Origin of the sequence: Aeromicrobium endophyticum, from assembly GCF_003586285.1 — a bacterium.
GTDB lineage: Bacteria > Actinomycetota > Actinomycetes > Propionibacteriales > Nocardioidaceae > Aeromicrobium > Aeromicrobium endophyticum.
This window is the reverse complement of the sequence record NZ_QUBR01000002.1, coordinates 1518534-1576204: the sequence shown is the minus strand read 5'-3', so window position 1 is coordinate 1576204 and position 57671 is coordinate 1518534. Positions and strand designations below refer to the sequence as shown.

Below are 57671 nucleotides of genomic sequence, written 5' to 3'. Positions count from 1 at the left end.
GCATGACGAGGTGCGAGCCACGGGGCGTGACGACGACCAGATCACGGTGTCGGTGCATTCCGAGATGGATGTGCGCAGCGAGATCTCCGTCGTGCCCGATGGCGACGACAACATCGCGGTCAAGGCTGCGCGCCTGCTGCGGGAGCGCACCGGCATCTCGTCGGGCGTCGATCTCTCGATCCGCAAGGTGATCCCCGTCGCGGGTGGGATGGCAGGCGGCTCGGCCGACGCGGCCGCGGCTCTGGTTGCGTGCAACGAGGTGTGGGGGACGGGGCTGTCGCGCCCAGCACTCGAGGTGCTGGCGGCCCAGCTGGGCAGCGACGTGCCGTTCCTGCTGCACGGCGGCAACGCGGTGGGCGGCGGGCGCGGCGAGACGGTGAGCCCCGTGCTGGCGCGTGGCTCGTACCACTGGGTGTTCGCGATGGCGCACGAAGGTCTGTCGACGCGTGCGGTGTTCGCCGAGTTCGACCGCCTCAACACCGGCGCGGAGGTGCCTGAGCCGGTCGTGCCCGACGCGCTGCTGGCCGCCCTGCGTGCGGGGGATGCAGAGGCGCTCGGCGCGGCCCTGTCGAACGATCTGACCGAGGCAGCCTTCTCGCTGCGCCCCGAGCTGGAAGACACCCTCAGCATCGGCATCGAGGCCGGTGCCCTGGGTGCGATCCTGTCGGGGTCGGGTCCCACTGCGTTGTTCCTGGCCAGCGACGAGGCGCACAGCCTCGACATCGCCTTCGCGCTCAGCAGTGCGGCGGGCTGTGCCGACGTGGTGCAGTCGCGGGGGCCGGTGCCGGGTGCTCGAGTGGGCTGACGCCCCCGCGTGGGCCCGGCTCAGCCCTCGAGCAGCTCGGTGAGCTCGAGCCAGCGCTCCTCGTGGCCGGCGATCGTTGCGGCCAGCTCGTCGATCTCCTTCGACCGTGCGAGCAGGCCGGGGACGTCGGACGGGTCGTGCACCGCGAGCTCGGCCCGGAGCTCGTCGATGCGCGCCGTGAGCTTGACCATCTTGCGATCGATCGACGCGACCTCCTTGCGCGTCGTGCGCTCCTCGGCGCTCGAGAGGCGGGAGACCTTGACGTGCCCCGCGGTCGACGGGTTGGTCGCCGACGGCGTGTCCTGCTGTCGGCGCAGCTCGAGGTACTGGTCGACGCCACCGGGCAGGTGCCGCAGCCGTCCGTCGAGGATCGCGTACTGCTGATCGGTGATGCGCTCGAGCAGGTAGCGGTCGTGCGAGACGACCAGCAGGGTGCCGGGCCACGAGTCGAGCAGATCCTCCATCGCCGCCAGCATGTCGGTGTCGAGGTCGTTGGTCGGCTCGTCGAGCACCAGGACGTTGGGCTCGTCGAGCAAGATCAGCAACAGCTGCAGACGGCGCTTCTGGCCACCCGACAGATCACGCACCGGCGTCGACATCTGTGCGCTGGAGAAGCCGAGGCGCTCCAGCAGCTGCGACGGCGTCATCTCCTTGCCGCCTGACACGTAGGCCGTGCGCTGACGCCCGACGACGTCGCTGACGCGGTCGTCGCCGACGTCCTTGAGCTCGTCGAGCTCCTGGGTGAGGGTGACGACCTTGACCGTCTTGCCCTTCTTGACCCGTCCGCTGCTGGGCTCGACCTTGCCGGTCACCAGGCCGAGCAGGGTCGACTTGCCGGCGCCGTTGGCCCCCAGGATGCCGGTGCGCTCGCCCGGCCCGATGCGCCACTCGATCTGGTCGAGCACGTCGTTGGGCGACGTCTCGGATCCGGTCGGCGGATACGACACCGAGACGTCGAGGATGTCGACGACGTCCTTGCCGAGCCGCGACGTGGCCATCTGCTTGAGCTGGATGGGATCGCGTGGTGGCGGCTCGTTGGCGATGAGCTCGTTGGCGGCGTCGATGCGGAACTTGGGCTTGGACGTACGGGCGGGGGCGCCGCGACGCAGCCAGGCGAGCTCCTTGCGCATGAGGTTCTGGCGCTTGGACTCAGTGGCCGACGCGTGCCGGTCGCGCTCGACACGCTGGAGGATGTAGGCCGCGTAGCCGCCCTCGAAGGGCTCGACGATCCCGTCGTGCACCTCCCACGTGGCGGTGCAGACCTCGTCGAGGAACCACCGGTCGTGGGTGACGACCAGCAGGCCGCCGGCGTTGGCGGCCCAGCGCTTCTTCAGGTGCCCAGCCAGCCAGGTGATGCCCTCGACGTCGAGGTGGTTGGTGGGCTCGTCGAGGAACAGCACGTCGTCGTCTCCGACCAGCAGCCTCGCCAGCGCGACGCGGCGACGCTGGCCTCCTGAGAGCGTCCCGACCGTCGCGTCCCACGGGATGTCGGAGACGAGGCCGGCGATGACGTCGCGCACCTTGGCGTCGCCGGCCCACTCGTAGTCCTGCATGTCACCGACGATGGCGCGGCCGACCGTGCCGGCCTGGTCGAGGACGTCGGTCTGGTCGAGCATGCCGATCGTGACGCCGCCGCGCGTCGTGACGCGTCCGGAGTCGGGCTGCAGGGTGCCGGCGAAGATGCGCAGGAGGGTCGACTTGCCGTCGCCGTTGCGTCCGACGATGCCGATGCGATCGCCTTCGTCGATGCCGATCGTCACGGACTCGAAGACGGTCTTGGTCGGGAAGTCGAGCGCGATCTGTTCCACGCCGAGAAGATGTGCCACTGGACGAGTCTAGGGGCGTGCCGGCAGCGCCGACGACGCGCGGTCAGCGGTCGAAGGGACGCGACAGCGTTCGCAGCGACGCCGCGAGGTCACCGGCCTCGCGTTCGCCGAGCCCGGCGAGCAGCTGCTTCTCGTGGGCCAGCAGGGCGTCGAGCGCTCCGTCGACCGCGGCGCGTCCGGTCGGCGTGAGCCTCACCTGGACGCCGCGACGGTCGTCGGGGTCGGGCAGCCGCTCGACGAGACCCTTGCGGACCAGGCGGTCGACCCGGTTGGTCATCGTCCCGCTGGTCACCAGGGTCTCGTGCACGAGCTGGCCGGGCGACAGCTGGTACGGGTCGCCGCTGCGACGGAGGGCCGACAGCACGTCGAACTCGGACGGCTCGAGGTCGTGGTCGGCGAACGCCTCCTTGCGGGCCCGGTCGAGGTGCAGGGCCAGGCGCGTGACGCGGCTGAGCACGTGCATCGGCGAGACGTCCACGTCGGGACGCTCGTGCTCCCAGGCGGCGATCAGCCGGTCGACATCGTCCTCCACGTGCTCATCCTAGGTCAGGCGTCAAGATTCTTGACATCGAGATTGTGGGGTCAGCGCGCGATGACCGGCCCGATCGTCAGGAGGTGGGCCGAGCCCGAGCGGCAGGCCTGGGCTGCGTGCTCGACGAAGACCGCGGTCCGCGAGTTGGGCGGGTACACCCGGAAGCCGTCAGCCTGTGCGGGTGAGCAGGAGCCCTCGAAGTTGCCCGCCTGGGCCTGCTGGAGCCGTGCCGCGGCCGAGCCGCCCGGCACCAGGACGATGACGGCGGGGCTGCCGGTGCGGTCGGTGCGGTCGGCGGCCGCCCCGAGCTGGTGACCGTCGCCGCCCCCCACGTACGAGACGCCGGGCCAGCCGGTCATGGCACATGGCGACGTGGAGGTGCTGGTCAGCACGAGGTGGCCGTAGACGCTGCCGGCGGCGCCTCCGTCGGCGTCGTCGGCGTACGAGACGCGCAGCTGACCGGCCCGGCAGGTGGGCGTGCCGCCGGACGAGGCGGTGGGCGAAGGACTCGATGACGGTCCGGGTGACGCAGGCGTCGCGGACCCGGGCGCCGGGCTGCTCGCCGGCGGAGAGGCCTGCCCTGCCGATGTCGTCGACGACGGCGCGGCCGAGGTCTGGTCGGACGAGGAGCAGGCCGACAGGACCAGCACGAGGCCCAGGCAGGCGAGTGCGCCCGGCCGCAGGCGCCAGATGATGGTCATCATCCGAGGGTAGGCAGCGTCGATGCGCCGCACCTGAGACCAGGCCGTGCATCAGCCGAGAGGATCCGATGAGCCCGGTACCGAGGCGACCGGGGAAGGACCCGGACGGCGGTACGGTCGTCAGGTGTCCCTCGAAGACGCGGCCGTGGTCGCCGCCGGTCCCACCCGTCTGGCCGAGCTGCTGCGCTCGGGAGAGCTGACGTCGCGCCGGCTCACCGAGCTGACCCTCGCCGCGATCGCCGCGAAGGACCCCGCGATCAACGCGATGGTGTCGGTGTTCGCGGACGAGGCGCTGGCAGCGGCCGACGAGGCCGACCGGCGACGGGCGGCGGGGGAGTCGGGCCCGCTGTCGGGCATCCCTGTCGTGGTCAAGGACGATCTCGACATCCGCGGCACCGTGACGGGTCTGGGCAGCCGTGCACAGACGTCGGTCGCTGCGTCCGACAGCGATCTGGTCGCCGCGATGCGGGCAGCAGGCATGGTGATCGTGGGCACGTCGACGCTCCCGGAGCTCGCGATCACCGGGTTCACCGAGTCCGAGCGGTCGGGCATCACGCGCAACCCCCACCACCTGGGGCACACGCCGGGTGGCTCGTCAGGCGGCTCGGCGGCTCTCGTGGCCGCCGGGGCGGTGAGCATCGCCACGGCGTCCGACGGCGCCGGCTCGATCCGCATCCCGGCGGCGTGCTGCGGGCTCGTGGGATTCAAGCCGACCCAGGGCACGATGCCCAGCTCCGGAGGATGGCACGGGCTGTCGACGCAGGGCGGCCTGGCCGCACGCGTCGTCGACAGTGCCCTGTTCCTCGACACCTTCGGAATTTTCGGCTCGTCGCTCGTCGAGGCGGCCACCCACGATCCCGCCCCGTTGCGGATCGGCGTGTCGTTCAGCGCAGCCGCCGCGACGAAGCCGGCGCCGCTCGACCCGCGCGTCCGCGAGCAGGTCGAGCACGCGGCGGCTCTCCTCGGCGGTGCCGGTCATCGCGTCCGTGCGGTCGACGTGCCGTACCCGATCGCGTCCAAGGCGCTGACCGTGCGCTACCTGGGCGGCATCGCGCAGGCGGCCGGCCGGGTCGACGATCCTGCGTTGCTCGAGGCGCGAACCCGGCAGATCGCACGTCTCGGGCGTCCCTTCGGGCCTCGGGCCGTCGCGTGGGCCGTGCGGCAGGGGCGGGCCTGGGGCGACTCCGTGCACGACGCGCTCGACGTCGACGTGCTGCTGACCCCCGTGATGAGCGGTCCGGCGATCCCGGTGGAGCACTGGAAGGGCAGGGGTGGGCTGTCGACCGTGCTGGCGATGAACGCGTTCTACCCGTACACGGCGCAGTGGAACCACGCCGGCGTGCCGGCCGTGTCGATGCCCATGGGGTCGACGGACGAGGGCCTGCCGCTCGCGGTGCAGCTGATCGCACGCCGAGGCGACGACGCCCGGCTGATGGCCCTGGCGGGGCAGCTGGAGCGGCTCGAGGTGTCACGAGATCAAGTATCTTGACATCAAGATATATCGGTCGTACGGTCGGAGCATGACCGACTGGGACCCCACCCGCTACCTCCGCTACGCCGACGAGCGCTCCCGCCCGTTCGTCGACCTCGTCAACCGCGTGCAGGGCGAGCCGCGCAGCATCGTCGACCTCGGCTGCGGGCCCGGCCACCTGACGGCGGTCCTGCGCGCCCGCTGGCCCGAGGCGACGGTGCTCGGCGTCGACTCGTCCGTCGAGATGATCGAGCGCGCTCGCGCCGAGGACGCCGACCCGCTCGCGTCGTACGAGCTGGCCGACGTCTCGACGTGGGAGCCGCCGGCGCCCGTCGACCTCATGGTCTCCAACGCGCTGTTCCAGTGGGTGCCCGACCGCCTGGACGTCATCGAGCACCTGGCCGGCCAGATCGCTCCTGGCGGCACGTTCGCGGTGCAGACCCCCAACAACTTCTCCGAGCCGAGCCACCGGCTGCTGTCGGAGGTCGCGTCGCGACCGGCCTACCGCGACCTGACGGACGGCCTGCACGAGAACCGGGGCACGGCCCCCGAGGCGTACCTCGACCTGTTCAGCCGCCTGGGCTGGGAGGTCGACGCCTGGGAGACGGCCTACCTGCACGTCCTGCAGGGGGAGAACCCCGTGCTCGACTGGATCTCGGGCACGGGAGCGCGTCCGGTGCTGGCGGCGCTGCCCGCCGGGCTGCGGGAGCAGTTCGTCGACGAGTACGGCGCGGCGTTGCGCGAGGCGTACCCGTCGCGACCGTACGGCACCGTGATGCCGTTCGCCCGAGTCTTCGCCGTGGCCCGCCGGGCACGCTGACTCCGGTAGGCTGTCGGCGCTGTCCCCGGGTCGGTCCGCCGAGCCAGGACGGCTGATCCCCGGTTGGTCTGCCGGCAGGGCCCGCCGCACTTTGAATGCGGACAAGCGACGTAGGTTCGACTCCTACCCGGGGAGCCAGCTACCCAGCAGTTGCCGTCGACGAGGAGCTCAGTGAGCGCACACACAGACGCCGTCACCGCGATCGTCCTGGCCGCAGGTGCCGGTACCCGCATGAAGTCCGCACGCGCCAAGGTCCTGCACGAGATCGCGGGCCGCAGCATGATCGAGCACGCGCTCGTCGCGGTCGCCGGTGCCGGCGTGCACACGACCGTCGCCGTCGTCGGTCACGATCGCGAGCAGGTCTCGGCAGCGATCGCAGCCCACGACCCCGCGGTGGTGCAGGCCGTCCAGGAGGAGCAGAACGGCACGGGGCACGCGGTGCGCGTGGCGCTGGAGGCGCTCGACGCCCCGCCCACCGGCACCGTCGTCATCACCTACGGCGACGTTCCCCTGCTGACGGCCCAGACCCTCGCCGAGCTGCTGGTCGACCACCGTGCGGCCGGACGCGCCGTGACGATCCTGTCGGCCGAGGTCGACGACCCGACCGGGTACGGACGCATCGTGCGCGGCGACGACGGGGCCGTGCTGGCGATCCGCGAGCACCGCGACGCGTCCGCCGACGAGCTGGCGGTCCGCGAGATCAACAGCGGCATCCTCGTGGTCGACGGGCCGTTCCTCGACCACGCCGTCGCGGGCCTGCGGTCCGACAACTCGCAGAGCGAGCTGTACCTGACCGACATCGTCGGCATCGCCGTGGCCGAGGGCCGTCCGGTGGGCGCGCACGTGCTCGAGGACGTCTGGCAGACCGAGGGCGTCAACGACCGGGTCCAGCTGGCACGCCTGGGTCACGAGCTCAACCGCCGCATCGTGCGCGGGTGGATGGCCGCCGGCGTCACGGTCGTCGACCCCGCCACCACGTGGATCGACTCGGCGGTCACGCTGGCACCCGACGTGACGCTGCTGCCGGGCACGCAGCTGCTCGGCGCCACCGAGGTGGGCGAGGGAGCGACGATCGGCCCCGACACGACCCTGCGCAACGTCGAGGTGGGCGAGGCCGCCACGATCATCCGCACGCACGGCTCCGACTCCGTCGTCGGCGCCCGCGCGACCGTGGGACCGTTCGCCTACCTGCGTCCTGGCACCGAGCTCGGCGAGGACGGCAAGATCGGCACCTTCGTCGAGGTCAAGAACTCCGTCGTCGGCGCCGGGGCCAAGGTGCCTCACCTGTCGTACGTCGGCGACGCCGACATCGGCGAGGGCGCCAACGTCGGCGCCGGCACGATCTTCGCCAACTACGACGGCGTCACCAAGAACCGCTCCTCGATCGGACGTCACGCCCGCACCGCCTCGAACAACACCTTCGTGGCCCCGGTGACGGTCGGTGACGGAGCCTTCACGGGAGCCGGCGCGACGATCCGCGAGGACGTCCCGCCGGGGGCGCTGGCGGTCAGCGCCGGACCACAGAGGAACATGGATGGCTGGGTCGCGGACAAGCGTCCGGGCACCCCGTCAGACCGAGCCGCGCGCGAGTCCGAGAGCGCCACGACCCTGGAGGAGACCGGTGAGTAGCCTTTCCCGCCGCACCCCGACCCGCAACCTGCTGCTGTTCTCGGGGCGCGCGCACCCGACGCTGGCGCAGGAGGTCGCCGACCTCCTCGAGATCGAGGTCGTCCCGACCACCGCGTACGACTTCGCCAACGGCGAGATCTACGTGCGCTTCGACGAGTCGGTGCGAGGGTGCGACGCCTTCGTGCTGCAGAGCCACGCCGCGCCCATCAACGAGGCGATCATGGAGCAGCTCATCATGATCGATGCCCTCAAGCGGGCGTCCGCCAAGCGGATCACGGTGATCCTGCCCTTCTACGGCTACGCGCGTCAGGACAAGAAGCACCTCGGCCGCGAGCCGATCTCGGCCCGCCTGATGGCCGACCTGTTCCAGACCGCCGGCGCCGACCGGCTCATGACCGTCGACCTGCACACCGCGCAGATCCAGGGGTTCTTCGACGGACCGGTCGACCACCTCCTCGCGATGCCGATCCTCACCCGTCACGTCAAGAAGCACTACGGCAAGAAGGAGCTCGCGGTCGTCTCGCCCGATGCCGGACGCATCAAGGTGGCCGAGCAGTGGGCCGCCGCCCTGGGCGGAGCGCCGCTGGCCTTCATCCACAAGACACGCGATCCTCGACGCCCGAACGAGTCGAAGGCCAACCGCGTCGTCGGCGACGTCACCGGACGCGTGTGCATCCTGGTCGACGACCTGATCGACACTGGCGGCACGATCGTCCAGGCCGCCGAGGCGCTGATGGCCGACGGTGCCGAGGACGTCGTGATCGCCGCGACGCACGCGGTGTTCTCGGGCCCCGCCGTCGACCGGCTCAAGAACTCGCCGGCGCGCGAGGTCATCGTGACCAACACGCTGCCGATCGCCGACGACAAGCGCTTCGACAAGCTCACCGTGCTGTCGATCGCACCGCTGCTGGCGCAGGCCAGCGCAGCGGTGTTCGAAGAGGGCAGCGTCACCAGCCTCTTCAAGTCCTGAGGCTGAGGGCGCCCTGCGCCGAGCGGCGAAGGAGGCTAGCGAAGCTGGGGGCACCTCCCACTTGCGGGGGAGAGCGTGCGGCGACGAAGCCGCCACCGCAGCGAGGCCTCGGTGAGCCTTCAGCCTCGGGCGGGGACGCTCCTCAGCTGCTGGTCGGCGCCGGCACGTCGGTGCGCTGCATCGAGATCACGCCGAGGTCCTGCGCGGTGTTGTTGACCAGGTTGAGGGTCTTGGTGCGGTACGGCGCGTAGCTGCGCTCCTTGATGGGGGCGTAGGCCAGCACCAGCACGGTGACCCCCGGCTGCTGCCGCGCGGTGCCGCCGATGGTGAACGTGCCGTCCTGGTTGGCCGGACGCTCGTCGAGCGTCCGACCCTGCGCGTCCTCGAGCCGCACGCTGATGTTGGGGATGCCGTACGCGGGCTGCGACGACGAGTCGACGACGGTGCCCGAGAAGGTGCCGCCGCGCGTGGCGAGGTTGATGGTCGTGTCGCGCATGCCGCCCGCGCGCACCCGGCCGATCGAGAACGACCCGCCGAACCAGCCGCCGGTGTCGGGCACGTCGAGCCGGTACGGGCCGGGGGTGAGCCCGCGCAGCGACAGGTTGCCGTGGGACACCTTCTGCACCCAGTACTCGCCGGTCTTCTTGTTGACCGCGGTGACGAACACCGTGCCGCGGGCCCGGGCGCCGCCGACGGTGAGGAAGCCGCGGATCGACCCCGGCCGGGTGGTCAGGTTGAACGAGGTCTTGCGGAACGTGCGCAGCTTGACGTTGCGGACGAGCTTGCTCTTGCCGACCCGGCGCTTGCGGGAGTCGTAGGCGTAGACGCGGTAGTCGTCCTTGGCCAGACCGCCCAGGGCGTACTGGCCGCGCTTGTCGGCCGTGACCTCGATGACCTGGCCGCCGTTGCTGACCGCGCGGATGCGCGCCTTCGCCGCGCGAGCCCCCTTGACCTTGACGACGCCGCCGATCGCCCCTCCGCGCTTGAGCCGCACGTTCTTCTGCACCGACGACGAGCCGACGCGGATGGGGACGTCGAGACGGGCGGCGTACGCATTCGTCTTGTACGCGGGACGCCCGTCGACGAACTGCAGGTGGTAGGTGCCCGGTGCGGGCGCCGGCAGCTGGTAGACGCCGCTCGACCCGACCTTGACGCGGCGCAGGAAGGTCCAGTCGGCGCTGAACAGCGACACCCGGACGGACTTGATCGTGGCGCCACCGGCCGCGTCGGTGACCCGGCCGTAGATCTGCGGGCCCGCGGCCTGGGCCGGCGACGAGACGCCGACGAGGGTCGCGGCCGCCACGAGCAGCGCTGTCACGGCGGCGGCGCAAGTGCGTCGTCGGGCGAGCATGGGCATGAGTCTCCATCCGGCACCGTGCCGCGGGAGTCCCGGCACGACGTCATTTTAGCCCGCGCGAGGGTTCAGCGAGTCGTCCTTGAGCGATCCGTGGCCTGCGTCACGCGCAGCCGTTGTCGCAGGCTCGACGGGCGGAGGCCGGTATCATCGAGACCAGATCGACGAGCCGTCCAGAGCCCGGCGTCACGAGGTTGAAGGAGGCTGTCGACCAGCATGTCCGCTGCACGCCGAGGCCAGCGCAAGGCTGCGCTCGTGGTCATCCCGCTCCTGTTGTTCGTCGGGGCGTTCGCGGGCGCGCGCCTGATCGGCGCCGAGGCCGACGACAATCCGTTCGTCGACCGGCCGCCCCTGGCGGTGTCCGACACCGCCGGATCGGCAGCGGCGAGCTCGGCCACCGGCGACGACCAGCGCATCCTCGAGCGCCTGGCCGCGGTGCCGCAGGCCACGTGGTTGACGCCCGAGGCGTACTCGACCAGCCAGGTGGGCGGTGTCGTGGCGAAGGTCGTGGCCCAGGCCGACGCGCAGGGACGCACCGCGGTCTTCGTGGTCTACGGCATCACCGACCGCGACTGCAGCGGTGGCGAGTCGAGCGGAGGCCTGCCGGCGCAGCAGTACGAGCAGTGGGTCGGACGCATCGCCGACGCGACCGGCTCGGACGCCGCGGTGGTCGTCGAGCCCGATGCGCTCGCGACGGCCGCCGAGTGCGGTCAGGTCGAGGTGCGCACCCCGCTGCTGAGGGCGGCCGTCGAGCGCCTCGCGTCGTCGGGGGCGACGGTCTACCTCGACGCCGGCCATGCCAGCTGGACCCCGCCCCAGGACATGGCGCGCATGTTGAAGCAGGCCGGCGTCGAGAAGGCGCGCGGATTCTCCACCAACGTCGCCGGCTACGAGTCGCAGGCCGACGAGAGCGCCTACGCCGCCGCCGTCAGCTCGGCACTCGGAGGAGCGCACTACGTCACCGACACGAGTCGCAACGGTGCCGGCTCCAACGGCGAGTGGTGCAATCCCGACGGCCGCGCGCTGGGTCGTGAGCCGGCAGCGGTCGACGACGGCGGTCTCGACGCCTACCTGTGGATCAAGCCGCCCGGCGAGAGCGACGGCACCTGCGGTGGCGGTCCGCCGGCCGGGACCTTCTGGCCCGAGCGTGCCGTGGCCCTCGCGCGAGCGGCGGGATGGTGAGACGTGGATCTCGCCCCGCTTGTGCGTAGACCCTCCGAACGACTGCGTCCGCCTTTAGGATCATTGTCATGACCGAGGGAACCGACCAGAAGCTGGCCGTGATCATCGAGGACGACGCCGACGTGCGCAACCTCCTCAAGACGGTGCTCACGCAGAGCGGGTTCCAGACGATCCTGACGACCAATGGTGCCGACGGCATCGAGGCGGTGCGCACCCACGATCCGGTGCTGACGACGCTCGACGTCTCGATGCCTGGCATGGACGGCTTCGCGGCGGCCAAGCGCATCCGCGAGTTCAGCACCACCTACATCGTGATGCTGACGGCGCTGGCCGACGAGATCGACATCGTGCAGGGGCTCGACTCCGGCGCGGACGACTACCTCATCAAGCCCTTCCGTCCGCGCGAGCTGCGAGCCCGCATCGAGACGATGCTGCGTCGCCCCCGCGAGCGTGCCGGGGCCGGCCCGTCCGGTCTCGCAGGCCCGTCCGGGCTGGACGAGCAGGCCGCACCCGCGGCGCGGCCCGACGTGTCGGTGCCGCCGCCGGTCGTGCCGCAGCCGAGCGTCGAGATGCCCGCTCCCGCCGCACCGCCTGCGCCCGCTGCACCCCCTGCGCCCGCCGCGCACCCCGCGGCCCCAGTGGCTCCCGTCGCCCCTGCGGCCGAACCGGCGCCCGTCTACGAGCGACCCTTGCGCCAGCCCGTCCAGGAGCCGGCCCCCGTCGAGGCGGCGGCTCCCGCGGCCGACGGATGGCTCCAGCACCGTGGCCTGCAGCTCAACACCCAGACCCGTCTGACGCAGGTCGACGGTCGCGGCGTCGAGCTCACGCGCAGCGAGTTCGACCTGCTGGCCACGCTGCTGGACTCGGGGCGTCGCGTCCGCAGCAAGGCCGACCTGGTGCTGGCGCTGCGCGGCGAGAGCTACGTGACGACCTACTACGTCAACGACGCCGACAAGCGCGCCGTCGAGGTGCACATGGCCAACCTGCGTCGCAAGATCGGCGACTCCACGGCCACCCCGCGGTTCATCGAGACCGTGCGGGGCGTCGGCTACCGGCTGGCGTCCGACCGCGAACCCGCCTGATCCAGGCGGCCGCGGCCGGAGCCGGCCTCAGTTGGCGTCGACGGGGATCTGGGCGGCCTGGGTCGGCTTGTCCGAGGCGAAGATCGCGATCGGCACCTCCTGGCGGATCGTCTCGCGCTCGTACGACGACGACCCGGCCGAGCGCTGGATGCGCACCGACGCACGGAACGTCAGCGTGACGCCCTTGGTGTCGGCGGCGAGGTCGCCGATCGGCTGGTTGCGCAGCTCGAACGCGCCCTTCGGCGAGGTCACGAGCATGCCGTACTTGCCGGCGAGCGGCTCGGGGTCGAAGGTGATGGTCTGGGCCTTCGCGTTGAGCGTGTAAGGACGCTCGACGGTGCCTGACGTCGTGGTCGTCGCCGACTCGACCTCGATGCGGTCGAGGAACACCCTCCGCTTGGTCTTGAACGGGTCGCGCAGGTCGCGGTCGAGGTCGTAGGCCTGGAACGTGAACGAGAAGTACTTGTTGCCCTTCGGGAACCACTCGTTGGTGCGCGGCGTCGACTTGGTCGGGTAGAGCGTGTAGACGAAGTCGACACCGTCGATCTCGACGTGCGACTGGAAGGTCCCGTCGTGGGTGAACTGCGAGTCGAACGTCGGCGTGGGCGACGGGCTGGGCGAGGCCGCCGCAGGCGGCGCCTTCTCCGACGTCGAGAACGAGCCGAGGTTGCAGCCGCTCAGCGCGACCAAGGCGGCGACGCCGACGAGCGAGGCCGACACGCGTCGACGAAGGGGTGATGTCACGGGGATGCTCCTGGAGGTTCTGGCGCTGGGAAGGATGCTGAGGGGGACGCGAGGCACGGTCATGCGGTGAAGCCCTTGTGGCGCTTGAGCAGCTTGATCGCCATCCAGGCGGTCTGCAGCACGGTGACGATGCCGAGCACGGTCCACCCGCCGAGCAGCACGTCGGACTGCATGCCGGTGGGCAGCTGGGCCCAGATCGCGACCGCGCCCGACAGCACGACGGCCACGACGCCGATGGGCAGGAAGTGGGCCAGTCCGGCGCCGCCGCTCTCGGCCTTGGCCTGGAGGGCCCAGTTGTCGGTCTGGGAGCTGCTGGCGAACTTGGTCCATGATCGGGCGAAGTGGCCCAGCCGTACCCACATGTAGAGCTCGGCCGGGAAGAACAGCAGCGCGAACAAGTAGTCGCGCCGGTTGGCGTTGTGCATCGCGTGGGCCGTGCGGAGGTTCAGCAAGGTGGCCATCACGGTGGGCACGATCCACAGCCACACGAACACGAAGGCGTGCAGCAGCAGCGAGGAGACGAGCAGGAACAGGAAGATCAGACGGGTGAACCCGTTGGTCGCCATCGAGATGTTCTCGAACCAGCGCAGGCGCAGGTTGGGGTGCAGCGGCTGGCCCTTGGTGTCGCCGCGCTGGCCGGGCCACATCAGGTCGATCGCGCCGGTGTTCCACTTGACCTGCTGCGCGTCGAGCGACTGCAGCGTCGTCATGCCGCCCACGTTGGCGCGCGCGTGCGCACTGATCTTGGTCAGGTAGCCGGCGCTCTTGATCTCCAGCGACAGCAGCGAGTCCTCGATCTCGCTGTCGCGGACCCACGGGTAGCGCTGGTGCGTCTGCTTGACGACGGCTCGCAGGGCCGTCGTCGAGAAGATCGAGTACTGCCCGCCGAGCACGGCCATGTTGCGTCCGCGCAGCAGGTTCTGCATGTTGAACGCCGCGAACTGGGCGCGCTGCCCGGCGATGAGGAACTTGCTCATCATGGTGTCGAGGCCGCTGTCGTCGATGCTGTAGATCGCCGAGATGCCGCCGATGCGCTCGTCGTCCTGGATCTCCCGGACGAGGTACTCGATCGCATGGGGGTCCGCCGTCGTGTCGCCGTCGACGCCGAGCAGGTAGTCCATGCCCTCCACGAGGGTGTACCCGTAGTTGAGGGCGCCGACCTTCTTGTCGGGGTTCTCGCCGATGTCGTGGACGAAGACCTCGGTCATCTGCTCCTCGGCACCGTGGCCGCGCACGTGCAGGCCGGCGTAGTGGCTCGCGACCTCGACGGTCGCATCGGTCGTGTTGTTGACGATGACGTGGATCGCGTCGGGCAGGCGGGTCTGCGCCAGCAGCGAGTCGAGGACGCCTGCGATGGCGTCCTCCTCGTTGTAGGCCGGGATGACGCAGCCGACGGTCGACCGGTACGTGGGGAGCGCCTCGATGCCGGCCATGAAGTGGTCGGTGTACTCGTCCATCACCGGGTCGAGGTGTGGCGCGACCCCGTGCGCAAGACCGATGCGGTCGTCATCCATGCCGAGCTCCTCGTGAGGCGACGAGGCCCGTGCCGCGTCATGGCTCCAGCCTGGTGCACCGACATCAGGATCGGCTCAGCGACGGCTCAAGATCGGCTCAGTTCTTGCGCACGCGGGCCAGCTCGGCGTCCGCGCGACCCAGCAGCGAGTCGAACGAGGCAGGCGAGTGGACCGTGTGGCTGGTGCCGAAGCTGGCGTTGGTGCGAAGCTCCATGCCCTCGCCGACGGTCGACTCGGTGAGCCCCGTGCGGATCGCGTCGACCACCGTGCGCGGCGTGTCGACGCTCGAGGCCACGACGAGGACGACGAAGCGCCCGGCGCCGAGGTGCCCGAGAAGGGCGTCGGCCGGGACCCGTGAGCGCAGGATGCCCGAGAAGTGCACGAGCGCGTTGTCGCCGGCCTCGCGGCCGAAGGCGGAGTTGAGCTCGTCGAGGTCGTCGATCTCGGCCAGCACGAGCGCGACGTGACCGCCGGCGAGGGTCGCCCGCTGGATGCGGTCGGCCGCGTCCTCACGGAACGCGTCGGCGTTGAGGACGCGCAGCTTGCTGCGGCGACGGGCCTCGGCACTCATCGACCACCAGTTGCCCGCCTGCTCGACCCGCAGGGCCGACAGGCAGATGCCCGAGACGAGGAACAGCGCGGTGAACGGCAGGGCCGTGGCGAACACGGAGGGACGCACGACGCCGCTGAGGCTCAGGGCCGACAGCACGATGTACCAGCCGCCGAAGGCGAAGTAGGCGAGCTGCAGGATGCGCGCGTTGAGGTTGAGCCGCATGGGGCCGCGGAGCAGCTCGGTGGCCGTCAGCCAGGCGAAGGCGCCCGCCGCTCCGGCCCGGAGTGCCGTGCTGAGACCCAGGTCGGGGCCGGTCGGCTGCACCAGCGTCGGCACGGCGACCAGGACGCCCGCGACGACGGCCATCCAGAGATTCGATCGCGCGCGGCTGTGGAGCAGGCGGGCTCCGGACCACATCGCGCCCACCGCGAACACCGTCGAGGCGTCGCCTGCCGCGACCACCACGGCCGGAGCGGCGCCGTCGGCGGCATAGATCGCGTCGAGCCCCGACACGCACAGGGCCGCTGCGAACGCGGCGGTCCAGGCACGGTTGGCCTCGTCGTTGTGGCGCATCGCGGCCGTCGTCGCGAAGATGGCCGACACGATCGCCATCGGCAGGACGCGCACGATCAGCAGGGTCTCGGGGTCCAGCTGCATGGAGGTCACCTCGTTTCGGGGTGGTCGTGTGCCGAGAGCGTCGGCGTGGGGGCGGTCGTGGTGGGGCCGCGGTCCGTGCGGGTCGGGATCGTGACGACGACCTCGGTGCCGCGACCGGCCTCGCTGTCGACCTCGATGGTGCCGCCGTGCAGCACCACGATCTCCCGGGAGATGCTAAGCCCCAGGCCCGTGCCGTGGACGGTCGAGCCGCGCACCGACTCGGCGCGGTAGAACCGCTGGAACAGGCCCTTCTGCTCGTCCAGCGTCATGCCGCGGCCCGTGTCGGCCACCCGGATCGCGATCTTCTCGTCGGCACCGGGCACGACCTCGACGGCGACCTTGACGCGTCCGCCGCTGTGGTTGTACTTGATCGCGTTGGACAGCAGGTTGTCGACGACCTGGCGCAGACGGAAGGCATCGACGACGGCCTCGACGCCTTCGACGATGTCGAGCTGGATCGAGATGAGCCGCTCGGTGGCCATCGGGCGGACGGCGTCGACCGACTCGGACATGAGTCGTGAGACGTCGCACGCCGCCAGTGACAGGGTGATGGCGGTGGACGGGCTCGACGACCGGGCGGCGAGCAGATCGGTGACGAGGGTGTTCAGCCGCTCGGTGTTGCTCAGCGCGATGCGCAGCATGTCGCGGGTCTCGTCGGGCAGGCCCTCGGACTCCAGGGCCAGGTCGACGTAGCCGAGCACCGAGCTGAGCGGGGTGCGCAGCTCGTGCGACATCGACGTCACCAGGTCGTCGCGCGCCGTGATGGCGCGGACCTCGGCCGAGACGTCGCGCAGCACCACGACGACGCGGTCGACCGCGCCCTGCTGGTCGTGCAGGAGGCGGGCGGACACGTCGATCGTGAAGCGGGTGCCGGTGCGGTGGCCGATCCAGTACGTGGCGCTGTCGACGATCTCGCCGGCCAGGGCCCTCACGTGAGGGAACTCCGCGGGCGGGACCGGCGTCACCTTGTCGGCCCGGTAGAGCGGGAACCGGTGCCACGGCGTGGTGGGCGGCAGGCCGAGGTCGCCGAGGAGCGCGCGCGTGGCACGGTTCGAGTCCAAGGTCCGGCCGTCGCGGTCGAGGCTGATGACGGCGAACTCGACGGCGTCGAAGGCCTCGCGGAGCGTCGACCCCTGGATGCGCGCTCGCGCCAGCGCCGCCTCGAGCATCTGCGTCTGGCGTCGCAGGAGCACCCGCTGGGACTCGACGCGCCGCGACGTCGTGTAGACGACGCCTGCCACGAAGACCAGGCTCACCGACAGGCTGATGGCCGCGGTGGGGTTGGTCGTCGGGGCCACGAACGTGACGAAGTCCAGCTGCGCCAGCGTGGTCTGCGTCAGCAGCATGACCGAGGCCAGGCCCGCTCCCGCGATCGCGCCGGATCGCTTGAACGACGTGGCCAGCCAGATGACCGGGAACACCATCAGGATGCCGAAGCCGCTCTCCGGCGCGGCGATACGCAGCATGCCGAGGGCGGCGATGTCGAGCAGCGGGACGACCATCTGCCAGCGCTGCGCGATGCGCAGCCAGGGGATGGTGGCTGCGGCGATCGTGACCCACAGCATCGCGGTCATGCCGATGAAGAACGCGGGGCTGTCATCCAGCGGGCGGTCGGACAGGGCGACGGTCACGCAGACGACGAACCCCACGGCACCGGTGAGGAAGACCTGCGAGCGGAAGACGCTGTCGCCGAAACGTGAGGCCGCAGGGTCGGGGACCCGATCGCGGATCGGGGACCTGTCCATGGACGACACCGTATCGTCCCCGCGGACCCGGCCGGCGGGATTTCCCGGTTCCCCGGGCCTGCGATAGACTCGCCAGGTTGCCTCGGCGAGGGTCTGTGTCAGACCGTGATCGACAGGGCGCTCCACAGGAGTGCTGTGTCGAGCGCCCCCCGCCGGACGACATCCGACCTTTCGCATCGCACGACGTACCCAACAGGAGTTCCCCCGTGGCCGAGATCAAGATCGCCGCCGAAGCACGCACCGAGTTCGGCAAGGGCGCGGCCCGCCGCATCCGTCGCGAGGACAAGGTCCCCGTCGTCCTCTACGGCCACGGCGCCGAGCCCGTCCACCTGACCCTGCCCGGTCACCAGCTCATGCTCGCTCTGAAGGGCGCGGCCAACGCGCTGCTGACGATCGAGGTCGGCTCGGACTCGCACCTCGTCATCCCCAAGCAGGTCCAGCGCGACCCCCTGAAGGGCTTCATCGAGCACGCCGACCTGCTGATCGTCCGCAAGGGCGAGAAGGTCGTCGTCGACGTCCGCATCAACACCGTCGGCGACGCCGTCAGCGGCAACCTGGTCATCCTCGAGAACTCGTCGGTCTCCGTCGAGGCCGAGGCCACGCACATCCCCGAGTCGTTCGAGGTCTCGGTCGAGGGCCTCGTGGCCGGCGACCAGATCCTCGCCAAGGACCTCACGCTGCCCGAGGGCTCGACCCTCGCGGTCGACGACGACATCCTCATCGTCAACGTCACGGGTGCTCCGACCGAGGCCCAGCTCGAGGCCGAGCTCGCCGAGGCCGAGGCCGACCTGGGCATCGAGCACGACCCGACCGACGCCGAAGAGGCCGAGGCTGCCGCCGAGTCGTCCGACGACGAGGCTGCCACCGAGTCGGAGTGACCTGGTTGGTCGTCGGGCTCGGCAATCCGGGCCCGACGTACGCCAGCACGCGCCACAACGTCGGCTACATGGTGGCCGATGCATTGGCGCTGCGCATGGGTGGCACGCCCAAGAACCTCGGCTGGAAGAAGCACAAGTCCGGGCGGGGTGAGGTCGTCGAGGGACACCTCGCCGGGCAGCGCGTCGTCCTGGCGCGTGCCAAGTCGTACATGAACGAGAGCGGCGGGCCGGTCTCGACCCTGGCGAAGTTCTACGACGTCGAGCCCGATCACGTCATCGCGATCCACGACGAGCTCGACATCGACTTCGGCATGCTGCGGGTCAAGCTGGGCGGCGGTGACAACGGTCACAACGGGCTCAAGTCCATCCGCCAGTCGCTGGGCTCCGGTGACTTCTACCGCGTGCGGGTCGGCATCGGGCGTCCTCCGGGTCGCCAGGACGTCCACGACTTCGTGCTCAAGTCGTACAGCTCGACCGAGCGCAAGGACCTGCCCGTGTACGTCGAGGAGGCCGCGGACGCCGTCGAGAGTCTCGTCACGGTGGGACTGGATCAGACCCAGAGTGCGTTCAACCGGTAGATGATGACTCTCTCCCGCCTCGCCTCGATCGTCTCCTCCGAGCCCACCGTCGCGGCCGTCCTGGCCGAGCGGGCCGAGGGCGCCGGCACCCTCGACGTCCAGGCTCCCGAACCGCTGCGACCGTTCCTGACGGCTGCGCTCGCGGAGCAGGCGACGGTCGTCGCGGTCACCGCCACGGCGCGGGAGGGCGAGGACCTCACGGCCCAGCTCGGCGAGCTGCTCGGCGCCGACGCCGTCGCGTACTACCCGGCCTGGGAGACGCTGCCCCACGAGCGGCTGTCGCCGCGCTCCGACACGGTGGGTCGCCGGCTGGCGGTGCTGCGGCGTCTGGTGCACCCCACGCGGGCGGGCGAGCTCGACTCCGACACCGCCACCGGCCCGTTGCGCGTCGTCGTCGCGCCCATCCGCTCGCTGCTGCAGCCCCAGGTGAAGGGGCTGGCCGACCTCGTGCCGGTCGAGCTGCACCGCGGCGACGAGGTCGCCCTCGACCAGGTCGTCGCCGATCTGGCCGGTGCGGCCTACTCGCGGGTCGACCTGGTCGAGCGGCGCGGTGAGTTCGCCGTCCGCGGCGGCATCATCGACGTCTTCCCGCCCACCGAGGACCACCCGCTGCGCATCGAGTTCTTCGGCGACGAGGTCGACGAGATCCGCCGGTTCGCCGTGGCCGACCAGCGGACGCTCGGAGAGATCGACCACGTCTGGGCGCCGCCGTGCCGCGAGCTGCTGCTCACCGACGAGGTGCGTGCGCGCGCCGCACGGCTGGCCGAGGAGCACCCCAGCCTGGCCGAGATCTTCACGAAGCTCTCCGAGGGCCATGCCGTCGAGGGCATGGAGTCGCTGACGCCGGTGCTGACGGACGAGATGGAGTCGTTCGTCAACCTGCTGCCCCAGCGCTCGGCCGTGCTGCTGATGGATCCCGAGCGCATCCGGGCGCGGGCCGCCGACCTGGTGGCCACCAGCGAGGAGTTCCTGCAGGCGTCGTGGGCCGCAGCGGCCGGCGGCGGCGAGTCGCCGATCGATCTCGGCTCGGCAGCCTTCCACTCGCTCGACGACGTGAAGCTCGAGACGCTGGCGCTCGGCCACACCTGGTTCACCCAGACACCCTTCGGCCTCGACCTCGACGAGGGTCAGCGCGCGGTCGAGATGGAGGCCGGGGCGGCCTACCGCGGCGACACGTCCGCGGCGCTCGAGGACGTCCGTCGCTGGGTCGCCGCCGGCATGCGGGTCGTCTTCGTGGCCCCTGCGGCGGGCCAGGCCCAGCGCACGCTCGAGTGGCTCACCGACAGCGACGTGCCGGCGGCGCTCGACGACGAGGTGGCCCCGCCGACCCCCGGCATCGTCCAGGTCGTCATCGGCGAGCTGTCGACCGGTTTCGTGTCGGCTCCGCTGCAGCTCGCGGTCATGACGTACGACGACCTCGTCGGGCAGCGGGCCGCCGATCGCACCGAGCGCAAGATGCCGGCGCGTCGTCGCAAGCAGGTCGACCCGCTCGAGCTCAAGCCGGGCGACTTCGTGGTGCACGAGCAGCACGGCGTCGGCCGCTACGTCGAGCTGATGCAGCGCGTCGTGCAGGGCGCGGCGCGCGAGTACCTCGTGATGGAGTACGCGCCGTCGAAGCGCGGTCAACCGGCCGACCGCCTGTTCGTGCCGATGGACCAGCTCGACCAGATCAGCCGCTACGTCGGTGGCGAGTCGCCGACGCTCGACCGCCTCGGCGGTGCCGACTGGACGACCCGCAAGAACAAGGCGCGCAAGGCCGTCCGCCAGATTGCCGGCGAGCTGATCAAGCTGTACGCCGCCCGTCAGGCCACCAAGGGCCATGCCTTCGGACCCGACACGCCGTGGCAGGCCGAGCTCGAGGACTCGTTCGCCTTCGTCGAGACGCCCGACCAGATGGTCACCATCGACGAGGTCAAGCGCGACATGGAGCGCACCGTGCCGATGGACCGCCTGGTGTGCGGCGACGTCGGCTACGGCAAGACCGAGATCGCGGTGCGCGCGGCGTTCAAGGCCATCCAGGACGGCAAGCAGGTCATCCTGCTGGTGCCGACGACCCTGCTCGTCCAGCAGCACTACGCCACCTTCGCCGAACGCTTCGGGCAGTTCCCGGTGACGATGAAGCCGCTCTCGCGGTTCCAGACCGAGAAGGAGTCCAAGGAGACCCTCGCGGGGCTGGCCGACGGCTCGATCGACATGGTCATCGGCACGCACCGGCTGCTGCAGCCCGGGGTCAAGATCAAGGACCTCGGCCTGGTCATCGTCGACGAGGAGCAGCGCTTCGGCGTCGAGCACAAGGAGGCCATGAAGATGCTGCGTGCGGCCGTCGACGTCCTGTCGATGTCCGCGACGCCCATCCCGCGCACGCTCGAGATGGCGATCACGGGCATCCGCGAGATGTCGACGATCGCGACCCCTCCCGAGGAGCGCCACCCCGTGCTGTCGTTCGTGGGCGCCTACGAGGACCGCCAGGTCGTGGCCGCGATCCGCCGCGAGCTGCTGCGCGAGGGACAGGCCTTCTTCATCCACAACCGGGTGCAGTCGATCGACAAGGCCGTCGCCAAGATCAAGGAGCTCGTGCCCGAGGCGCGCGTCGCGGCGGCCCACGGCCAGATGGGCGAGCACCAGCTCGAGGAGGTCATGGTCGACTTCTGGGAGAAGCGCTACGACGTGCTCGTGTGCACCACGATCGTCGAGTCGGGTCTCGACGTCTCCAACGCCAACACCATGATCATCGAGCGAGCCGACACGCTCGGCCTGTCGCAGCTGCACCAGCTGCGTGGGCGGGTCGGACGCTCGCGCGAGCGCGCCTACGCCTACTTCCTGTACCCGCCCGAGAAGCCGCTCACCGAGACCGCCCACGACCGGCTCGCCACGATCGCGCAGCACTCCGAGCTCGGAGGCGGCATGGCGGTCGCGATGAAGGACCTCGAGATCCGCGGCGCCGGCAACCTGCTGGGCGGCGAGCAGTCGGGTCACATCGCCGACGTCGGCTTCGACCTGTACGTGCGCCTCGTGGGCGAGGCCGTCGCGGAGTTCCGCGGCGACGCCGAGCCCGAGCGCGAGGTCAAGATCGAGCTGCCGATCGAGGCGCACCTGCCGCACGACTACGTCGGCAGCGAGCGGCTGCGGCTCGAGATGTACAAGCGACTCGCCGACGTCCGTGCCCTGTCCGACGTCGACGAGATCCGCGGCGAGCTGGTCGACCGGTACGGCGAGCCGCCCGAGGCCGTCGACGTCCTGCTCGAGGTCGCACGCCTGCGCGTGCGGGTGCGCGAGGCCGGGCTCACCGAGGTGACGGCCGCGGGCCCGAACGTCCGGTTCGCCCCGCTGAGGCTCCCCGACTCGGCGCAGATGCGGCTGCAGCGCGTCTACCCCCGCAGCACCTACAAGGTCGCTGCCGAGGTCGCGCTCATCCCGCGTCCGAAGACGGCGCCGATCGGCGGCAAGCCGCTGGTGGGGCGCGAGCTGCTCGAGTGGACGCGTACCGTGATCGACACCCTGGTACCTGCCCCAGCACCCGCCTGACCACGATGCGAGGAGCGCGATGATCGTCAGCACGGTCGCCGGACTGGTGGCGCTGGCGCTCGCTGCCTCCGGATGGGCCCAGCGCCGGTCGACGTACGGCGCGGGAACGTACGTCGTGGCGGCCGCGGCCGCCACGGTGTGGTGCTGGTCGATCGCGGCCTTCGAGCAGCTCGACCGGCCCGGCCACTACCCGTACGCCGTCGTGGGCCTGTGGCTGGCCGCCGTGTCGACGAGCGTCGCGGCGATCTTCGTGATGGCGCGCCGTGCCGTGCGGTCGCGCTGGTCACCGCCTCGGCTGCTGCTCGCGCTGTTCGTGCTCGAGCCGGTGCTGGTCTTCGCGCTCGAGGTGACCAACCCGCTGCACGGCCTGATGGGCTCCAAGCCCGAGGGCCACCTCGAGTTCGGGATGGCCTACCAGCTGCACGCCGCCTACTGCGCCGCGCTGGTGCTGGCCTCCGTCGTCGCCCTGGCCACCCGGGCGGCGCACGCCGACCAGGCGCACCGCCGGCAGGTCATGGTGCTGCAGGCGCTCGTCGTGGCGGTCGTCGTGGTCGAGATCGCCCGCCTCGACATGACGCAGTACATCGCGGTCGCCGGGCTGGCCGTGCTGCACCACGCGATGTTCGGGCGAGGTCTCAACGACCTGGTGCCGATCGACCGCGCCGCGGCCGTCGACGAGATGGCCGACGTCGTGGTGTTCTTCGACGACTCAGGACGCCTCGTCGACCTCAACGCGTCGGCGCGCCGCACGATCCTGGCCCGCGACGGACGCCTGCCCGACGCAGGTGCGTCGGTCGACGACGTGCTCGGCGCCGGTGTCACGTTGAGCGAGGGCGCCGACCAACCCTTCGTGCTCGGCGACGGGCCCGACGCGTTGCAGCTCGTCGCCCGGTGCACGCCGCTGACCGGGCGCGACGAGGCGGTGGCCGGCTGGATGGTCGTGTGCCGCGAGGCGGCGCCGCGTCGTCGCGACCGGCCGGTGCTGCTCGACCCGGTGACGGGGCTGATGACGCGCGCGCAGCTCGACCACTCCCTGCGTCAGGCCGTGGAGCAGCTGGCCGACGGCATCGGGCCGTTGTCGATCGCGCTGCTCGACGTCGACGGCTTCAAGCAGATCAACGACACGTACGGTCACGTCGCCGGCGACGAGGTGCTGTTGGAGGTCGCGGCGCGCGTCGGTGGCGTCGCGGGAGGCGTCCTGACCGGACGCTTCGGCGGTGACGAGTTCGTCGCGATCCTCGTGGGACGGACGGCTGCCGATGCGAGCCGCGTGGCCGAGGCCATGCGCGCCGCCGTGGCGGCCACACCCGTCCGCACCGACGACGGGCTCGTGCCCGTCACTGTCTCGATCGGGGTGGCCGAGCACCGCGGCGGTGACGTGTCGGATCTGCTGCGAGCCGCCGACGACGCGATGTACGGCGCCAAGCGGGCCGGGCGCAACCGCGTCGGCGTCGCCGCGCGCAAGTCGTGACCCGGACGCCGTCGGGCGCTCAGCCCTCTTCGCGCAGGCGCGGGGGAGTGGCGTTCTTCGGCCGGATGCCGAGCTTGTCGGCGTAGAAGGCGCGCACGACGTCCATGTCGGCGACGACGTCGTCGCTGGCGTGGAAGGTCGGTCCGAAGCCCATCGTCCTGGTCGGGGGGTCGAAGAACGCCAGCGTGATCGGCAGGCCCGTGTCGCGGGACAGCCGCAGGAAGCCGGACTTCCAGTACTCGCCGCGCGATCGGGTGCCCTCGGCGGCGAGGATCAGCCGGAACGGCTTGCCCGTGTCGGCCTCGGCCACGAGGTCGCGCACGACAGTCCCGGCGTTGTCGCGGTCGAGCGGCACTCCGCCGAACGCCCGCAGCAACCAGCCCAAGGGGCCCTTGAACAGCTGCTTCTTGACCAGCACGCGGGGGTGGGCCCCGCCCTGCCACATCACGAGCAGCATCGTGATGAAGTCCCAGTTCGACGTGTGCGGGGCGCCGACGAGGATGCCGGTCTGCGGCACGTCGCCGACCATCCGGTAGCGCATCAACCGGGCGATGGTGCGGGCCAGCCGCTGTCGGATCATGGGACAACCCTAGGCGAGGCGGCGGCCGGCTCCGACGAGCGAACTGTTGCGGTTCGCAACGGTGGCACTAGCGTCGTCCCATGACTTCAGCGGGGACGTGGAAGAAGCTCGTACGCACGAAGGACGTCGACGACGTCATCCACCAGAACGACGCCGACCCCACCGAGGAGAGCCACCACGCCCGCCTCGACCGGCGCCTGACGGTGTGGGACCTGATGGGGTTCGGCATCGGGATCGTCATCGGCACGGGCATCTTCACGCTCACCGGCACCGCGGCCAAGGACAACGCCGGGCCGGCCGTGATGATCTCCTTCCTCGTCGCGGGAGTCGTGGCGATGCTGGCGGCGCTCTGCTACGCCGAGCTCGCCGCGGCGGTGCCGACCGCCGGCAGCTCGTACACGTACGCGTACACGACGATCGGCGAGATCTTCGCGTGGATCATCGCCTGGGACCTGATCCTGGAGTTCGCCCTCGGCGCCGCCGTCGTCGCCCGCGGCTGGTCGGGCTACCTGCAGGGCGTGTTCGACCTGCCGAAGGCGTTCTTCGGCGAGGACGACAGCGTCATCAACCTCGGCGCGGTGTTCATCGTCGTCGTGCTGGGCGTCGTCGCGGCCCTGGGCATCCGCGAGTCGAAGCTCGTGACCAACACCCTCGTCGTCATCAAGGTCTCGATCTGCCTGTTCATCATCGGCGTCGGGCTGTTCTACGTCAGCCTCGACAACCAGAAGCCGTACATCCCGCCGAGCGAGAAGGCCGACTCCGCGAGCGGGCTCAAGCAGCCGCTGTGGCAGTGGATCACCGGCATCGACCAGACCGCCTACGGCGTCACCGGGGTGCTGGTGGCCGCCGCGATCGTGTTCTTCGCCTACTCCGGCTTCGAGGCCGTCGCCAACCTCGGCGAGGAGACCAAGGATCCTGCCAAGGACATGCCGCGTGGCCTGATCGGCACGCTGATCATCTGCACCCTGCTCTACGTCGCGGTGTGCTTCGTGCTGACGGGCATGGTCAAGTACACCAAGCTCAGCACCGGGGAGCCGCTCGCCGACGCATTCGACCAGGTCGGCCTCGGTTGGGCGGGCATCATCATCGGGACGGCCGCGGTCGCGGGACTGACCTCGGTGATCCTCGTCGACATCGTGGCGATGGGACGCATCGGATTCGCCCTGTGCCGCGACGGCCTGCTGCCGCCGGCGATCGGCAGGGTCCACCCGAAGTTCCACACACCCGTCGTCATCACCGTCGGCACGACCGTCGCGGTCGCCGTGCTCGGCGCCTTCGTGCCCCTGTCGGTCCTGGCCGAGATGGTCTCGATCGGCACACTCTTCGCCTTCCTGGTCGTCTCGATCGCCGTCGTCGTGCTGCGTCGGACCAAGCCGAGGATGAAGCGCCCGTTCCGCACGCCCCAGGTGCCGCTGCTGCCGATCGTCTCGGGCGTCGCGTGCATCGCGCTCATGACCAACCTCGCGGTCGAGACGTGGCTGCGGTTCCTGGTGTGGCTGGCCCTCGGACTCGTCGTCTACCTGGTGTACGGACGCAAGCACTCCCGGCTGGCGACGGGCAAGGCGGCCCCGACTAACCTGTGACCATGCTCACTCGAACGCGCGGGGCCGTGCTTGCGATCGCGAGCCTCTCGCTCGCCGCCTGCGGCACCATCCACCCCGGCTCGGCCGCGGTCGTCGACGGTCGCACGATCTCGATGGACACCCTCGACCGCACCGCCGAGGCCTACTGCATCCTCACCGCGAGTGCCGCCAAGCAGCAGGGCATCACGACGGTCAGCAACTCCGAGGTGCGCCGCCAGGCCGTCGTCGGGCTGGTCTCGGTGCGGGTCGCCCGCGACCTCGCGCAGCAGAAGGACGTCAGCGTCCCGCCGTCCGCCTACGAGCTGACGTCCGCGCAGCGCGACGAGCTGGCCAGGTCGTTCCCGGGGGCTGACGTCGACGAGCTGGCCAAGGCCGTCAGCGACAGCCGCGAGGTCGCGGCCATCGCCGTCGGCCTGGCCGAGAAGCAGACCAACCAGCAGGCCACCAGCGAGAACGAGGCGCAGTTCGCCGATCTCGGGCAGAACGCGATCCTCGCCGCATTCGCCGACAGCGACGTCTCGTTCGCGCCCCGCTTCGGGCTCGACGCCAAGGGGCAGCAGCGGGCCGCCACGGGCTCGGTCTCGGTGACGCCCGACGACCTCGAGGCGCCCGTCGACGAGGAGCTCCCGGCGAGTCAGCGCTGCTCGTGACGATGCAGGTGCTGGTGCTCAGCCCCCGCGTCGCTCCCGGGATCCTGACGCTCGCCGCGTGGGACGCGCTGCGCGGCGCCAGCACGGTGCGGGCGGGCGTCGACGACCCGCACGTCCGGGCGATCGCCGACTCGGGCGTCGCCGTAGAGGCCGGCACGGGCTCGCCCACGTACGAGCCTGGCACGGTCTGGATCGCGCCGACCGGCGACGCCACCTGGGCGCGGCGGGTCGCCGACGACCTCATGGGACCCGACGGCGGGGAGAGACCGGTCGAGGTGGTGTTCGGCTCGTACGACCTGCCCGGCTCGGGGCTGCTCGACGTCGTCGACGTCATGGACCGGCTGCGCCGCGAGTGCCCCTGGACGGCCGCGCAGACCCACGAGTCGCTCGCGCGGTACGTCCTCGAAGAGGCCCACGAGGTGCACGAGGCCCTCGAGGAGGGCGACTCCGAGCACGTCCGCGAAGAGCTCGGCGACCTGTTGATGCAGGTCGTGTTCCACGCGCGCATCGCCGCCGAGTCGCGGGGCTGGGACGTCGACGACGTGGCGGCCGGCATCGCGGCCAAGCTGATCCGCCGCAACCCCCACGTCTTCGCCCCCGAGACGCTCGACCACGTCCCGACGACCGCCGACGAGATCGACGCCCAGTGGCAGCGCATCAAGCTGACCGAGCGCGCGTCCGACCCCTACTCCCACCCCCACTGACGTCACCCGGGCGGTGCCGGTGACGTGATCGCCCATCCGCGGCCAGCGCGGTGAGGCAGTCGCCCATCGTGCGGACGTCGGTAGCTGGGTCGCGTGATCGGCGTCCTGACGAACGACCCACCCACCGCCCTGGCCGGCCCGAGCGCGTTCAGGGCTTCTGGCGGATCCGCAGGTCCACGGAGCTTTCGACGTCGCCGGTCCTGCCCCATCGCGAGACCTGCACGATCGGGACGTGGTTGTACCCGTTCAGCACATCGGTTTGACCCGTGAACGCCGAGGCTCGTACCCGCATGTCGAACAGCTGCGTGAAGGATTCACCGCCGGCGATGTCCTCGTCTATGGGGATGACGGCGTCGCCGGTCTCGGGGTCGGTGCCGCTGTCGGCCCGGTTGTACCGGCCACCGTTCTGCGTGACCTCGAAGAGGCCGGACCCCGCAGGCGCTACGCCCATGCCCCAGAACGTCGCGCTCTCGATGTGCACCGTGCTGGAGCCGTCGTTGACGAAGGTCACCTCCAGCTGGCAGGTGCTGCGCGGCCGAATGGTGACGTCGAAACCCATGAACGCCGCGGCATCGGCGTCGTCGTCGGCCGACAGCACGTAGGGCATGTCGTGTACCCCGCAGTGCATCGACCGGGGCAGGACGCGCAGGTCGTCGCGAGCACTGCTCGCTCCCGCGACCCAGATGAACGTCGCGACGACGGCGGCGACCACCGCGCAGGGGATGGCCGCGACGACCCACATCAGGTGGCGCCTGGACGGACGGACAGTCTCGAGCACGGCCTCATGCTTCCATGCGGAGTGGGTCACGTCGGCCGCGCCTGGCCCCGACTCCGCACCACCGCTCCGGGTGCGGCGAGGCGGTGCGGCGGGGGTGGACCGCGGCACTAGGCTGTCCACGCAGGTTCTTTCACTCACGAGGAGCACTCTCTTGGCACGCATCGACGCCGTCGGCGCACGGGAAATTCTGGATTCACGGGGCAACCCGACCGTCGAGGTCGAGGTCGCCCTCGACGACGGGACGATCGGACGCGCGGCGGTCCCGTCGGGCGCATCGACCGGCGCTTTCGAGGCCGTCGAGCTGCGCGACGGCGACAAGAAGCGCTACCTCGGCAAGGGTGTGCTCAAGGCCGTCGCCGGGGTCAACAGCACGATCGGTCCGGCCCTCGTGGGCTTCGAGGCCGACGACCAGCGCGCCATCGACCTGGCCATGCTGGGCCTCGACGGCACCGCCAACAAGGCCACGCTCGGCGCCAACGCGATCCTGGGCGTCTCGCTGGCCGCCGCGCGTGCTGCTGCCGACTCGGCCAAGCTCCCGCTGTTCCGCTACGTCGGCGGACCGAACGCCCACGTGCTGCCGGTGCCGATGATGAACATCCTCAACGGCGGCTCGCACGCCGACTCCAACGTCGACATCCAGGAGTTCATGATCGCGCCCATCGGCGCGCCCACGTTCTCCGAGGCGCTGCGCCAGGGCGCCGAGGTCTACCACGCGCTCAAGTCGGTGCTCAACGAGCGCGGCCTGTCGACCGGCCTCGGCGACGAGGGCGGCTTCGCGCCCAACCTCGACTCCAACCGTGCGGCGCTCGAGCTCATCTCGGTCGCCGTCGAGAAGGCCGGCCTGAAGGTCGGCACCGACATCGCGATGGCGCTCGACGTCGCCGCGTCCGAGTTCTTCGCCGACGGCTCCTACTCGTTCGAGGGCCAGCAGAAGTCGGCCGAGGAGATGTCGGCCTACTACGCGCAGCTGGCCGCCGACTTCCCGATCGTCTCGATCGAGGACCCCCTCGACGAGGACGACTGGAGCGGCTGGACGACGCTGACCGAGACGATCGGCGACGACGTGCAGATCGTCGGCGACGACCTGTTCGTCACCAACGTCGAGCGCCTCACCCGCGGCATCTCCGAGGGCGCGGCCAACGCGCTGCTGGTCAAGGTCAACCAGATCGGCTCGCTGACCGAGACCCTCGACTCGGTCGACCTCGCCCACCGCCACGGCTTCAGCTGCATGATGAGCCACCGCTCGGGCGAGACCGAGGACACCACGATCGCCGACCTCGCCGTCGCGACCAACTGTGGCCAGATCAAGACGGGCGCCCCCGCGCGCTCCGACCGCGTCGCCAAGTACAACCAGCTGCTGCGCATCGAAGAGCTGCTCGGCTCGGCTGCGACGTACGCAGGTGCCTCCGCCTTCCCGCGGCTGGCTCTCTGACGCATGGCATCACGTTCGCCCCGCGGTAGCGGTCGGCCTCCTCACCGGAGACCGACCGCCACCCGGGGCGGACGACGTACGCCCCGTGCCACGCCGTCGCCGGCGTCCCAGCCCGCCACGCCGGCCAAGCCCGCCTCGAGCGGCACGGCCGGCACCGGGCCGCAGCTCACCACGCGCGCCATCGTGCTGCTCGCGGTCGTGCTGCTGCTGATCGCGTCGTACACCTCGACGCTCCACGCCTGGTGGCAGGCGCGCTCGGAGATCCAGGCCACCAAGGCCGAGATCGCGATGCGCAAGCAGTCGATCGTCGACCTCGAGGACCAGATCGCCCGCTGGGACGATCCGGCCTACGTCAAGCAGCAGGCCAAGGAGCGCTTCGGCTGGGTCTCGCCGGGCGAGGTCGGCTACCGCGTGATCGGCAGCGACGGCAAGGTGCAGGGCGCCGACGTCCCGACGCTCGACGCTCCACCGCAGGCCGGCGACCCCGCCTGGTACGACAAGCTGTGGGGCAGCGTCAAGGAGTCGGGCAAGAAGCCCGACCCCGTCCCGACCACCGACCCCGAACCCGACAAGGTGCTGAAGAACCAGTGACAGTCGACCAGTCCGACCTCGACGCCGTCGCCGACCAGCTCGGACGCTCCCCGCGAGGCATCCTCGAGATCATGTCGCGCTGCCCGTCGGGCCACCCCAACGTGGTCAAGACCGAGCCGCGGCTCGACGACGGCACCCCGTTCCCGACGATGTTCTACCTCACGTGCCCGCGCCTGGCCGGCGAGATCGGCACGCTCGAGGCCTCGGGCCTGATGCGCGAGATGAGCGCCCGGCTGCTCGACGACCCGAGCCTCGCCGAGGCGTACCAGCGGGCCCACGACGAGTACCTCGCCGAGCGCGAGGCGCTCGGGCACGTGCCCGAGATCGACGGCATCACCGCGGGCGGCATGCCCACGCGGGTCAAGTGCCTGCACGTGCTGGTCGGTCACTCGCTGGCCAAGGGCCCGGGCGTCAACCCGTTGGGCGACGAAGCCCTCGATCTGCTGGGCGACTGGTGGACCGGCAACTCCTGCAGCGCCGACTGGGTCGAGCCCGTCGAGGAGTGAGCCGGTCGACGGCCGGGCGTGACATGACTCGCACCGCTGGCGACGGTCGCCTCGCTATGCTCGACGGCATGCCTGAGCAGCGTGCCCGTGTCGCCGCGATCGACTGTGGCACCAATTCCATCCGTCTCCTGATCACCGACGTCGGCGACGGGGTGAAGACCGACCTGCTGCGCGAGATGCGCATCGTCCGCCTCGGCCAGGACGTCGACCGCACGGGCCACCTGGCCGCCGACGCGATCGCCCGGACGCTGCAGGCCACCCGCGAGTACGCCGAGCTGATCGCGATGTTCGGCGTCACCGACATGCGGTTCTGCGCGACGTCGGCGATGCGTGACGCCGACAACGGCGTCGAGCTGCAGGACGCCGTCGAGGGCATCCTGGGCGTCCGGCCCGAGGTGCTGGCCGGCGTCGACGAGGCCCGTGCGTCGTTCCTCGGCGCGACCCACGGGCTCGAGCAGGCGCGCACGCTCGTCGTCGACATCGGGGGCGGCTCCACCGAGCTGGTGATCGGCACGGGCGACGAGATCGACTGGTCGGTCTCGCTCGACATCGGGTCGGTCCGCCTGACCGAGCGCTTCCTGCACGGCGACCCGGCCTCCGTGGGCGAGGTCACCGACTGCATGACGTACCTCGACGACGTCATCCGTCCGGTCCTGACCGACGTGGCGCCCATCGGCTCGTTCGTGGGCGTCGCCGGCACCGTGACCACCGTGGCCGCCCACTCGCTGGGGCTGCCGTCGTATGACTCCGAGGTGATCCACGGCGCTCGGCTGTCGCTCGACGACGTGCGGGAGGCGTGCCTGTCACTGGTGCGGATGTCGACCGCCGACCGTCGCGCCCTGCCGTTCATGCACTCGGGGCGCGCCGACGTGATCGGGGCCGGCTCGCTGATCCTCGACCGTCTCGTCGAGCTGCTGCCCCTCGAGTCGGACATGCTCGTGGTCAGCGAGCACGACATCCTCGACGGCATCGCCTGGGACATGACCACCCCCTAGGCCGCCCCGCCCCGTCCCGCGAGTGGCGCAGTCTGGTGTTTCTGGGACGGCGTGTCGGGCGAATCTGCGCCACCCGCGTGCGGGTTTGCGCCACTCGGCATGATCGGACCATGGCTTCCCGCACCCTGCACGTGACCGTCCCGGACGACAGCTGGCTGACCGCGCTCGACGACGTCGACGGGGTCGAGCTCTCGGTCTGGGACATGAGCACGCCCCAGCCCGACCACCACGTCGACCTGGCCGTGCGGCCGTACACGGTGGCCGCCGCCGGGCTGGACGCGCTCGACCCCGACCGGCTCGACGTCATCCAGTCGCAGGCGCTCGGGTTCGACGGCGTGGCCGAGACACTGCCCGACGGCATCACGTACTGCAACGCCGTCGGGGTGCACGAGGAGTCGACGGCCGAGCTCGCCGTCGCGCTGCTGCTCGCCTCGCAGCGCGAGATCGACCGGTACGCGCGCGAGGTCGGCCAGTGGAACCGCGGCTTCACCGCGAGCCTGATCGACCGGCGCATCCTGCTGCTGGGCGCGGGCGGCATCGGCCGCGAGCTCGAGAGGCGGCTGGACGGCTTCGGGGCCGAGCTGGTGCGGGTCGCATCGACGGCACGGCAGGACGATCGCGGGACGATCCACGGCCAGGACGAGCTGCCGGACTTGCTGCCCACCGTCGACGCCGTGCTGCTGGCGGTCCCCCTGACCGACAGCACGACGGGCCTGGTCGATGACGACTTCCTGGCGTCCCTGCCCGACGGCGCGATCGTCGTCAACGTCTCGCGCGGCAAGGTCGTCGACACCGATGCCGTGGTGCGCCAGGGCGGACGCGTGCGGCTGGCCGCCGACGTCACCGACCCCGAGCCGCTGCCGCCGGAGCATCCGCTGTGGACCACGCCCGGCGTGCTGATCTCGCCGCACGTGGGAGGGATGTCGTCCGCGATGCGTCCTCGCATCGAGGCCGTCGTCCGTCGCCAGATCGCCCTGCTGCGCGACGGCCAGCGACCGGCCGACGTCGTCATCGGCTGACCCCGCCCTAGGCTGGGGCGACGCTCCCGTAGCCCAACTGGCAGAGGCAGATGGCTTAAACCCGTCGCAGTGTGGGTTCGACCCCCACCGGGAGCACCGCGTTAGCGGCACGACCAGCCCTCCGGTTCTCCGAGAGGAGCACGGGCCGTGCACGGTTTGGTTCGCCTACGCGGCGGAACGCACGTGGCTCTGGGGATGCGCGCGGGCCAGCTCGACGATCGTCTTCTCGAAGTCGGCGATGGCGAGTGGCAAGCGGTCGAACTGCCTGCGCACCAACAGCATCGAGACCGAGGGCAGGTCGCCGACCAAGGGGCGCGAGGTGATGATGCCGGCCTGCTCCAAGGGGTCGCCGGCGATGCTGTAGTCGGGAAGGACGGACGGTCCAGCACCGTTGGCGACCAGCAGCTTGGCCATCTCGGCCCCGTCGGCCGAGAACGTCTCTGCCGGCTGCGCCGGCCCGAAGAGGCGTTGTGCGAGGCGGTGCATCAGGTAGCCCGGACGGGAGCTGACGAACGGTCGAGCACGGAGGTCGTCGACGGTGATGCGGTCCTTCGCGGCCAGCGGGTCGTCCGTCCGCAGGCACACCGCCGGCCGACCACGAAGGAGGGTCGTCGCCACGAGCGTGCCGGGGATGTCGTCGCCGGGGATCAGGTTGATCAGTCCCAGCTCGAGGCGACCCTCGATGAGCCGGTCGTGGATCTCTGACTGCAGCATGGTGGCGACGTCCACCGTCGTCGTGCGGTGGGCCGCGCCGAACTGGCGGACGGCCGGGACCAGCAGCGCCGAGGTGCCGGCGTGGACGGTTCCGACCCGGATCGTCAGGCTGGCCTGGGTCTGGTCGGCGGCAGCGGCCTTGAGCTGGGCGACGCCGACCAGGATCTCGGTCATGAGCGGCAGGAGGTCGCGTCCCTCCTGGCTGGCCCGCGCCCCGGAGCGGTGGCGCTCCAGGAGGGAGACCCCGAGCTCTCGCTCCAGGCTGCGCACCGCCGTGCTGAGGGCCGACTGGGACACGTGCAGCTGCTCGCTCGCGCGACGCAGCGATCCGTGGTCGACGACCGCGGCCAGGTACTCCAGCTGCTCGATGCGCATGTGCGGGGCCCTCCTCCCGTCGTTGCACGACACGGTATCGGGCGTCTCGCAGATCGGACCTTCCTTCCGTCATGCGAGACGCGGGGCGTGTGACGGCGGTCACCGCGGTGCACGGATTCGGCGATCACCCCCTCTGAAATGCGCTGCGAACGCATGGTGAGACCAGGGGTCCGGCGTCGTGGGCCGTACCTACGTTGGGGCTCGCGGACGAACGACCACGTGCTCGAGGCCGGGTCGTCCGAACCGCCCACCGCCCAGTCCGCACCACCCGCCCCGACCGCCAAGGATGTCATCGCCCCATGTCTCGTCCGCCGATCTACAACGGCTTCCTCCACCTGACCCCCAACCACCACAGCCACGGCTACTGGCGGACGTCCGAGGGGCAGGTCCAGCACGGTTACAAGGACCTCGACCCGTACATCGACGTCGTCAGGACGCTCGAGCGAGGAAAGCTCGACGCGTTGTTCATCGCGGACGTCGTGGGGGTCTACGACCTCGAGTACGGCGACGGCAAGGGCACGATCAGGGCGGGCTCGCAGTTCCCCGAGAACGATCCCGCGACGATCGTGTCGGCCCTGGGCTACGTCACGGAGCACCTCGGACTGGCGATCACCAGCAACATCATCCAGGACCATCCGTTCTCGTTCGCCCGCAAGCTGTCGTCGCTCGACCACTACACGGACGGGCGGATCGCGTGGAACATCGTGACGTCGTACCTCAGCAACGGGTTCCGCAACTTCGGCTACGAGGACATCGTCTCCCACGACGAGCGCTACGCCTGGGCGCAGGAGTACCTGGACGTGACCTACAAGCTGTGGGAGCACTCGTGGGAGGACGGCGCCGTCGTCCGCGACGCCGAGAGCGGCGTGTACTTCGATGCCGACAAGATCCACACGATCGACCACCGCGGCGAGCGCTACTCGGTCCAGGGCCCGCACATCGTCGAGCCGTCGCCCCAGCGCACACCCGTGCTGTTCCAGGCCGGCAACTCGCCGGCGGGTCGAGCGTTCGCCGTCCGCAACGCCGAGGTCACGTTCCTGCCGTCCTTCACGCCTGAGTCCGCCCGCAAGGACATCGCCACCCTGCAGGCGGACGCGCGATCGATCGGTCGCGACCCCAGCACGTTGAAGACGCTCGTCCAGCTGTCCACCGTCATCGGCTCGACCGAGGAGGAGGCGCGGCGCAAGCAGCAGCACCTGCGGGACAACATCGACTTCGGCGGTCTCGTGGGCTTCTACAGCGGCGGGTCCGGCATCGACTTCACGTCGATCGATCCCGAGACACCGCTGTCGGTGCTGCGCGACCAGGTGCAGCTGGGCGAGCACGTGCGCTCGATCTTCCGCTCCATCGTCGACGCGGACCTCGGTCACGGGCGTGAGCTCACCTGGCGCGAGTACCTCATCGACCACGCGCTCCTGCCCGGCAAGCTGGCCGGTACCCCCGAGCAGATCGCCGACCACGTCCAGACCTGGGTCGACGCCGGCGTCGACGGGTTCAACGTCGTGCCGATCACAACGCTGGGCTGGTGGGACGAGTGGGTCGACCACGTCGTGCCCGTGCTCCAGGAACGCGGGCTCGCCCAGACCGAGTACACCGAAGGGACGCTGCGCGAGAAGCTCTTCGGCCGCGGCGACCGCCTGCCTGCCTCGCACCATGCCACCACCGTCGGCTCCGGCATCGGCTGACCTCGTGCCTCGCCGTGACGTCCGCTCCCTCCCATCCACTCGCACCCCCCACCAAGGAATCCTCGTGACCACGCACGCACCCTCCAGGTCCCGCACCCTGCTGATCGTCCTCTCAGCTGCTCTCGCACTCGTCCTGAGCGCCTGCTCGTCGGGAGGCGGATCGTCCTCGGCCGGCGACGGCAAGCGCATCGTCGACCAGACCATCACCTACGCCCACGCACAGGAGCCGCCGTGCCTGTGGGGCGGATGGGTGCAGCAGGCCTACCTCTCGCGCCAGGTCTTCGACTCGCTCGTGAGCTATGACGACGGCAAGATCGTCCCCTGGCTCGCGACGTCGTGGAAGACCTCCGAGGACGGCCGGACCATCACCTTCACCCTGCGGGACGACGTCACGTTCACCGACGGCACGCCCTTCAACGCCGACGCCGTGGTCGCGAACAACGCCAACTGGGCCAAGGGGATCGGCTGGAACAGCTTCACCTACCTGACGGATGCGAAGGCCGTCGACGACCACACGGTCGAGCTGCACCTCTCGCAGCGCAACCCCGAGATCTTCCAGGAGCTGTCCAACGGCCACTACGGCATCCAGTCGCCCACGGCGCTGACGACCCGGTCGGTCGAGGACAACTGCCACAAGCCGGTCGGATCCGGCCCGTGGATCGTCAAGCAGTGGAAGGTCGGCGACGGCATCGACTTCGTCCGCAACGACGACTACAACTCGGCTCCGGCCAACGCCAAGCACAACGGCCCGGCGTACCAGAAGGAGCTGGACTGGAAGTTCGTCCCCGACGCGAACACCCGCTGGTCGGCCCTGACGACGGGACAGGCCGACGTGATCTACGACGTCCCCTCGGTCCAGTGGGCCACCGCGCAGAAGAACTACGAGGTCCTCAACTTCGTGTCGGGCGGCCGCCCGCAGGCCTTCTCGTTCAACGTCCAGCAGGGCCCCACCACCGACAAGCGTGTTCGTCAGGCGTTCCTGTACGCCACCGACCGCAAGAAGATCATCGAGACCGTCTTCAAGGGCTCGGTGCCCTTCGAGGGCAACGGCACCCTCGCCAGCTCGCAGCCCGACTACCTGAACGTCGACAGCGCCTACCCGTACGACGTCGAGAAGGCGAACCAGCTGCTGGACGAGGCCGGGTGGACCGTCAAGAACAAGGACGGCATCCGCACGAAGGACGGCAAGCCGCTCACGATCCGGCTGCCCTTCGGCAACGGCGCCATCGTCACGTCCGACGGGTCGGCAGCCCTGCAGGCGGTCCAGGACCAGGTGAAGTCGGTCGGCATCGACCTGAAGCTGATCCCGCTGACCCAGACACAGACCTTCGCGGGGGAGAAGTCCGCGCCGGACGAGAAGGAGCTCAGCTTCGGGTACTGGGTCTGGGGAGCGCCGAACATCCTCGACATCAACTTCGCGGCCAAGCAGGGGGGAGCGCCGAACGGCAACAACACCACGTTCTTCGACGACCCCGAGGTCGAGCAGAAGATCAAGGCCGCTCAGGTGGAGACCGACCCGGCCAAGCGCACGGCCGCCTACGACGAGCTCCAGCAGTACTTCTCGGACGAGGCGATCGCGGTCGGCTTCTACGGCATGACCTACAACGCGGCGATCTCGCCGAAGCTGAAGGGCGTGTGGCAGGACCAGAACAGCAACGGCCTGCTGAACTTCAACGACGCGTACTTCGTGTCCTGATGTCCGTCGTCCAGACCTCGTCACCGCTCGTGTCGCCGGCTCCGGCCGGCGACACGGCGGGCCGGCGTGCTCGCGTCCTCACCCGTCTCGCCGGCATCAAGCTGCTGTCGTCGCTGTTCGTGCTGTGGGGCACGGCCACCGTCACCTTCGTCGTGCTGGCGATCCTGCCGGGCGACCGCGCGACGATCTTGCTCAACGTCAGGTCGGGCCTGACGGTGCCGCGCTCGCCGGCCGAGCTGGCCCCCGTCAACCGCGAGTTCGGGTTCGACGACTCTTTCGTGACCCAGTACCTCACCTACTTCGGGCGTCTCCTGCACGGCGACCTCGGGCAGTCGTACCAGTCGGGTCGACCCGTCGCGACGATCATCGGCGAGCAGATCGGTCCGACCTTCGTCCTGGCGTTCGCCGCGTTGCTGCTGGCCTGGGTGCTGACCATCGCGTGGACGCTGCTGACCGCCGGTCGCGGGCCTCGTCTGCGGTCCCTCGGCTCGGCCGGCGAGACCGTGACGGCCGGCCTGCCGCAATACTGGGTGGGCATCCTCCTGCTCATCGTGTTCGCTGCGCAGCTCGGATGGTTCCCGGTCATCGGAGGCACGTCGCCGTCCGGGACGATCCTGCCGGTGATCACGCTGGCCGTCCCCCTGGCAGGCTTCCTCGGCCAGGCCACGCGCACCGAGTTCGACCGCGCGATCCGCGAGCCCTTCGTCCTATCGGCGCGGACTCGCGGCATGGGCGACCTCGAGGTGCGGTGGCGTCACGTCCTGCGGCACGCGCTCATCCCCGGCATCACGTTGTCGGGCTGGGCCATCGGCACCCTGCTGTCGGGGGCGGTGCTGGTCGAGACCGTCTTCGCGAGGCCCGGTCTCGGGGCCGTGCTCGTCACGGCGGTGGGCCAGAAGGACCTCGCCGTCGTCTCGGGCATCGTCGTGCTGGTCAGTGCCCTCTACGTCGTGATCAACCTGGTCGTCGACGTCGTCTACGTGGCGGTCGATCCCCGTCTGCGAGGTTCCCTGTGAGCGTCCTGCCCCTCCCCGTCCCACCGGCACCGCGCGCACGGCGGGGCAGGAGCCGAGCGCTCCGCGTCCCGGTGTCCGTCGTGATCTCCGCGGCGGTCGTGGTGCTGTTCGTGGTCGCCGCGGTCTTCCCGGGGCTGCTCGCCACGCACGACCCGCTCAAGACCGATCTCTACGCGACGTTGCAGAAGCCGTCGGGCAGTCACTGGCTCGGGACGGACGACGTCGGGCGCGACCTGTTCAGCCGCATCGTCTGGGGCACGCGGACCTCGTTGCTGATCGGCCTCGGCGTGATGGCGCTGGCCATGGTCGTCGCCGTGGTCATGGGTCTGGCCTCCGGGCTCGGACCCTCATGGGTGTCCGGTCCGGTCAACCGCCTGCTCGAGGTCATGCTCGCCTTCCCGACCCTGCTGCTGGCCCTTCTGCTCGTGGCTCTGCTCGGTCCCTCGGCGGAGAGCCTCATCGTCTCCGTCGGGGTGAGCACCGCCCCGGGGTACGCGCGGCTCATCCGCGCCCAGACCATCAGCGTCAAGCGGTCGGGGTACGTCGAAGCGGCCCGCGCGCTCGGCCACACGACACGCACCGTCGTGAGGCAGCACGTCATCCCCAACGCCTTCAGGCCGCTCGTCGCGCTCATCGCGCTGGGCATCGGCACGTCCGTGGTGTGGGCGTCGGGCCTGTCGTTCCTCGGGCTCGGCGTGGCACCACCCTCGTCCGAGTGGGGACTGCTGCTCAACGCGGGCAAGACCCAGATCACGGTGGCCTGGTGGCTCGAGATCTTCCCAGGACTCGCCATCGTCCTCGTCACCTTGTCGTTCACCCTCATCGGGCGCTACATCCAGGCCGTCGTCGAAGGAGACCACGTCTCATGAACATCCATCTCGGGGAACCCGTCGCCGGGGACCGTGTCGTCCGGGTCAAGAACCTGAACGTCTCGTTCGTCGGCCCGGCGGGTCGGTCCCACCACGTCGTGAAGAACGTGAGCTTCGACCTGCACCGCGGTCAGTGCCTCGCCCTCGTCGGCGAGTCGGGCTCAGGCAAGAGCGTGACGGCCAGGTCCATCCTCGGGCTGTCCGGCGAGACCGCGGTCGTCGAGGCGGACGCCCTCGAGCTGGACGGCGAGAGTCTGCTCGGACGGTCGGACTCGTGGTGGCGCAGGATCCGCGGCTCGCGGATCGGCTACGTCCTGCAGGACGCCCTCGTCTCGCTCGACCCGCTCCGGCCGGTCGGCAAGGAGATCGCCGAGCCCCTTCGGCTCCACCGGCGTGGCACGCGCGCGACCCGTGAGGCGCAGGTGCTCGAGCTGCTCGAGCGCGTCGGCGTGCCCTCGCCGGGCCTGCGAGCACGTCAACGGTCCGGGGAGCTGTCGGGAGGGCTGCGGCAGCGGGCGCTCATCGCCTCGGCCATCGCCCTCGACCCGGGGATCGTCATCGCCGACGAGCCGACGACCGCGCTCGACGTGACGGTCCAGGCTCAGGTGCTCGACGTCCTGAAGGAGATGCTCGAGGCCGGGACCAGCGTCATCGTCATCAGTCACGACCTGGCGGTCGTGGCCAAGCTGGCCGACCACATCCTCGTGATGCAGGACGGACAGATCGTCGAGTCCGGCCGGGCCGAGGACGTCCTGCGCCGGCCCCGGCATCCCTACACGCAGCAGCTGGTCGACGCGGTGCCGAGCGAGCACACCAAGGGCACGCGACTCTCGTTGGACGGTCCAGCCCGCACCCGTGAGCTGTTTCCCGGCACGCGCGACCACACGGCGGACGACGGTCCGCTGCTCGAGGCCCATCACGTCGTCAAGAGCTTCCGGGGGCCTGACAAGGTGCAGCGCACCGCGGTGGACGACGTGTCGTTCCGGCTGGACCGGCGCGAGACCCTCGGGATCGTGGGGGAGTCGGGCTCGGGCAAGAGCACGCTCGCCCGCATCGCGCTGGCCCTCGAGACACCCGACAGCGGACGGGTCGAGTTCCTCGGACGACCGTGGACCGCGGCGCCGCCCCGAGAGCAGCGAGCCGTCCGCAGGCGCATCTCGGTCGTGCAGCAGGATCCGCTCAGCTCGTTCGACCCGAGGTGGCGGGTGTCTCGCATCCTCGTCGACGCCATCCGCCTCGGTGACCCGGTCAACGCGCACCGGGCCGAGGAGCGGGCGCTCGAGCTGCTCGGCGCCGTGAGGCTCGGCGAGCAGCACCTGGACGCCCTGCCGTTGAGGATGTCCGGGGGGCAGCGGCAACGGGTCGCCATCGCGCGCGCGATCGCCACCGACCCGGACGTCATCGTGCTCGACGAGGCCGTGTCGGCCCTCGACGTGTCGGTGCAGGCGCAGATCCTGGACCTGCTGGCCGACCTGCAGGACCAGCTCGGCGTCAGCTACCTGTTCATCTCCCACGACCTGGGCGTGATCCATCACGTCAGCGACCGGGTCATCGTCATGCAGGACGGACACGCCGTCGAGCAGGGGCCGGCCGACCAGATCTTCTCCGATCCGCAGCACCCGTACACCCAGAAGCTGCTCGAGTCGTTGCCCCGCCTCGAGTACGCCACGCTGCGAGAGGCGGTGTCGCGATGACGACGGCAGCATCACTGGACCGTGTCCTGACCGACGTCCGTGCGATCGCGGAGCGTGCGCGTGCCGAGGCGGTGCAGCGTGAGCGCGAGGGAACGGGTCTGGGCGACCTGGTCGCAGACCTGTTGTCCGCCGGGCTGGGACGACTGCGCGTGCCCGCTCGTCTCGGCGGCGTCGAGGCGAGCGTCGCCCAGCTCGGCTCGGTCCTGGTCGACCTGTCCGCTGCGGAGTCCAACCTCACCCAGGTCTTCCGCGGACACCTCGGCTTCGTCGAGCTGCTGCTCCAGCAGGGCCGGGGCGCTGTCGTCGACGAGCTGCTCGGCCTGGCGGGACAGGGTCGGATGTTCGGCCCGGCCGCCTCCTCGCGAGCCGCAGGGGCGACCCCCGGTGGAGCACCGCCGGGACCGGAGCCCGAGCGCCCGTCCGGCATCACGTTGACCGACGGCGTGTGGCTGCACGACGATGGGGACGGCCTGCGGCTGTCGGGGGCGAAGTACTACACGACCGGCAGCCTCTACGCGGACTGGATCAACGTCCTCGTCGTCCAGGAGAGCGGTGTGGTCGAGGTCGTCGTGCCGCGCGACGATCCCGGTGTCGTGATCGTGGACGACTGGAACGGCTTCGGGCAGCGCTTCACGGCCAGTGGCACCGCGACGTTCACGAACGTGCCGGTGCGTGACGGCTTCGTGCTCGCCCACGACGACCCGGACGTCATCGACTACCTCGGCGCCTTCTACCAGCTCGTCCACTCCGCGACCCAGGCCGGGATCGCGCAGCGGGCGACCGAGGACGCGGCGGAGGTCGTGCGACGTCGTCGACGGACGTACCCGTTGGCCGGCGGAGAGCCCCAGCAGGATCCGCACGTGCTCGGAGTCGTCGGGGAGATGGCCAGCCGTGCCTTCGGTGCTCGCGCGTCCGTCGCCCTCCTGTGCGACCGGGCCGACGGGTACCTGTCCTCCGACGGCCACGATCGTCGTCGCGCCCTCGATGGGCTCGTCGCGGACTCGGCAGCCGTCCAGGTCCTGAACTCGCGTCTGTCCGGAGAGGTCGGCTGGCTCCTGTTCGACGCCGCGAGCGCCTCGGCACTGGACGCCGACCTGGCCCTCGACCGTCACTGGCGGAACGCGCGGGCCGTCTCGTCCCACAACCCGTCCGTGTACAAGGCGCGCCTCGTGGGCGACGTCGCGGTCAACGGCACCCTGCCGGCAGCGACGACCGGACCACGCGCATGACGGCGTCGGTCGAGGTGCTGTCCGGTGAGCAGGCCGTGCGGGTGGCGGGCTCGCTCGGAGAGGCGTTCGCAGAAGGCGCGGCCCAGCGGGACCGTGACCGTCTGCTGCCCCACGACCAGGTGGACGAGCTGGCCGCGAGCGGGCTGCTCGCCATCACCGTGCCCGCCGCGTTCGGCGGCGCGGACCTGCCCGTCGAGGTCGTCGCAGAGGTGTTCCGTCTGCTCAGCAAGGGAGATCCCAACCTGGGCCAGATACCGGTCAGCCACTTCGTGTACGTCAACCAGCTGCGCCTGCAGGGCACCCTCGACCAGCAGGAGCGCTTCTTCGCCGAGGTGCTGGCAGGCAGAAAGTTCGGCAACGCCCAGTCGGAGCGCGGGACCGAGCACGCGCGCGACTACCGGACGACGTTGACGCGGAACGGTGACGCGTGGCGGCTGGACGGCACGAAGTTCTACTGCACGGGAGCGATGTTCGCCGACTGGATCCCGGTCCTCGCCCACGCGGGGCCGGACGGCCCGCTGCACGTCGCCTGGGTCGGACGTCACGACGACGGGGTGGAGGTCGTGGACGACTGGGACGCCCTGGGCCAGCGCACGACCGCCAGCGGCACGGTGCGACTCGATGGTGTCGTCGTCACCGACGACCAGGTCACGAGCTATTCGGACACCTTCGACGGCCCCACGACCTTCGGCTCGTTCGCGCAGGTCCTCCACGCGTCGATCGACGCCGGCATCGCCCGGGCCGCGCTCGAGGACGCGGCGGCGTTCGTCACGACGAAGAGCCGGCCGCACCCCGATGCCGACGTGCGCCGTGCAGCTGACGACCCCCTGGTCGTCCAGACCTTCGGCATGCTCGAGCTGCAGGTCAGGGCCGCCGAGGCGCTCCTCGCCGAGGCGGCGCGAGCCGTCGACCGAGCCGATGCGGACCTGGATGCCGCCAGCGCGGGGCACGCGTCCCTGGCCGTCGCCGCCGCGCGTGCGTCCACCAGCCATGCGGCCGTCGACACCTCGAGCCGTCTGTTCGAGGTCGCCGGCACCCGGTCAGCGGCGTCCAAGGAGTCATTGGACCGGCACTGGCGTAACGCCCGGACGCACACGTTGCACGACCCGGCCGCCTGGAAGGTGCAGCACCTGGGCCGGTGGGCGGTCGACAGCACGCTGCCACCCCGTCACGGTCAGCTGTGAGTCCGCACAGACCGCAGGCCCCGATCCTCTTCCGCACCCGATCTGTCCACGAAGGATGTTCATGAGCACGCTCGAGTTCCACTGGTTCCTGCCGACCAACGGAGGGGATGGTCGGTCCGTGGTCGGCGGGGGCCACGGCATCTACGCGGATCCGTCGTCGGCGGGACGGGCCGCATCCATCCCTTACCTCGGCCAGGTCGTCCGATCGGCCGAGCAGCTCGGGTTCGAGGCGGCCCTGGTGCCGACCGGACCGTGGTGCGAGGACGCGTGGGTGACGTCGTCCGCGCTCGCTGCCCAGTCCGAGCGACTGAAGTTCTTGGTCGCGTTCCGCCCCGACGCCGTGAGCCCGTACGCGTCGGCACACATGGCGGCCACGTTCGCCAACCTGACGGGCGGACGGCTCCTGCTCAACGTGGTCACCGGAGGGGAGGACCACGACCAGCGCATGTACGGCGACTTCCTCGGCAAGGACGACCGCTACGCGCGCTGCGACGAGTTCCTGACCATCGTCCGCCGTCTCTGGGCCGGCGAGACGGTGGACTACCGCGGCACCCATCTGTCCGTCGAGGACTCGACGCTGCACATCAGGCCAGAGCGTGTCCCCGCCATCTACTTCGGCGGCTCGTCGGCGGCAGGCATCGAGGTCGCGGCCAAGCACGCCGACGTCTACCTCACCTGGGGCGAGCCCCCGGAGCAGGTGGCCGAGAAGATCGACCGGGTCCGTGAGGCTGCGCGGAAGCACGGGCGCGATCCCAGGTTCGGCATCAGGCTGCACACCATCGCACGCGAGACGTCCGCGGACGCCTGGGCGGAGGCGGATCGGCTGCTCCGGCACATCTCGGAGGAGGAGATCGAGCGGATGCAGGCGGGGCTGCGCCGGTCGGGATCGGAAGGTCAGCGGCGCATGCTCGCGCTGAACGGCGGGTCGAAGGAGGGCCTCGAGATCTACCCGAATTTGTGGGCCGGTGTGGGTCTGGTCAGGGGCGGTGCAGGGACCGCCATGGTGGGGTCCTTCTCCGAGATCGCCGACCTGGTCGAGGCTTACCGGGCCGTCGGGATCGACGAGTTCGTCCTGTCGGGCTACCCGCACCTGGAGGAGGCGTACTGGTTCGGCGAGGGCGTCCTGCCCGAGCTGGAGCGGCGGGGACTGTGGGTCGATCCTCGCGTCCGGACGCGGGAGTCGAGCTCGTGAGGGCCCCGTCGCCGGCCGACCAGGACCTGTCGCCGGCCGTCCTGCGTCACGCCTTCGGGTCGTTCCCGACAGGCGTCGTGGCGGTGGCGGCCCAGGTGGACGGCGCGCTCACCGGTCTCGCGGCGTCGTCGTTCACCACCGTCAGCCTCGAGCCCGCCTTGGTGTCCTTCTCGATCGCCGCTCAGTCGCGGACCTGGCCGGATCTGCGACGCGCAGACCACCTGGGCGTGACGGTCCTGGCCGACCACCACGGCCCGCTCGCACGGCAGCTCGCCGGCGCAGCCGGTCAACGGTTCGCCGACGTCGGCGTCAGCATCACCGACCGAGGAGCCGTGACGGTGGACGACGGCCTGGCCGGGTTCGACACCACGATCCACGGCGAGATCCCTGCTGGCGACCACGTGATCGTCCTCCTTCGTCTCCACGCGATCCTGGGTGCGGAGACGGGCCTCGATCGCGGGCCCCTGCTCTTCCACCGCAGCGGGTTCGGCCGCCTGGCCTGACGGCCGCGGATCCGTGGTTCGTCCGTCTGCACGAATCGCCTGCCGAACGCAGTGACGGTGGGACTAGTGAGGCCTCGGAGCGCGTGCGAGCATGCGGGTGATCGCGTGAGCCGTCCTGGCTGCGCGGGTCCGTGCCACGGAGCCGACGGGAGAGCTGTCATGACGCAGGACGCGAGCACCGAGACGCCTGCGCACGATCGCTGGCAGCACGAGCTCGAGACGGCCGTGCGGGACCTGGGAGTGCCCGGTGCGGTCCTGGGCATCCTGCAGGACGGGGCCGTGTCGACCTACGCGGCCGGGGTGCTCGGACTCGACACGGGCGTCGAGGCGACCCCTGACGCGATCTTCCAGTTCGGATCGATCGGCAAGGTGTGGACCACGACGTTGGTCATGCAGCTCGTCGACGAGGGAGTGCTGCGCCTCGACGACCCGATCGGCGCGGTGCTGCCTGACGTCCGCGTCCTGGATCCCGAGGCGTCCGCGCGGGTGACGATGCGGCAGCTCCTGAGTCACGCCAGCGGGATCGACGGGGACGTGTTCACCGACACGGGCCGCGGCGACGACTGCGTCGAGCGGTACGTCGAGGGCCTCGACGGCGTCGGACAGCTGCACGCGCCGGGTCGGTCGTTCTCCTACTGCAACGCCGGGTTCGTGATCGCCGGACGCGTGGTCGAGGTGCTGACCGGCGGCACGTGGGACGAGGCCGTCCGTACCCGTATCGTCGAGCCGCTGGGCCTGCGCGCGACCGTCACCTTGCCGGAGCAGGCGTTGCTGCACCGGGTGGCGATCGGCCACGTGCCCGACGAGGACGGCGTGCCGCGCCAGGCTGACCGGTGGATGCTGCCGCGATCGATCGGACCTGCGGGCCTGGTGAGCGGCACGGCCGAGGACCTTCTGGTGTTCGTGCAGATGCACCTGAGCGGTGGCGTCACGGCATCAGGTGCTCGTGTGCTGTCGTCCGCGAGCGTGGAGGCGATGTCCGACCACCACAACGCGGTGCCCGAGCAGCGCGACGACGCGGACTCGTGGGGTCTCGGCTGGATGCGCCGGCAGTGGTCGGGCCAGACGGTCATCGGCCACGACGGGGTGACGATCGGCCAGCAGGCCTACCTGCGCGTCGTGCCCTCGCGGTCCACGGCCGTCGTGGTGCTGACCAACGGGGGACGCGCGAACGAGCTCGCGGACCGGCTGATGCGTGGGGTGCTCGGCGAGCTGGCCGGGGTCGACAAGCCCCCGCTGCCGGTCCCGTCGACGGAGCCGGCAGGGGACGTCCGCCGCCTCGTGGGGACGTACGAGCGGCGGGGCACGCGCTTCGAGGTCTCCGAGCACGCCGGCAGCCTGCGGCTGCGCGTGACGCAGCAGGTGCTCTCGGCACCCGATCGCACGGCGACGCACGACCACGTGCTCGAGCCCGTCGCTCCGGATCTGTTCGTCTACCGTTCGCCCCACTCGAGCTGGTGGGTCCCGGTGCGGTTCTTCAGCCTGCCCGGCGGTCCGGACTTCCTGCACACCGACCTGCGCTCGACACCGAGGACCTCATGACGACCGACACCAGTTCCGTCCCTGCTCCGGCGATCCACGACCTCGTCATCACGGGCGGCCGCCTCATCGATCCCGAGACCGGGCTGGACGACATCGGCCAGGTCGGCATCACCGGAGGGACGATCACCGCGGTCACGACCGACGAGGAGCTGGTCGGACGCCGCGTGCTGGACGCGTCGGGAAGGATCGTGGGCCCGGGGTGGATCGACCTGCACAGCCACGCCCAGACCGTCGCGGGGAGCCGGCTGCAGGTGCTCGACGGGGTCACGACGGCGCTGGACCTCGAGGGCGGGGTCACCGACGTGTCGGCGTTCCTCCGAGGTGCCGCGGTGCAAGGACGCGCGACCCACTACGGCAGCTCGGCGTCCTGGCAGCAGGCCAGGCTGATCGAGGTCGGCGGGATCCGGGGCGACGACCCGAGGGACGTCCTGACGTCGCTCGGCGGCGACGAGTGGAAGCGCCCCGCCTCGGACCGCCAGACCGACGCCATGCTGGACCGTCTCGGTCGTGACGTGGCCGCCGGCGCGATCGGGATCGGCCTGCTGCTGGGCTACGCGCCCGCGACCAGGCCCGAGGAGTACCTGGCGGTCTCCCAGCTGGCGGCGGACACCGCGACCGGCACGTTCACGCACGCCCGCGACCTGGTCGAGACCACGCCGAGCGTCGCGATCGACGGCGCCGAGGAGATCGTCCGGGCCGCGCAGCTGACGGGTGCCTCCGCGCACTACTGCCACGTCAACAGCACCTCGCTGTGGCACGTCGACCGGGTGCACCGCCTCATCGAGCAGAGCCCGGCGCCGGTCACGACGGAGGCCTATCCGTACGGTGCAGGCTCGACGACGATCGGTGCCGCGTTCCTCGCTCCGGACCGTCTTGCCGAGCGCCGGCTGACGCCCTCGTCCATCGTCCACACCCCCACGGGGCAGCGCGTGCGCGACCTGGACGAGCTGGCGCGGCTGCGCCGGGACGACCCCGGCGCCATCGTGATCATCCACCTGCTCGACGAGGACGTGCCGGACGACCGGCTGGTGCTGGACCGGGCACTCACCTTCCCGGGCACCGTCATCGCGTCGGACGCGATGCCCCTGGCCTGGGAGGCCGAGGCGGGGGACCCGTTCGCGTGGCCCCCTCCGCGTGACGTCGTCACGCACCCCCGCGGGGCGGGCACGTACTCACGCTTCCTGCGCCAGTACGTCCGTGCCACTGGGACGCTCTCGTGGGTCGAGGCGTTCGAGCGGTGCAGCTTGGGGCCGGCGCGCATCCTCGAGTCGTTCGTGCCGGCGATGCGGCGCAAGGGACGCCTCCGGCCCGGCTCCGACGCCGACATCGTGGTGCTGGACCCCCACCGAGTCACCGATCGGGCCACGTACGCCGAGGGCACCGCGCCGTCGCAGGGCTATGCGTTCGTGATCGTGGCCGGCCAGGTCACCGTCACCGACGACCGGCTCGACCTGGGCGTGCTGGCCGGCACCCCCGTCACGTCGTCGCGATGATCCGGTGGGTCGTGGTGTAGGACGGCCCCGCGGTGAAGCGGTCGGGCTGGAGCTCGACGGGACGCGGATGTCCGTCGGGCACGGCTCGCACGACCAGCTCCTGGACCGCCGCGGGCTCGACCGGGGTCAGGTGGATCATGCAGAGCAGCTCGCCGCGCTCGCCGGCCATGGACCACGTGACGTCGGCGGGTGAGTCGGCGGACACCAGACGAGACGCGCCGGGCGCGTCGAGCAGGGGCCCCACGATCTCGACGAGGCGGGCGATCTCCGCCCGGCGCTCGTCCAGGGGCTGGTCGAAGTCGACGTTGTCGGCGAAGATGCGCACCGCCAGGGCGTCGTCCCAGCGACGGATCAGCGCATCGGTCTGGTGTCGCAGCTCGTGGGTCTCGGGCCACAGGCGCACGACCGACGCGGGCACGTCGTGGTCGGCCAGGACCATGCCGAGCGCGCGATCGCACATCGCGACGAGGTCGCCGCGGTGGCTGTTGGTCAGGGCTACCAGCCCGCGTCCCGACGCCGGGTGCCACGTCATGTAGAGGGTGAATCCGGGCAGCCCGCCCGCGTGTCCGACGATGAGGCCGCGCCGCAGGTCCTGACGCACCTGCACGCCCAGGCCGTACCCGCCGGTGACGACGGCCAGGCCGCCGTCAGGGGCGATCGTCACGGCCGGGGGCGTCATGACGTGGATGCGGTGCAGCTCGCGCCGAGACGCCGTGCTGAGCACCGACTCGTCCGTGGGCGACTCCCGCAGCGCCGAGCCGAGCCACGTGATCCATGTGGCGAGGTCGCGAATGGTGCTGACCAGGCCACCGGCTGCGAGGAAGGCGTCGGAGGTCCGCGGGCCGTACGCGATCCAGTCGCCACGGTCGTCGAGCGAGTATCCGGAGGCTCGTGGCCGGTCGGCCGGCGCGTCCTTGTCGTAGAACGTCGAGGTGAGACCCAGCGGTTCGAGCAGGTTCTGCTGGACGTAGTCGGCGAAGGGCATGCCGACGGCTCGGCCGACCGCGATGCCGACCAAGGCGTAGCCCAGGTTCGAGTACTCGTAGGTGGTACCGGGACGGCTGCTCAGCCGGACGCCGCGGGCCGCCTCGTGGAGCACCCGATCGACGGGGGCGTCGATGAAGGGGTCGACCCACGCATTGTCCTCGGTGAGCCCGCCGCTCATGCTCAGCAGCATGCGGATCGTCGGCACGATCTCGCCCGAGTCGTTCGCAGCGAGCTGGAACTCCGGGACGTGCTTCGTGATGGGGTCCTCGAGGTCGAGCAGCCCCGCGTCACGGGCGACCAAGGTGGCGCAGCAGGCGAAGCTCTTGGTCATCGATGCGATCGGGAAGAGCATGTCGGCGTCGGGAAGCTCGTCCTGATCGTTGGCGGATCCGTGGCCCCTCCAGTGCGACAGTCCCGTCTCGTCACTCAGCCCGACGACCGCTGCGCGGCTGGTGCCGACCCCGACGTACTGCTCGAAGAGGGCATCGATCATCGTCTCGATCGGGACCGCCGTGCTCTCGTCGGACATCGGGTCTCCTCGTGCTGCGAGCCGGGGGCGTGCGTGACGATCTCAACGTAGACCAGGCCCGCTGCGGCGTCTTGTCGCATCCGACAAGAGTTGTCGGCGCCGCCGGGAGGATCCACCATGAGGCCCGCGACGAGCACCGAGACAGGATCGGGGGTGCCCTACACTCCCGGTGTGGGAGGCGATCCGCGGTGACAGGCCTGAGGCTCCACGACGACGCCGCGCACGACCTGTTCGCCGTGGCGGACGCGATCAGCGCGATCATGGACGCGCCCGTCACGATTGAGGACCGGGAGTCCCGGGTGGTCGCGTTCTCGGTGCGGCAGGAGGAGGCGGACGGGCCTCGTGTCGAGTCCATCCTGGGGCGACGCGTGCCGCCGCACATCACCCAGCGCTTCGTCGACGACGGGGTGTTCCGGCGACTCCACGGGTCGGATCGACCGATCTTCGTCCCCACCGGCGACACCGGGGCGGACTGCTCCGAGCTGTCGCGGGTGGCAGTCGCGGTGCGGGCGGGCGACGAGATCCTGGGATCGGTGTGGGTCGCCGTGCGGGACGAGCCGTCGGCCGACCGGATGGAGGCGCTCCGCGAGGCCTCCGGCCCGGTCGCCCTCGCGATGCTGCGGGCACGCACGGGGACGGTGGCCGAGCGGGCGCGTCGGTCCGAGCTCGTGGCCACCGCGGTTTCCGGTTCCTCCGCGGCGGGAGGTGCGCTGGCGGAACTCGGCCTGGCGGGACTGCCGGTCGCGGTGCTCGAGCTCGCCGTGCGGGACGAGCGGGACGAGCAGGACGGTGGGGGCGTCGAGGGCGACCTGACGGGTGCCGAGCGTGGTGCGACGACCGGCGCCGACCGTCTGGCCGAGCAGCTGCGCCTCTCCGACGCCTTCGCCCTCCACCTCGCGGCGACCTCGCCTCGCGCGGCCGTCGCCGTGGTCGGTCCGGTGTGCCTGGGACTCCTGCCGGTCGCGGGTGAGCATCGCGAGGAGACGGCCGCGAGAGTCGCCTCGCGCTTCGTCGACCGCATCGGCTCGGGCAGCTTCGTCGTGGGGATCGGCGCCCCGGCGTCCGACGTCCGCCAGCTCGCCCGGTCACGCGAGGACGCCGCGCGTGCCTCCCGGGTGCTCCGTTCACGCCGGGCGACGCGCCGTGTGGGTCGCCTGGTCGATCTGCAGGCGGATGCGTTCATGACCGAGCTCAGCGACGCCATCGTGCAGCGCGGCGAGGCGCTCGCAGGGCCGGCGGCGCGGCTCGAGGAGCACGACCGGGCTCACGGCACGCGGCTGGTGGAGACCTTCTCCGCCTGGCTCGACCACTTCGGCGACATTACGGCGGCCTCGCGGTCCCTGTTCGTCCACCCCAACACGTTCCGGTACCGCCTGCGCACGGTGGCGCAGGTCGGCGGGATCGATCTCGGCGACAGCGACACCCGTTTCGCGGCCATGCTGCACTTCCGGCTGCGCACGTACGTCGACGACGTCTGACGGGTGGACGGCCGCCGTCGCCGCGCCACGACGGACCTGTCCGATCGGACCGTCCACAGGGGTGCACGATGTGCGCTCGGACCAGCGGCAGGACGGTCGCCCGACCTAGGCTTCGGATGACCCGAGTCACCCGCACCCATGGAGGAACCATGTCCACGTCGTCGACGTCACGTATCGAGGCGGCGCGGGGCGGTGCGACGCGTGCGCTGGACGACCTCGATCTGCCGGTCATGCTGCTGCACGACGAGGCGGTCCGCTCCAACGTCCGTCTGATGGCCGACTACTGCGCGGCGCGCGGAGTGCACCTGGCCCCGCACGCCAAGACGTCCATGACGGCCTACATCACCCACCTGCAGCTCGAGCGCGGAGCCTGGGGACTGACGGCGGCGACGATCCGTCAGGCCCGCGATCTGTGGGGGCTCGGCGTCCGCCGCATCCTGATCGCCAACCTGGTGGTCGAGGAACGGGCCATCGCCTGGGTGGCCGAGACCTTCCTCGCCCATGCCTCCGAGCCCTCTGACGTCCTTGTGTACGTCGATTCGGTCGACAGCCTGGAGATCTTGAGCTCCCGGCTCGACGCGCTGCAGCCGGCCCTGCGTCTGGGCGTCCTGGTCGAGCTGGGGTTCACCGGAGGACGGACCGGCGCACGCAGCGTCCACGAGGCGGTCGAGCTGGCGCGCCGGGTGTCGGAGTCGCCGCGCCTCGAGCTGCGGGGCGTCGCGGGGTTCGAAGGTCTGATGCCCCGAGGCCAGGAAGCCGTGCCGCCCGCCATCGGGACCTTCCTCGACGAGCTGCACGCGCTGACCGAGCGTTGCCAGGCCGAGAACCTCTTCGAGCGCCGGCCCGTCGTGACCGCAGGGGGGAGCTCCTACTTCGACCTCGTCGTGGACGCGGTGGGTCCGGACCGCTTCGGGTTCCCCGTCGACACGATCCTGCGCAGCGGTTGCTACGCGACCCACGACCACGGCGTGTATCGCGAGACGTCGCCCTTCGACGGCCGGTCGGACCAGCCCGGCGGGTCCAGGTTCGCGCCGGCGCTCGAGCTGGTCGCCTCGGTCCTGTCCACCCCGGAGCCGGGGTTGGTGATCGCCGGTTTCGGGCGTCGCGACGTGCCGACGGACGACAGGTTGCCGGTGGTCGTCGGGCAGCGGCACGACGACGGGTCGATCACGCCGGTCGAGGGTGCGCGCGTCGTGGGGGTCAACGACCAGCACGCGTTCGTGTCAGTGGCGGCGACGTGCGCGCTGCGCGCCGGCGACCGGATCAGCCTGGGAGTGAGTCATCCGTGCGGCGCCTTCGACCGGTGGCGGTCGATCCCGGTCGTCGACGCCCGCGGGAGCCTGGTGGACGTGGCTGAGCCGCGGTTGTAGGAGTCATGACTGCCGGAACTGCTCGATCGTCTCGATGCGGCGGCGACCCTGCTCCCCGTACCGGTCCGCCACCGCCGCGACGAGGCTCTCGACGACCGCCATGGCCGCGGTGAGCGAGTCGAACGGCGACGGAGCCTCGACGCGGGCCGGCAGCACCACGGCCGCCACCTCGGACGCCGGCGAGAGCCAGGAGTCGGTCAGCAGGACGATCGAGCTGCCGCGAGATGCCATGTTCTGGACGAAGCGCACGGTCTCCTGGTCGTACCGGCGGTAGTCGAAGGCGATCACGACATCGGCCTTGGAGGCGCTCGCCACGATGCTCAGTCGGGACAGCTCGTCGGCGGGGACCGGGTGGACGTGGTGTCGCACCATCTCGAGGTGCAGCCGCAGGTAGTCGGCCAGGACGTGGCTGAAGCGGCCACCGACGAGGTGGAGTCGCCGACGATCGTCGCACAGCAGATCGGTCGCGGCGGAGAACTCGGGATCGGGCAGCTCGCTGAACGTCGTCTCCACCGACGTGCTGAACGCCTGGGACATGTGACCCAGGAAGTCGTTGGCCGGCAGGGCGGCGGCCTTGCCGTACTGCTGCAGCGGCGAGCCCTGGCTCTCGTGGACCTCGCGCATGAGCGCCTTCTGGAACTCCGCGTGCCCGCTGAACCCGAGGCGCGAGACGAATCGGACGACGGTCGGCGAGCTCACGCTGGCTCGCTTCGCCAGCTCGGCCACGGTCTCGAGGCCCGCCACCGGGTAGCTCGACAGCAGGGCCCGGGCGACCTTCCGCTCGCCGGGGCTGAGGGAGTCCAGGCGGCTGCGGACCCGAGCCGCAACGGTGGCCGAGGGAGGCGTGGCCTCGTCGTGTTCTGTCGCAGTCATGGGGGCCTTCGAGAGGGGCGGGCGGACGGGGACGTCCCGAGCAACGGTGTGGCCGCACCGTCGTGGCAGCTGTGGGCGGTCGATCGAGGCTAGCAGCGCGTATCAGCCGGGTAAAGTACGGTTTGTTTCATCTGCAATTGAAATTCGGTATACAGGAATGAATGTTTCACATACGATTCTCTCAACCACTGCATCGACGAGGTGGCCCCCCGATCGAGGAGCACGGACACACATGAAGCCCTTCCCCCTCCGGCGCGGTGCGATGCTGCTCGTCGTCGCCGGCCTGACGTTGACCGCCTGCGCCGGTTCGAGCGATGGGCCGCAGAAGCCCTCGAACACGACGATCCCGGAGTTTACGTTCTCCTTGCCGACCCTCGCCAAGTCGATGGACATGACCAGCGGTGCCGACGTGGCGACCGCGGGCATCCCGGCCGCCACGACGCAGTTCCTCGAGGCGGCCACGCTGTCGGGGTACAAGCCCGTCCTGGCGGAGAAGACCAGCACTCCTGACCCGACGACGATCGTCTACGACCTGCGACCCGAGGTGAAGTTCTCGGACGGCAGTGATCTCGCACCGGCCGACGTCGTGTGGAGCTTCAAGCACGCCCAGCGCGCGAAGGCGTCGAACGCGAGCCTGATCAAGAGCGTGGAGTCGGTCACCGAGACCGGCCCCATGCAGGTCACCGTCAAGCTGTCGAAGCCCGACCCGTCCGCGCGGTTCAACATCGCCGACACGTCCGTGCCGATCATGCAGGCCACGTTCGGCGAGGCCCACCCCGACGACCTGGGCACCCCCGACGCCGTCCCGATCGGAACCGGGCCGTACGTGGCCACCTCGGTGACTCCCTCCAAGATCAGCATGACCCGCAACCCGCACTACTGGGGCACCAAGCCCGCACCGGACAAGCTCAACTTCGTCGTCATCGGCGACGACACGAAGGCTCAGCTGGCCGTCCGGTCGGGCGAGGTCCAAGGCACGAGGGTCTCCGACCTGAGGACCTTCGACCAGTGGAAGAAGATCACTGGCGCGACGACGTACGCGGCGCCGCAGATGATGATGGACTTCTACGGCTTCGACACCCGCAAGGCTCCGTTCGACGACGTCCACTTCCGCCGCGCGGTCGCCTACTCGATCGATCGCAAGGGACTCGTGCAGGCCGGCTTCGGCGGCCAGGCGTCGCTCCTGCAGTCGTTGGCCCCGCTGGAGACGGTGAGGGGATCGGCCCCGTCGGCCGAGGAGGCCGACACGTTCCTCGACTCACTGCCGCAGTACGACCTCGACCCGGCCAAGGCGAAGGCCGAGCTGGCGCAGTCCAAGTACGCCACGTACGACGGTGAGGTCAAGATCCAGTTCGTCGCCGAGATCCCGTGGTCGAAGCTGGTCGCGCTGAACCTGCAGGAGAACCTGAAGGCCCTCGGCATCCGGTCGTCCGTCGAGACCTACACCTACTCGGACTGGCTTGACGCGTTCTACTCCGGCGAGATGAAGACACCTACGCCGATGTTCTTCACCACGACCCCGGACGCCGGATCGATCTCGTACCCGATCGACCCGTCGAGCGGATACAACTTCTCCCACTTCGCGAGCGAGCGCACCGACGCCGCCCTGGGCGACCTGACGTCGGACAAGAGCTGGGACGCCGCCAAGACGATCCTGACCGAGCTCGCCGACCAGGTGCCGTACGTGCCGCTGTTCCAGGAGAAGACGGTCTTCGTGCTCTCGAAGGGCTACGTCTACACGCAGAAGGTGACGGCCCTGGACTTCCAGACCGGCGCCTACCTGGACTACCTTCGCCCCGCGAAGTGACGTCCGCGAAGTGACGTCCGCGACGGGGCCGGCGACGAGCCGGCCCCCGTCGGCCACCAGATCGGCGACGAGGAGGAGCCCGAGATGGGTCTAGTCGGTTTCATCGCACGGAGGGCGGCCTTCTCGCTCCTTCTGCTGCTGATCGTGAGCTTCCTCGTGTTCGGCCTCACGGCGGCGGCGCCCGGTTCCCAGCTCACGGCGTTGCTGGGCGGCCGGCCGCCGACCCCCGAGCAGGTGGCGGCGCTCAACGAGCAGTACCACCTGAACGATCCGTTCTTCCAGCAGTACGGCCGGTGGCTGATCAACGCCGTGCAGCTCGACTTCGGCACCTCCTCGGTGGCGGGAGTCTCGGTGACGCAGCAGATCGGCCAGTACCTGCCCATCACGGCGCAGCTCGCCGCGATGGCTCTCGTCCTGTCGCTGATCGTTTCGGTCCCCGCCGGCTTGTTCGCCGGTATCGGCCGCGGCGGCAAGCTCGACCGGACCGTCTCGCTGCTCACCGTGGGTGGCATGAGCTCGCCGCCGTACGCGGTCGGCATCCTGCTGATCTTCGTGCTCGGGGTGAAGCTGTCGGTCCTGCCGGTCTACGGTGCCGGCGAGGGCGGGGGTGACCGGTTTGTCCACCTGATCCTGCCGGCCATCACCCTGACGATCGGCCTGGCCGCCATCGTGGCCAGGCAGACCCGGGCCTCGACGCTGACGGTGATGCAGCAGGACTACATCACCTTCGCCCGCGCACGCGGTCTGTCGCCCCGCCGCATCCTCGTGGTCTACGCGCTGCGCAACAGCGCGCTGCCGGTCGTCACCTCGGCGGGCCTGCTGCTCATCTCGCTCATCTCCGGGGCCGTGCTGGTCGAGCAGGTCTTCTCGCTCCCGGGGCTCGGTCAGCTGATCGTCTCGTCGGTCCAGCAGGCGGACCTGCCCGTCATCCAAGGGGTGACGATGGTCCTGGCGCTGGTCGTGATCCTGACCAACTTCGCGGTCGAGCTGCTCTCCCTCCTGATCGATCCACGCACCCGATACGCGGCGAAGGGCTGACACCGTGACCGATCTTGCTCTCGACGTACCCGTGCCGAAGCGTGCCCGTCGTCGTCGCCGTTCGGCGAGCGTCGTGCTCGCCGCGGCCTTCGTGCTGCTGGTCACCGTGCTCGCCGTGGCGGGCCAGCTCTTCACCCCGGCCGATCCGGACAAGCAGAGCCTCCTCGACGCCGCGAAGGGTCCGTCGTCCGGGCACCTGCTCGGCACCGACGACCTCGGACGCGACGTGCTGTCCCGGTTGATGCAAGGCACCTTGAGCGCGGTGTCCGGCCCGGTCTGCGTCGCCCTCGGCACGATGGTCCTGGGCACGGCGCTGGGACTGCTGGCCGGCTACTACGGCGGCCGCGTCGACGCGCTCGTCACGCTGCTCTCGGACGTCCTGTACTCGCTGCCGTTCATGCTCATCGCGATCGTGGTGGTCGGCGTGGTCGGCACGGGCTACTGGCTGACCGTGGCGCTGCTGATCGCCCTGATGTTCCCGTTCGCCCTCCGGCTCGTGCGCAGCGCGACCCGGGTCCAGTCGCGTCTGCCGTACGTCGAGGCGGCCAGGACGCTGGGCGTGCCCGACCGGCGGGTCGTCACGCACCACGTGCTGCCCAACGTCTCGCCCATCATCGTGGCCAACATCCTGCTCGACTTCGTCACGGCCATCATCGCCTTCTCCGCCCTGACCTTCCTGGGTCTTGGGTCGCGGGCCGGCAGCTCCGACTGGGGCACGATGCTGGCCGACGGACAGAAGCTCATCTACGACAACCCGTGGATGGCCATCGTCCCCGCACTGCTGATCGCGCTCACGTGCATCAGCGCGACGGTGCTGGGCGACTGGTTCTACGACCGCCTTTCAGCCCGGAGCGAGGAACGATGAGTGCGATGTCCGTCGAGTCGAGCAAGCCGTCCAAGGGTGCTGCCGAGACCGTGCTCGAGGTCGAGGGACTCCACGTGCACGCCGGCTCGGGCGCCTCGTCGCGGCTGCTGGTCGACGACGTGAGCTTCACGCTCTCGCGCGGGCGCACGCTCGGGATCGTGGGGGAGTCCGGGTCGGGCAAGTCGATGTCGGCCCGCGCACTGGTGGGTCTGCTTCCCGACGGGGTCACCGCCACGGGCAGCGTGCGCTTCCACGGCACCGAGATGATCGGCATGACGGAGCGGGCGCTGAGGTCCATGCGCGGTGCCAAGATCAGCCTGCTCCTGCAGGACCCCTTCACGATGATCAACCCGCTCCAGACCGTGGGTGCCACGCTGGCGGAGTCCTTGCCGGCCGACGTGCGGCGCTCGAAGAAGGTCCGCCGCCAGGAGGTGGCGGCCCGACTGCGCGAGGTGGGTCTCGACGCGGACGTGGCGCGCCGGCACCCGTTCCAGCTCTCGGGAGGCATGCGTCAACGAGTGGCGATCGCCGCGGCGCTGGCCTCCGATCCCGAGGTGCTCCTTGCCGACGAGCCGACCACCGCGCTCGACGTGACGACGCAGGCCGAGGTGCTCGCGCTCCTGGGGCGCCTGCAGCGTGAGCGCAACATGGCCCTTC

49 protein-coding genes and 2 tRNA genes (2 of these 51 cut by a window edge) are annotated in these 57671 nt (G+C 70.6%); 38 read left to right on the top strand and 13 right to left on the bottom strand.

Annotated features, from left to right (window positions below):
• A protein-coding gene (locus tag DX116_RS18190) for a 4-(cytidine 5'-diphospho)-2-C-methyl-D-erythritol kinase (protein ID WP_199716122.1) crosses the window boundary here: on the top strand, positions 1-805 show its 3' portion. The gene continues 113 nt to the left of window position 1, outside the view; the window shows 805 of its 918 coding nt (coding positions 114-918); the start codon falls outside the window, past its left edge; the stop codon is at positions 803-805.
• A 20-nt stretch (positions 806-825) separates the two neighbouring features.
• Here the strand turns inward: DX116_RS18190 and DX116_RS18185 are convergent, their stop codons facing one another.
• Genes DX116_RS18185 through DX116_RS18175 form a run of 3 tightly spaced genes read right to left on the bottom strand, consistent with a single transcriptional unit; the run spans position 826 to position 3864 of the window.
• On the bottom strand, positions 826-2631 hold the full coding sequence (locus DX116_RS18185) for an ABC-F family ATP-binding cassette domain-containing protein (protein ID WP_119705584.1): 1806 nt from the start codon (positions 2629-2631) through the stop codon (positions 826-828).
• 43 nt (positions 2632-2674) lie between these two features.
• Positions 2675-3163 carry a MarR family winged helix-turn-helix transcriptional regulator gene (locus DX116_RS18180; RefSeq protein WP_119705583.1) on the bottom strand — a complete coding sequence of 163 codons (489 nt, stop codon included), beginning with the start codon at positions 3161-3163 and terminating at the stop codon, positions 2675-2677.
• A 50-nt stretch (positions 3164-3213) separates the two neighbouring features.
• The gene (locus tag DX116_RS18175) at positions 3214-3864 is read right to left on the bottom strand and encodes a DUF4232 domain-containing protein (RefSeq protein WP_147393716.1); all 651 of its coding nucleotides are present in this window, start codon (positions 3862-3864) and stop codon (positions 3214-3216) included.
• A 124-nt stretch (positions 3865-3988) separates the two neighbouring features.
• Here DX116_RS18175 and DX116_RS18170 point away from each other — a divergent pair, with 124 nt between their 5' ends.
• The 5 genes from DX116_RS18170 to DX116_RS18150 all read left to right on the top strand — a co-directional run bounded on the left by DX116_RS18170 (position 3989) and on the right by DX116_RS18150 (position 8754).
• Positions 3989-5353, top strand: coding sequence for an amidase (locus tag DX116_RS18170; RefSeq protein WP_158592034.1), 1365 nt, complete (start codon positions 3989-3991; stop codon positions 5351-5353).
• Between the two features lie 31 nt (positions 5354-5384).
• On the top strand, positions 5385-6155 hold the full coding sequence (locus DX116_RS18165) for a methyltransferase domain-containing protein (RefSeq protein ID WP_119705580.1): 771 nt from the start codon (positions 5385-5387) through the stop codon (positions 6153-6155).
• Between the two features lie 56 nt (positions 6156-6211).
• Positions 6212-6293: transfer RNA gene (locus DX116_RS18160), tRNA-Gln, on the top strand.
• Positions 6294-6326: 33 nt separating this feature from the next.
• The gene (gene glmU, locus DX116_RS18155; RefSeq protein ID WP_119705579.1) at positions 6327-7784 is read left to right on the top strand and encodes a bifunctional UDP-N-acetylglucosamine diphosphorylase/glucosamine-1-phosphate N-acetyltransferase GlmU; all 1458 of its coding nucleotides are present in this window, start codon (positions 6327-6329) and stop codon (positions 7782-7784) included.
• Positions 7777-8754, top strand: coding sequence for a ribose-phosphate diphosphokinase (locus DX116_RS18150; protein ID WP_233556887.1), 978 nt, complete (start codon positions 7777-7779; stop codon positions 8752-8754). Before glmU ends, DX116_RS18150 begins: the two co-directional genes overlap by 8 nt.
• A gap of 142 nt (positions 8755-8896) precedes the next feature.
• Here the strand turns inward: DX116_RS18150 and DX116_RS18145 are convergent, their stop codons facing one another.
• Positions 8897-10105, bottom strand: a complete 1209-nt coding sequence (locus DX116_RS18145) for a carboxypeptidase-like regulatory domain-containing protein (protein WP_158592033.1) — start codon at positions 10103-10105, stop codon at positions 8897-8899.
• A gap of 219 nt (positions 10106-10324) precedes the next feature.
• Between DX116_RS18145 and DX116_RS18140 the strand changes: the two genes are divergently transcribed.
• Together DX116_RS18140 and DX116_RS20380 are read left to right on the top strand one after the other, a co-directional pair.
• Positions 10325-11290 carry a glycoside hydrolase family 6 protein gene (locus DX116_RS18140; RefSeq protein ID WP_119705576.1) on the top strand — a complete coding sequence of 322 codons (966 nt, stop codon included), beginning with the start codon at positions 10325-10327 and terminating at the stop codon, positions 11288-11290.
• 68 nt (positions 11291-11358) lie between these two features.
• Positions 11359-12372 carry a response regulator transcription factor gene (locus tag DX116_RS20380; protein WP_119705575.1) on the top strand — a complete coding sequence of 338 codons (1014 nt, stop codon included), beginning with the start codon at positions 11359-11361 and terminating at the stop codon, positions 12370-12372.
• A gap of 27 nt (positions 12373-12399) precedes the next feature.
• Here DX116_RS20380 and DX116_RS18130 read toward each other — a convergent pair whose 3' ends face one another.
• The 4 genes from DX116_RS18130 to DX116_RS18115 form a co-directional block, all read right to left on the bottom strand.
• Entirely contained in the window at positions 12400-13116 is a 717-nt protein-coding gene (locus DX116_RS18130) for a hypothetical protein (protein WP_147393715.1), read from the bottom strand.
• 59 nt (positions 13117-13175) lie between these two features.
• A complete protein-coding gene (locus tag DX116_RS18125; RefSeq protein ID WP_119705573.1) occupies positions 13176-14630 on the bottom strand; it encodes a glycosyltransferase family 2 protein in 1455 nt (484 codons plus the stop codon).
• Between the two features lie 97 nt (positions 14631-14727).
• Entirely contained in the window at positions 14728-15840 is a 1113-nt protein-coding gene (locus DX116_RS18120; RefSeq protein WP_147393714.1) for a GGDEF domain-containing protein, read from the bottom strand.
• Positions 15841-15845: 5 nt separating this feature from the next.
• Positions 15846-17585: a sensor histidine kinase gene (locus DX116_RS18115; RefSeq protein ID WP_119705571.1), complete on the bottom strand. Its 1740-nt coding sequence runs from the start codon at positions 17583-17585 to the stop codon at positions 15846-15848.
• A gap of 206 nt (positions 17586-17791) precedes the next feature.
• Here DX116_RS18115 and DX116_RS18110 point away from each other — a divergent pair, with 206 nt between their 5' ends.
• The 4 genes from DX116_RS18110 to DX116_RS18095 are packed head-to-tail and all read left to right on the top strand — an operon-like array spanning position 17792 to position 24037.
• Complete coding sequence (locus tag DX116_RS18110) at positions 17792-18463, top strand: 50S ribosomal protein L25/general stress protein Ctc (RefSeq protein ID WP_119705570.1); 672 nt, start codon at positions 17792-17794, stop codon at positions 18461-18463.
• Positions 18460-19041: an aminoacyl-tRNA hydrolase gene (gene pth / locus DX116_RS18105; protein ID WP_119705569.1), complete on the top strand. Its 582-nt coding sequence runs from the start codon at positions 18460-18462 to the stop codon at positions 19039-19041. The genes DX116_RS18110 and pth overlap by 4 nt, the downstream gene beginning before the upstream one ends.
• A gap of 3 nt (positions 19042-19044) precedes the next feature.
• Positions 19045-22566 carry a transcription-repair coupling factor gene (gene mfd, locus DX116_RS18100; RefSeq protein ID WP_119705728.1) on the top strand — a complete coding sequence of 1174 codons (3522 nt, stop codon included), beginning with the start codon at positions 19045-19047 and terminating at the stop codon, positions 22564-22566.
• Between the two features lie 19 nt (positions 22567-22585).
• Positions 22586-24037, top strand: coding sequence for a GGDEF domain-containing protein (locus DX116_RS18095; protein WP_119705568.1), 1452 nt, complete (start codon positions 22586-22588; stop codon positions 24035-24037).
• Between the two features lie 19 nt (positions 24038-24056).
• On the opposite strand, the gene DX116_RS18090 is transcribed toward DX116_RS18095, so the two are convergent.
• Complete coding sequence (locus tag DX116_RS18090; protein WP_119705567.1) at positions 24057-24617, bottom strand: 1-acyl-sn-glycerol-3-phosphate acyltransferase; 561 nt, start codon at positions 24615-24617, stop codon at positions 24057-24059.
• An 80-nt stretch (positions 24618-24697) separates the two neighbouring features.
• On the opposite strand from DX116_RS18090, the gene DX116_RS18085 reads away from it, so the two are divergent.
• The 3 genes from DX116_RS18085 to DX116_RS18075 are packed head-to-tail and all read left to right on the top strand — an operon-like array spanning position 24698 to position 27554.
• Positions 24698-26200 carry an amino acid permease gene (locus DX116_RS18085; RefSeq protein WP_119705566.1) on the top strand — a complete coding sequence of 501 codons (1503 nt, stop codon included), beginning with the start codon at positions 24698-24700 and terminating at the stop codon, positions 26198-26200.
• 2 nt (positions 26201-26202) lie between these two features.
• The gene (locus tag DX116_RS18080) at positions 26203-26850 is read left to right on the top strand and encodes a hypothetical protein (RefSeq protein ID WP_147393713.1); all 648 of its coding nucleotides are present in this window, start codon (positions 26203-26205) and stop codon (positions 26848-26850) included.
• Between the two features lie 2 nt (positions 26851-26852).
• On the top strand, positions 26853-27554 hold the full coding sequence (locus DX116_RS18075) for a MazG nucleotide pyrophosphohydrolase domain-containing protein (RefSeq protein WP_119705564.1): 702 nt from the start codon (positions 26853-26855) through the stop codon (positions 27552-27554).
• Positions 27555-27702: 148 nt separating this feature from the next.
• On the opposite strand, the gene DX116_RS18070 is transcribed toward DX116_RS18075, so the two are convergent.
• Entirely contained in the window at positions 27703-28332 is a 630-nt protein-coding gene (locus DX116_RS18070; RefSeq protein WP_147393711.1) for a hypothetical protein, read from the bottom strand.
• A gap of 151 nt (positions 28333-28483) precedes the next feature.
• On the opposite strand from DX116_RS18070, the gene eno reads away from it, so the two are divergent.
• From eno to DX116_RS18040, 6 genes are all read left to right on the top strand, one after another.
• A complete protein-coding gene (gene eno, locus DX116_RS18065; RefSeq protein WP_119705562.1) occupies positions 28484-29764 on the top strand; it encodes a phosphopyruvate hydratase in 1281 nt (426 codons plus the stop codon).
• A 183-nt stretch (positions 29765-29947) separates the two neighbouring features.
• Complete coding sequence (locus tag DX116_RS18060) at positions 29948-30355, top strand: FtsB family cell division protein (RefSeq protein WP_158592032.1); 408 nt, start codon at positions 29948-29950, stop codon at positions 30353-30355.
• Positions 30352-30861 (top strand): DUF501 domain-containing protein, encoded by a 510-nt coding sequence (locus DX116_RS18055; RefSeq protein ID WP_233556885.1) that lies wholly within the window; start codon positions 30352-30354, stop codon positions 30859-30861. The genes DX116_RS18060 and DX116_RS18055 overlap by 4 nt, the downstream gene beginning before the upstream one ends.
• 68 nt (positions 30862-30929) lie before the next feature.
• Positions 30930-31856, top strand: coding sequence for a Ppx/GppA phosphatase family protein (locus tag DX116_RS18050; protein WP_119705727.1), 927 nt, complete (start codon positions 30930-30932; stop codon positions 31854-31856).
• A 110-nt stretch (positions 31857-31966) separates the two neighbouring features.
• Positions 31967-32875 (top strand): NAD(P)-dependent oxidoreductase, encoded by a 909-nt coding sequence (locus tag DX116_RS18045; protein WP_119705560.1) that lies wholly within the window; start codon positions 31967-31969, stop codon positions 32873-32875.
• A gap of 22 nt (positions 32876-32897) precedes the next feature.
• Positions 32898-32971 (top strand) — tRNA-Leu (locus DX116_RS18040).
• Between the two features lie 69 nt (positions 32972-33040).
• Here DX116_RS18040 and DX116_RS18035 read toward each other — a convergent pair.
• A complete protein-coding gene (locus DX116_RS18035) occupies positions 33041-33964 on the bottom strand; it encodes a LysR family transcriptional regulator (protein ID WP_119705559.1) in 924 nt (307 codons plus the stop codon).
• 299 nt (positions 33965-34263) lie between these two features.
• Here DX116_RS18035 and DX116_RS18030 point away from each other — a divergent pair, with 299 nt between their 5' ends.
• The 11 genes from DX116_RS18030 to DX116_RS17980 all read left to right on the top strand — a co-directional run bounded on the left by DX116_RS18030 (position 34264) and on the right by DX116_RS17980 (position 48067).
• Positions 34264-35649, top strand: a complete 1386-nt coding sequence (locus tag DX116_RS18030; RefSeq protein ID WP_119705558.1) for an NtaA/DmoA family FMN-dependent monooxygenase — start codon at positions 34264-34266, stop codon at positions 35647-35649.
• A 64-nt stretch (positions 35650-35713) separates the two neighbouring features.
• Complete coding sequence (locus tag DX116_RS18025; protein WP_199716121.1) at positions 35714-37345, top strand: ABC transporter substrate-binding protein; 1632 nt, start codon at positions 35714-35716, stop codon at positions 37343-37345.
• Positions 37345-38361, top strand: a complete 1017-nt coding sequence (locus DX116_RS18020) for an ABC transporter permease (RefSeq protein WP_119705556.1) — start codon at positions 37345-37347, stop codon at positions 38359-38361. Before DX116_RS18025 ends, DX116_RS18020 begins: the two co-directional genes overlap by 1 nt.
• A gap of 80 nt (positions 38362-38441) precedes the next feature.
• Complete coding sequence (locus tag DX116_RS18015) at positions 38442-39230, top strand: ABC transporter permease (protein WP_199716120.1); 789 nt, start codon at positions 38442-38444, stop codon at positions 39228-39230.
• Complete coding sequence (locus DX116_RS18010; protein ID WP_119705554.1) at positions 39227-40924, top strand: dipeptide ABC transporter ATP-binding protein; 1698 nt, start codon at positions 39227-39229, stop codon at positions 40922-40924. The genes DX116_RS18015 and DX116_RS18010 overlap by 4 nt, the downstream gene beginning before the upstream one ends.
• On the top strand, positions 40921-42153 hold the full coding sequence (locus DX116_RS18005) for an acyl-CoA dehydrogenase family protein (RefSeq protein ID WP_119705553.1): 1233 nt from the start codon (positions 40921-40923) through the stop codon (positions 42151-42153). The genes DX116_RS18010 and DX116_RS18005 overlap by 4 nt, the downstream gene beginning before the upstream one ends.
• Positions 42150-43337 carry an SfnB family sulfur acquisition oxidoreductase gene (locus DX116_RS18000; protein ID WP_119705552.1) on the top strand — a complete coding sequence of 396 codons (1188 nt, stop codon included), beginning with the start codon at positions 42150-42152 and terminating at the stop codon, positions 43335-43337. Before DX116_RS18005 ends, DX116_RS18000 begins: the two co-directional genes overlap by 4 nt.
• 61 nt (positions 43338-43398) lie before the next feature.
• A complete protein-coding gene (locus DX116_RS17995) occupies positions 43399-44529 on the top strand; it encodes an LLM class flavin-dependent oxidoreductase (protein ID WP_119705725.1) in 1131 nt (376 codons plus the stop codon).
• A complete protein-coding gene (locus tag DX116_RS17990; protein ID WP_119705551.1) occupies positions 44526-45032 on the top strand; it encodes a flavin reductase family protein in 507 nt (168 codons plus the stop codon). The genes DX116_RS17995 and DX116_RS17990 overlap by 4 nt, the downstream gene beginning before the upstream one ends.
• A gap of 159 nt (positions 45033-45191) precedes the next feature.
• Complete coding sequence (locus DX116_RS17985; protein ID WP_119705550.1) at positions 45192-46574, top strand: serine hydrolase; 1383 nt, start codon at positions 45192-45194, stop codon at positions 46572-46574.
• Complete coding sequence (locus tag DX116_RS17980) at positions 46571-48067, top strand: amidohydrolase family protein (protein ID WP_119705549.1); 1497 nt, start codon at positions 46571-46573, stop codon at positions 48065-48067. Before DX116_RS17985 ends, DX116_RS17980 begins: the two co-directional genes overlap by 4 nt.
• Here the strand turns inward: DX116_RS17980 and DX116_RS17975 are convergent.
• Entirely contained in the window at positions 48051-49583 is a 1533-nt protein-coding gene (locus DX116_RS17975) for a serine hydrolase domain-containing protein (RefSeq protein ID WP_119705548.1), read from the bottom strand. The genes DX116_RS17980 and DX116_RS17975 overlap by 17 nt on opposite strands.
• 188 nt (positions 49584-49771) lie before the next feature.
• Between DX116_RS17975 and DX116_RS17970 the strand changes: the two genes are divergently transcribed.
• Together DX116_RS17970 and DX116_RS17965 are read left to right on the top strand one after the other, a co-directional pair.
• Positions 49772-51061, top strand: coding sequence for a PucR family transcriptional regulator (locus tag DX116_RS17970; RefSeq protein WP_119705547.1), 1290 nt, complete (start codon positions 49772-49774; stop codon positions 51059-51061).
• Between the two features lie 149 nt (positions 51062-51210).
• The gene (locus DX116_RS17965; protein WP_158592031.1) at positions 51211-52431 is read left to right on the top strand and encodes an alanine racemase; all 1221 of its coding nucleotides are present in this window, start codon (positions 51211-51213) and stop codon (positions 52429-52431) included.
• A 3-nt stretch (positions 52432-52434) separates the two neighbouring features.
• Here the strand turns inward: DX116_RS17965 and DX116_RS17960 are convergent, their stop codons facing one another.
• Positions 52435-53304 (bottom strand): MurR/RpiR family transcriptional regulator, encoded by an 870-nt coding sequence (locus DX116_RS17960; protein WP_119705545.1) that lies wholly within the window; start codon positions 53302-53304, stop codon positions 52435-52437.
• 232 nt (positions 53305-53536) lie between these two features.
• On the opposite strand from DX116_RS17960, the gene DX116_RS17955 reads away from it, so the two are divergent.
• The 4 genes from DX116_RS17955 to DX116_RS17940 all read left to right on the top strand — a co-directional run.
• Entirely contained in the window at positions 53537-55111 is a 1575-nt protein-coding gene (locus tag DX116_RS17955) for an ABC transporter substrate-binding protein (protein WP_158592030.1), read from the top strand.
• Positions 55112-55195: 84 nt separating this feature from the next.
• On the top strand, positions 55196-56149 hold the full coding sequence (locus tag DX116_RS17950; protein WP_119705543.1) for an ABC transporter permease: 954 nt from the start codon (positions 55196-55198) through the stop codon (positions 56147-56149).
• A 4-nt stretch (positions 56150-56153) separates the two neighbouring features.
• Positions 56154-57014: an ABC transporter permease gene (locus DX116_RS17945; protein ID WP_199716119.1), complete on the top strand. Its 861-nt coding sequence runs from the start codon at positions 56154-56156 to the stop codon at positions 57012-57014.
• 5 nt (positions 57015-57019) lie between these two features.
• Positions 57020-57671, top strand: partial view of a dipeptide ABC transporter ATP-binding protein gene (locus DX116_RS17940; protein WP_119705541.1) — the 5' end (the start) only. Its footprint extends 1205 nt past the window's final position; 652 of the gene's 1857 nt are visible here — the first part of the coding sequence; it begins with the start codon at positions 57020-57022; its stop codon lies beyond the right edge, outside the window.

What these genes read in the sequence shown, in the direction of transcription:
- DX116_RS18075 (WP_119705564.1), top strand. Translation starts at nt 26,853, where the DNA reads ATGCAGGTGCTGGTGCTCAGCCCCCGCGTCGCTCCCGGGATCCTGACG.
- DX116_RS18125 (WP_119705573.1), bottom strand. Translation starts at nt 14,630, where the DNA reads ATGGATGACGACCGCATCGGTCTTGCGCACGGGGTCGCGCCACACCTC.
- DX116_RS17975 (WP_119705548.1), bottom strand. Translation starts at nt 49,583, where the DNA reads ATGTCCGACGAGAGCACGGCGGTCCCGATCGAGACGATGATCGATGCC.
- DX116_RS18145 (WP_158592033.1), bottom strand. Translation starts at nt 10,105, where the DNA reads ATGCTCGCCCGACGACGCACTTGCGCCGCCGCCGTGACAGCGCTGCTC.
- DX116_RS17980 (WP_119705549.1), top strand. Translation starts at nt 46,571, where the DNA reads ATGACGACCGACACCAGTTCCGTCCCTGCTCCGGCGATCCACGACCTC.
- DX116_RS18095 (WP_119705568.1), top strand. Translation starts at nt 22,586, where the DNA reads ATGATCGTCAGCACGGTCGCCGGACTGGTGGCGCTGGCGCTCGCTGCC.
- DX116_RS17965 (WP_158592031.1), top strand. Translation starts at nt 51,211, where the DNA reads ATGTCCACGTCGTCGACGTCACGTATCGAGGCGGCGCGGGGCGGTGCG.
- DX116_RS20380 (WP_119705575.1), top strand. Translation starts at nt 11,359, where the DNA reads ATGACCGAGGGAACCGACCAGAAGCTGGCCGTGATCATCGAGGACGAC.
- DX116_RS17985 (WP_119705550.1), top strand. Translation starts at nt 45,192, where the DNA reads ATGACGCAGGACGCGAGCACCGAGACGCCTGCGCACGATCGCTGGCAG.
- DX116_RS18000 (WP_119705552.1), top strand. Translation starts at nt 42,150, where the DNA reads ATGACGGCGTCGGTCGAGGTGCTGTCCGGTGAGCAGGCCGTGCGGGTG.
- DX116_RS18045 (WP_119705560.1), top strand. Translation starts at nt 31,967, where the DNA reads ATGGCTTCCCGCACCCTGCACGTGACCGTCCCGGACGACAGCTGGCTG.
- DX116_RS18035 (WP_119705559.1), bottom strand. Translation starts at nt 33,964, where the DNA reads ATGCGCATCGAGCAGCTGGAGTACCTGGCCGCGGTCGTCGACCACGGA.
- mfd (WP_119705728.1), top strand. Translation starts at nt 19,045, where the DNA reads ATGACTCTCTCCCGCCTCGCCTCGATCGTCTCCTCCGAGCCCACCGTC.
- DX116_RS17955 (WP_158592030.1), top strand. Translation starts at nt 53,537, where the DNA reads ATGAAGCCCTTCCCCCTCCGGCGCGGTGCGATGCTGCTCGTCGTCGCC.
- DX116_RS18175 (WP_147393716.1), bottom strand. Translation starts at nt 3,864, where the DNA reads ATGACCATCATCTGGCGCCTGCGGCCGGGCGCACTCGCCTGCCTGGGC.
- DX116_RS17995 (WP_119705725.1), top strand. Translation starts at nt 43,399, where the DNA reads ATGAGCACGCTCGAGTTCCACTGGTTCCTGCCGACCAACGGAGGGGAT.
- DX116_RS18115 (WP_119705571.1), bottom strand. Translation starts at nt 17,585, where the DNA reads ATGGACAGGTCCCCGATCCGCGATCGGGTCCCCGACCCTGCGGCCTCA.
- DX116_RS17960 (WP_119705545.1), bottom strand. Translation starts at nt 53,304, where the DNA reads ATGACTGCGACAGAACACGACGAGGCCACGCCTCCCTCGGCCACCGTT.
- DX116_RS18085 (WP_119705566.1), top strand. Translation starts at nt 24,698, where the DNA reads ATGACTTCAGCGGGGACGTGGAAGAAGCTCGTACGCACGAAGGACGTC.
- DX116_RS17950 (WP_119705543.1), top strand. Translation starts at nt 55,196, where the DNA reads ATGGGTCTAGTCGGTTTCATCGCACGGAGGGCGGCCTTCTCGCTCCTT.
- DX116_RS18080 (WP_147393713.1), top strand. Translation starts at nt 26,203, where the DNA reads ATGCTCACTCGAACGCGCGGGGCCGTGCTTGCGATCGCGAGCCTCTCG.
- DX116_RS18020 (WP_119705556.1), top strand. Translation starts at nt 37,345, where the DNA reads ATGTCCGTCGTCCAGACCTCGTCACCGCTCGTGTCGCCGGCTCCGGCC.
- DX116_RS18090 (WP_119705567.1), bottom strand. Translation starts at nt 24,617, where the DNA reads ATGATCCGACAGCGGCTGGCCCGCACCATCGCCCGGTTGATGCGCTAC.
- DX116_RS18140 (WP_119705576.1), top strand. Translation starts at nt 10,325, where the DNA reads ATGTCCGCTGCACGCCGAGGCCAGCGCAAGGCTGCGCTCGTGGTCATC.
- DX116_RS18165 (WP_119705580.1), top strand. Translation starts at nt 5,385, where the DNA reads ATGACCGACTGGGACCCCACCCGCTACCTCCGCTACGCCGACGAGCGC.
- DX116_RS18030 (WP_119705558.1), top strand. Translation starts at nt 34,264, where the DNA reads ATGTCTCGTCCGCCGATCTACAACGGCTTCCTCCACCTGACCCCCAAC.
- DX116_RS18010 (WP_119705554.1), top strand. Translation starts at nt 39,227, where the DNA reads ATGAACATCCATCTCGGGGAACCCGTCGCCGGGGACCGTGTCGTCCGG.
- DX116_RS18005 (WP_119705553.1), top strand. Translation starts at nt 40,921, where the DNA reads ATGACGACGGCAGCATCACTGGACCGTGTCCTGACCGACGTCCGTGCG.
- DX116_RS18050 (WP_119705727.1), top strand. Translation starts at nt 30,930, where the DNA reads ATGCCTGAGCAGCGTGCCCGTGTCGCCGCGATCGACTGTGGCACCAAT.
- DX116_RS18120 (WP_147393714.1), bottom strand. Translation starts at nt 15,840, where the DNA reads ATGCAGCTGGACCCCGAGACCCTGCTGATCGTGCGCGTCCTGCCGATG.